Source organism: Vibrio qingdaonensis (genome assembly GCF_026191675.1).
Taxonomy (GTDB): domain Bacteria; phylum Pseudomonadota; class Gammaproteobacteria; order Enterobacterales; family Vibrionaceae; genus Vibrio; species Vibrio qingdaonensis.
Map to the genome: position 1 here is coordinate 1 of NZ_JAKRRY010000041.1, position 47,252 is coordinate 47,252.

The window sequence follows — 47,252 nt, forward strand, 5'->3', positions numbered from 1 at the left end:
TCGATTGAGTCCCTTTTTTATTGTCGTGATTGATGTGGTTTGCCAGTTGATTCGCCTTTATCCCACCAGTTTCTATTTTGAATGCGCCTTCAGCTTTTCACGTTCTTGCCATAACTCTCTTCAAAAATCTAAATTGGCAAACCAAGTGTTATGTTATAACATAACACTTGGTTTGGTTGATGTTTGCGCGCTTGGCTGTTAGTCGAGTTTTGCCATCTGTTTGATTATGAGAGAAATATGAATCAGGAAAAAATCTCTGTCACCGTGTTATCAGGCTTTCTTGGGGCAGGTAAAACAACGGTTCTTAGTCATATCCTTAATAATCGTCAAGGAAAGCGAGTCGCCGTGATTGTTAATGATATGAGTGAAATCAATATTGACTCTGCAACGGTTAGGAATGAAGTTTCACTGGATTACCAACAAGAGAAACTGGTGGAAATGAGCAACGGATGCATCTGTTGCACGTTGCGCGAAGATTTACTGCTTGAGGTGAGTCGCCTTGCGAAAGAGGGACGTTTCGATAATCTCGTCATTGAATCAACTGGGATTGCAGAGCCGCTTCCTGTGGCTGAAACCTTTACTTTTACCGATGGAGACGGAGAGTCTCTCTCTGATATCGCGACACTAGACACCATGGTAACGGTTGTGGATGCGGTTAACTTCTTACATGACTATGAAGCGGCGCAGGATCTACAAGAGACTGCACAGCACCTGGGAGAAGACGATGAACGCAGTGTCACGGATTTACTTATTGAACAGGTTGAATTTGCTGACGTACTTTTAATCAGTAAAGTAGATCTTGTTTCTCAGGACGATGTCGCAAGACTCACCGCAATCCTAACCATGTTGAATACCAGAGCCCGTATCATTCCAATTTGTAATGGCAAGGTAGATATTGGCGAGGTATTGAATACTGGTCGGTTTAATTTTGAGCAGGCACAATCTGCACCGGGTTGGTTAAAAGAGCTAAGGGGTGAGCATATACCTGAAACGGAAGAGTACGGTATTGGTAGTTTTAGTTACCGAGCTCGCCGTCCATTTCATCCAGAAAAATTTCATGATTTTCTTCATGATACCGAACGATTTGGTAAGCTAATTCGCTCAAAGGGTTACTTTTGGTTAGCTTCCCGCCCAGAGTTCGCCGGGCAGTGGAGCCAAGCTGGAGGCATTGGCAACCATGGTTTTGCTGGGTTGTTTTGGAAGGCTACGCCGACAAATCAATGGCCCACAGATCCCGAAATTCTTAAAGACATTCAACAAAGTTGGGTAGAACCCTTTGGTGATATGCGACAGGAATTAGTGTTTATTGGTCAGGGTCTTGATCAAGTCGCAATGACTCAAGCTCTCGATGAATGCTTATTAAATGAACAAGAAATGTCGGCCGGAGAATCCCATTGGTTGACGCTATCGGACCCGTTTCCTAGCTGGGAGGCAGAGGCATGAGTATAAGCCGCTTGAACATAAGTGCTACAGAGATAAATACTTTAGAGCCAGCCAATATCGTTAGTGCAACGTCTTTACTAGCCAAAGCGACACAGCCAACCGTTCTTTCCGATATTTATAAACAAGACCATAATCTCGCGGTATGGCAACGTTCATTACCGGCAACGTTAACTCAATCTATTGATGAAATGCTTAAAAATGGCGTTGCGTTATCTGTGGTGCAAACGGTGACACCAGATACTACCGCTGCTTGGCTTCGAAACAAATTGTCTGACCATTCATGCGCAGATGAACTGAGTCAGGATATTGCGTTAATTGTTGATATGTTTTGTTGTCTGTTCGACGTAAACGAAGCAGGGCTGCGACTCACCACACTTGATAGCCCAATGTGTCCAAAATTTCATGTAGATCATTTACCATGCCGCTTAGTCACAACCTATGCGGGTGCGGCAACCCAGTGGTTACGTAACGAGGATGTTGATCGCAGCAAATTAGGGGCGGGCAGTGTTGGTTTACCCGATCACCAATCAGGTTTGTATCAAAATACAAATGCTATCAACCAAATAGAACGCGGTGACGTTGCCTTACTAAAAGGCAGTGGTTGGCAAGGAAATGAAGACACAGGGCTAGTGCATCGATCGCCAGAAGCGACGCCAGACCAACGTCGATTGCTACTCACGTTAGACTTGAGGTAGCGAAAATGCGAAATATCGACGGCATCATTGCACACGTAGAGCGAACCTGTAAGTCGAGAGGAAAGCAGTTAACCTCTAAACGTAAATTAGTACTGCATGCTTTAGTTAATGCCAATAAGGCCTTATCTGCTTACCAATTGGTGGACTATTGTAAAGAGCATTTGGCTCAGAATATTCAGGCGATGTCGGTCTATCGTATTTTGGATTTTTTAGAGAGTGAACAGTTAGTTCATAAACTGAGTGTGTCCAATAAATATATCGTTTGCTCTCGCATCCTTTGTGACCACGAGCATGGTATCGCTCAGTTTTTAATTTGCTCAAAGTGTGAAAAAATTAGCGAGCAAGCTATTGATTCAGCAACGATAAACGGTCTCCAATCTCAAGCAAGGCAGGAAGGGTTTACCGTTGTCAGCCCTCAAATTGAGATTAACTGCGTGTGTGATGACTGCGCAAAATAAAGAGTGCTTGCAGAGCTGTAATATAAGTATCTATTGTTTGCCAGTTGCCAGTTGCCAGTTGCCAGTTGCCAGTTGCCAGTATGCTTTTCATTTATCCTCCAATTACGAAAAAATGACTATGATAAGAAGAAATCCAACCGGACACTTACCTGAGGTGTCAGAATCCGCCTTTATCGATCCCACTGCGATTATTTGCGGCAAAGTGATCATTGAAGCGAATGTTTTCATTGGACCTTATGCTGTGATTCGCGCTGACGAGGTTAACGACAAGGGGGAAATGGACGCGATTGTGATAAAGCAAGATACCAATATTCAAGATGGCGTCGTGATTCACTCAAAATCGGGGGCGGCGGTCATCATTGGCGAACGTTCATCCATTGCTCATCGCTCTATTATCCATGGCCCCTGCGAAGTGTGTGATGATGTGTTTATTGGTTTTAATTCCGTGGTGTTTAATGCGGTCATTGGTAGTGGCTGCGTGATTCGTCATAACTGTGTGGTGGACGGGTTAGACCTGCCAGCGCGTTTTCATGTCCCCCCTATGACCAATATTGGTACAGGCTTCGATTTAAACAGCATTTCTAAAGTACCACCTGAGTATTCCGCCTTTTCTGAGTCTGTGGTTTCCGCGAACCATACCCTAGTGCAAGGCTATAGGAGAATCGCCAATGAGCTCTGATAAACAAGCTATTTCAGCGGTTCCAACCAATATCATTACTGGTTTTCTGGGTGTAGGTAAGACATCGGCCATTGTAGAATTAATGGAACACAAACCAAAGGATGAACGCTGGGCGATTTTGGTTAATGAGTTCGGCGAAATCGGTGTTGATGGCAGTTTACTGCAGGGCCAGAAAAACGCAGAGCAGCGCGTATTTATTCGTGAAGTTCCCGGTGGGTGCATGTGCTGCACGGCAGGCTTACCGATGCAAATGGCACTGAGTCAATTACTGTCAGAGGCTCGACCTGACCGATTATTAATCGAGCCTACGGGACTTGGGCACCCTAAAGAAGTGTTACAAGTGCTATCGACAGAGCACTATCGAAACGTCCTGTCATTGCAAAAGAATATTACTCTTGTGGATGCGCGTCAGTTATCCGATAGCCGCTATACCAGTAATGAAACGTTCAATCAGCAGATTGCCATTGCCGATACGGTCGTTGGTAATAAAATCGATCTCTATCAACCAGGCGACGCGGAAAAACTGCAAGCGTACGTTGCAGACGTCGGTCGCCCGATGACAAAGGTGATATTTACGCAACATGGTGCTATTCCATTTGCAGACTTTGAGGGCGATACCAGTATTCATGAGCACCCACCTCATGCTCACCACCATGGGCACAGTAAACCACTTGCCTCTGAATTACCGATGCCTGAAAGTGGCCTTATTAAAGCGACCAACCAAGGGGAGGGGTTTGAAAGTGTTGGCTGGAGATTTTCACCCAACAAACACTTTGACCGTCAGCGATTAATTAACCTTTTGATCGGGCTGGATGTCGAAAGAATGAAAGCGGTATTTATTACGAAAGACGGCATCTTTGGTTATAACATGACGGTAGATGGACTCACCGAAGTGGAATTAAATGAAAGTACTGAGAGCCGAATAGAGGTTATTTCTGACTACGTGGATTCAGCGCTAGAAACTCAGTTAATTCAATGTGTAGTAAATTAATGTTATCAATGAAGCATGTCACCAGCGGCTTCGTAACGCTAGCTGGTGACATACTGGACTGAAGTTAGCTTGTCAGTTATGAGAGCTAGCTCAAGAGTTCGTTTCGAACAATATCTGCGCCCGCTTTTAGTGCTCTTAGCTTGGCTGTTGCAATAGAGCGGGATAAAGGTGCCATACCACAGTTAGTGCAAGGGTAGAGGTTTTCAGCATCCACAAACTTAAGCGCGTGCCGTAAAGTATCTGCGACTTCTTCTGGAGTTTCAATTGACTCGGTGGCGACATCAATAGCACCGACCATGACCTTTTTACCTCGGATCAGTTCAAGTAACTCCATTGGGACATGAGAGTTATGGCATTCTAGCGAGATAATATCGATGTTTGATTGTTGTAACTTAGGAAACACGGCTTCATATTGTCGCCACTCAGAACCTAATGTCTTTTTCCAATCGGTATTGGCTTTGATGCCATAGCCATAACAAATGTGCACTGCGGTCTCACATTTCAGCCCTTCGATGGCTCGCTCTAGAGTCGCAATACCCCAATCATTAACCTCGTCAAAAAAGACATTAAAGGCGGGCTCATCAAATTGAATAATATCGACACCAGCGGCTTCGAGTTCTTTGGCTTCTTGATTAAGAATTTTCGCAAATTCCCAAGCAAGCTTCTCGCGGCTTTTGTAGTGGTCATCAAATAGCGTGTCTATCATGGTCATTGGACCTGGCAGCGCCCACTTTATTGGTTGCTTGGTTTGTTGACGTAATAGTTTAGCATCGTCGACAAATACGGGCTTTTGACGAGAAACCTCGCCAACGACGGTAGGGACACTCGCGTCATAGCGATCACGTATTTTAACGGTTTTACGCTTTTCAAAGTCAACACCGTTGAGGTGCTCGATAAATGTCGTGACGAAGTGTTGACGTGTTTGTTCACCATCGCTGACGATATCAATCCCAGCGTATTGCTGCTCTTGTAAGGACACACGTAAGGCGTCGTGTTTACCGTCAGTTAATTCGCTTCCTTGCAACTTCCATGGTGACCAAAGCGTCTCTGGTTGAGCGAGCCAAGACGGTTTAGGCAAACTGCCAGCTGTTGAAGTGGGTAATAGTTTTTTCATAATCAATGCCGCTTAGATTTCGTTCATTAAAGAAAATTTTGAGCAGACCACTGCTCAAGTACAATGTTATAGGGCTTAATAAAGTGTTCTTCAGCAAACCTCCCTTGATCAATCGCCAGCTGACTTCGCTCACCTCTGTCATACACGATTTGAGTTAATGAGTGGTCTTGGTTTTTTAAGTTTGGTTGATAGCATTGCCCCGCAGCAGCATTGGCATTATAGATTTCAGGACGGTAGATTTTTTGGAACGTGCCCATCGTACTAATCGTGCTAATGAGTTCAAGATTGGTATAATCATTGAGTAAATCACCAAAGAAATAGAAAGCGAACGGAGCAACACTGTTTGCTGGCATAAAATAGCGAACCTGGAGTCCCATTTTTTTGAAATATTGCTCCGTCAACGACGTATCATTTGGCTCATATTCAAACCCAAGCACTGGATGTTGATTTTCCGTGCGGTAATAGGTCTTGTTGTCAGAAACACTCAGACATATTACTGGTGGCTTATTAAAGTTTTCTTGATAAGTCGGGGAATTGACGAAATGCTTAAATAATTTCCCGTGTAACTCACCAAAGTTATCAGGAACACTAAATTGTGGTTGATCTTTATTATGGTTAAGGAGTAAGACGCTAAAGTCATAATCTCGCACATAGGAGGAGAAGTTGTTTCCTACTATTCCTTCGCTGCGCTCATTCGTTTTATGGTCGATAATATTTGTTTTTAAAACTTCAATTGAAGGAAATGCCTGACCCGTACCTTCAATATCTAAATGAACCGAAATGATCTCTAGTTCAATAGAGTAACGCTCCGCACTAGGGTTGTCCCAGCTAGCTAAGGCATTGAAACTATTGTTAATCATCTTTAACGCATTACGTAAGTTTTCTTGTCGGTTGCGTCCCCTCGCTAGATTAGCAAAGTTGGTTGTGATACGAGTGTTGTCAGAAGGCTGATAATTTTCATCGAGACAAGTACTCTTAATCGTAAAATCAAACTGTGTATTTTCTGTGTTCATAATGACTTATTGTCCCAAATTAGTGTCTAAAATTAATGCTGTTTCGTCTCGAATAGTTTTAATGAAAGCGTGCTATGACCGGAATAACATTAATGTGATGCTGTATAGAAATTGTTGCTTAAGGAATTTATACGGATATTAACGGATGATGAAAAATGCTTTTACTTCACATTCAATATGAATAATTTTCATGATGAATACTGTTTGAAACTATTTTGTTTTGAAATTAGTATTGTTCGTCAGCTATATGTTTTCTTAAATAAAATAAACCTCATTTTTGTGCGGTTTATTTTTGCATACTTATAATCACATTAATTAAAGAGATAAACGGATGAGTGAAACGCTGTTGTTAGTAATGTACTGCTTACTTCTAGGAAGTGGTGTTGGCTTTTTAGCTGGGCTGCTAGGCATAGGAGGAGGACTAATTATCGTGCCAGTACTGAGTAGTATTTTATTGCACTTTAATGTTTTGCCTTCAGACCAAGTGGTCGTCGCGGCAATTGCTACTTCCTTAACGTCTATCTTATTTACCTCTACCTCTTCCGCACTTGCTCATCATAAAAACGGTAATGTACCGTGGGACCTAGCTCCTTGGGTCATGATAGGGGTGGCAATTGGTGCATTAATTAGCGGCTTTTTGGCCACGCTTTTGCCAGAACAAGTCGTTCGCTTAGTCTTTGCGGTAAGCGTGGTGCTCATCGCGTTAAAGATGTTGTTGAGCAGTAAAAGTGACACAACGAAACAACGAACTATTCCCAACAAAACTGTGCTAACGGCCCTTACTACAATAACGGGTGGTCTGTCTGCCATGATTGGGATTGGGGGTGGGGCACTGTTAGTGCCGTTATTGACGTTTTTTTCGGTCAATATGAAAAAGGCCATAGGTTGTGCGTCTGCATGTGGAATTGTCATCGCACTATTTGGTTCTATCGGGTATATCACTGCTGGTAGCCGAGACTTAGCTCTAGCCGATGGATTTGTGGGGTTTGTCTATTTACCGGCGCTATTAGGCATTGTATCGACATCTTGGTTTACAGCCCCATTAGGTGCCAAAGCAACCCAGCACTTGCCCGTGTCGACAATTAAAAAGATCTTTGCTGCATTGTTGTTGGTCATTGCTGTGAATATGGCGGCGAGTTAAGTTCGCCGTACTGTCTGCGAAGGTGTAGGGGTGAATGATATGTCTGTGACAACTCAGCAGTGCTTATGAAACAATGTGTTAGCTGGTTAATTTTTGGCACTTATGGGCCATGTTATCCTGCTTTTTCCTATCAAAGATGAAACCTTCGATTCTACCTATTGCGCAAGCAAACGTTTACGTGTATTTTCTCGCCACTTAAATTTTTACTAACATTTTGTTGGGTCGCTATTGAACGGCTGAGACCCAATAGAAACGAGGAATAGGCATGACCGAGATTACATCAACTGCAACGGGTAGTTGGCTCAATAATTTCTTTTTGATTTCACAACGTGGAAGTAACGTTCGTCAAGAGGTTGTTGCAGGTCTTACGACATTTTTGGCGATGGTATATTCGGTTATTGTTGTCCCTAGCATGCTGGGTGTGGCGGGTTTCGACCAAGGTTCTGTTTTTATCGCCACGTGTTTGGTGGCGGCGTTTGGTTCAATGTTGATGGGGTTTTGGGCCAACCTACCCATGGCCATTGGTTGTGCCATCTCATTAACGGCGTTTACCGCTTTTAGCTTAGTGTTGGGGCAGGGCGTTTCAATACCGGTTGCATTGGGTGCGGTATTCTTAATGGGGGTTATTTTTACCGCCATTACCGTTACAGGCGTGCGCCAGTGGATTCTAACTAACCTTCCTGAAGGGATTGCTCACGGTACGGGTATTGGCATTGGCTTATTCCTGCTATTAATCGCGGCAAGTGGTGTTGGCCTAGTAATCAAAAACCCAGTAGAGGGATTGCCAGTCACGTTAGGTGAGTTCACTTCGTTTCCTGTGATCATGTCTATGCTGGGTCTTGCCGCTATTTTTGGACTTGAAAAGCGTCAGGTTCCTGGTGGCATTCTTTTTGTTATTGTTGCGATTTCTGTGTTCGGCCTGATTTTTGATCCTGCTGTGCAATATCAGGGATTTTTCGCGTTACCTAGCATTGGAGGTGAGGGCTCTCTGATGGGGACGATGGACATCATGGGGGCACTCAATCCAATCGTTCTACCGAGTGTGTTGGCCTTGGTCATGACCGCTATTTTTGACGCCACTGGCACAATTCGAGCAGTAGCGGGTCAAGCCAATCTGCTTGATAAAGACGGCAATATTATTGATGGCGGTAAAGCGCTAACCTCAGATTCTGTGTCGAGTATCGTTTCTGGTGCGGTGGGTGGTGCGCCTGCAGCCGTTTATATTGAATCAGCCGCGGGTACGGCGGCTGGTGGTAAAACCGGTCTTACCGCCGTCGTGGTAGGTGTGCTGTTCCTGTTTCTATTATTCTTAGCGCCAATTAGTTATTTAGTGCCAGCATACGCAACAGCACCTGCGTTAATGTACGTGGGATTACTGATGCTAGGTAACGTACGTAAACTGAATTTTGATGATTCAGTTGATGCATTATCAGGTTTGGTGTGTGCAGTATTCATTGTTCTAACCGGTAACATCGTAACAGGCATCATGCTGGGTTTCTTGTGCCTCGTTGTTGGCCGTCTTTTCTCTGGCGAATGGAAGAAACTGAATCTGGGTATTGTGCTTATTACCCTAGTGTTAGTTGTTTTCTATGCGGGTGGTTGGGCTATCTAACGTCTCCTATCAGTAAATATAGTTGCTATGCCCAGTCAATTGACTGGGCATTTTTTTGTGTATTACTAAGTAAAAATGCCCGCGTTTTGAAAGGGTGGTAGGTATCACGAAAGCCATATTTAGGAGGTGATGGAAACTAACTCGTTTATGTAACAATCGGTGTTAGCCTCGCTACTTATACGAGTGTTGATTATTGATCTTTTCCCAAATGAAAATAATGTCGACGTTAGATCGCTAGATAGACGGACATATATTTTGTTGGTAGAGTGCACTCTCGCGGCTGCACATAAATTTCAGTCAACTTTAGAGAAAACCCAATGATTGTAGAAAATGTGCTTCCTGAAAATTACGCAGAAATGCTTAATGTTTGGGAAAATTCAGTCCGAGCGACTCATGACTTCATAACAGAAGAAGATATTGAGTTTTTTAAACCAATTATCATTGAGCAGGCTTTTCCCGCTGTCACTTTAAGATGTGTGAAAAATGAAAGTGGTTCAATTCAAGGTTTCGTGGGTAACCACGACTCAAAGATTGAAATGCTTTTCATCTCAAACGAGGTAAGAGGGCAAGGCGTAGGTAAGAGACTACTGCAATACGCAATTGAGCAGTTAGGTGCAACCAAAGTCGATGTAAATGAACAAAACCCACAGGCAGTAGGTTTCTACGATCATATGGGGTTCAAAGTCGTTTCGCGCTCGCCACTTGATGATATGGGAAAACCCTTTCCAATTCTGCATATGACACTTTAAGCTCGGTTTGTCGTAACCAAGTTTGTTAGAAGAAACGCCTAAAGCTAATAACTTTGGGCGTTTCCGTATCCGCGATCGTTGCTTTGACTTGACTCACTTTTGCCCCAAAGTGTTTTAGAGCACGTTAATTATCTTCCTCGTTAATAGTGTTTCATCATTATTTTTTCTATGGGTAAACTATTTCAATAGTTGAACTTCAAAACGGTAACTGTTAGGTTATTTGTATGAAATACATATCAAGTACCACATCATTCTTCTTCTGGTGGCGCTCTAATTAGAGCGGCACGGAATTCTTACATTCTTAAGCTGCTGGGAGGTAGCTAAGACTGTAATTTCTTTTGTATCTCCAGTAGCGATCTATTTTAACTAGGAGATATAACATGAATACAAAGCAACATAATGATAAACCAGAAATCATCTTGACTGGTGATAGAGCTACAGGTTCTTTGCATCTCGGTCATTACGTCGGTTCATTAAAGCAGCGCATAGCTTTACAGGCAGATCATGAGCAAACGATCCTCGTTGCTGACATGCAAGGTCTTACTGATAATGCTCACAATCCAAAAAAAGTATCATCTAATATTCTAAATGTCGTTGCTGATTATCTGGCTGTTGGTATCGACCCCTCTAAAACCACTATTTGCCTTCAATCACAACTCCCAGCCCTCGCTGAGTTGACTATGTATTACAGTAACCTCGTAACTATCAGTCGGCTAGAACGAAATCCGACCGTTAAAAGTGAAATACAAAATAAAGGGTTCGAACGCTCTATACCAGCAGGTTTTCTAACATACCCTATATCTCAAGCGGCTGATATAACTGGGTTTAATGCATCTTTAGTTCCAGTAGGAGATGACCAGTTACCAATGCTTGAACAAACTAATGAGATTGTGAGAAAGGTTAATTCACTAGCGGGGCGCAATGTTTTAAGTGAGTGTCGACCTTTATTAAGTAATGCATCACGGCTTCCTAGTACAGATGGAAAAAATAAGATGTCTAAGTCGATGGGCAATGCTATTAATCTCGGGGCTACTGAAAAAGAAATATCCGCAGCTGTAAAATTGATGTATACCGATCCCAACCACCTAAAGGTCGAAGACCCCGGCAAGATTGAGGGAAATGTTGTGTTTACCTATCTTGATGCTTTTCATTCTGATCAGGAATACGTCAAGCAGTTAAAAGAACACTATAGACGTGGGGGGCTTGGCGACGGCACAACGAAAAAGGTACTGGAAGAGTGCCTGCAGGAAACGCTTCGACCAATAAGAGATAGAAGAAGACAGTTTTTGAATGATAAAGCTCAACTGGTTGATATTTTAGTCAAGGGAAGCCAAGTATCTAGAGCAAAAACATCGGAAGTGCTGTTCAATGTTAAGGACATTTTTGGTCTGAATCTTTTCTGAATATCATTTTCAAAGTCAGCTTCTAGAAGTTCATTAGTTGATTATCCGGAAGCTGATTTTATAAGTATGATAATTTAATTCATGCAATCAAAGTAGAAATAGCAAAAACCGGTAACACATTTTTGTCCAGAGGTGTTATGTGCACGGAATCAAGACTCCTTTAGGGACACCAGCCCGTGAGTCCTCAGCTCAAAAATAATTGTGCTCCAAAATCATGTTGATAGTAAAACGACAATACCCACGAGATCAGATATCCAGTGGGCATTGATAATGTCTATTTAGTGAGTGAGAGAACTACTCGTAATCAGAAGCGTAAGTGTCTTCGTAAGAGTGAGAGTAGAACTCAAATAGGTTACCAAACGGGTCTTCTAGGTACACCATTTGTGCTTGCTTAGAATCATCTTCTGGGTGATAACGGTGGATATCCATGCGTACTTTACCGCCAAACTCTTCTACACGCTTTATTGCTGATTCAAATTGTTCTTTTGGTAGTTGCAGACAGAAGTGGAAGATACCTAGGCGAGAGAAGTCAACGTTGTGACGCTCTTCACGGTCAACCATTTCGAACATTTCAACACCAATACCATCTGTTGTGACTAGGTGAGCGATGTTGAAACCTTTGAAGCCTTCACCGAATACCGCGATACACATACGACCGATTGCAGATTCGCGCTCTTCGATTACCTTAGTGTTATTCATTACAACGCGAAGGCCTAGTGCTTTAGTATAGAACTCTACCGCTTTGTCCATGTCGCCAACCATGATACCTACGTGATTCATTTTCATAACTTTCTCCAAAAAGTAATTTAATTATTTGTTTCGTGTTTCGCTTCGATGTGGAGAAGTATAGGAGAGAAACGTGAATTTAAAAAATTATCATTGGTTATAAAAATGATAATTAAAATTTATGATTGGGTGTTAACACAGCTTTGTATTAATAAATTTAAGCTGGATACAATTATGTTCATAAGTGAGTTGAATGAATAGATCGGCAAGATGGTTCTGTCCAAGTACCTAAACACAAGATAAAGGCAGTTACTTACCACCACAAAAAGTAACCGTCATTCTTTTGAAAGACTGGAATCTTGCTAAGCGTATTATCGGGAATTCATTTCCATTTAAAGCGAGTCATGTGTCTGGGAAGCCCCTCGTTTTCAAGAGGATGATGACCGGAATAGAACAAACGCTATTTGGACCACAGTGACAAAGTATTGGGTTACTTAAAGGGCAAGATTGGGGGAGGGCGCATAGGAGTGAATACAAGTCATGTGAGTACGGTATATTGTCACGATAGTGATCTTTCGTGTTCTCACTTTTACCTGTTTAGCTCCTAAGGCTATGACCAATCGAAATGTTACTCGATTTTCTAAGCCCCAGAAACGGTGAAACCCCGATGTTGGTAGCATCGGGGTTTCGAATTTCTTTAGATTACTTAGTTGGTAAGACTGAGAATCTTTTTATGCAAAAGGCTGGATTTAATCCAACTAATTCCTTGGTAGGGAATTAGATGCGGATGAAGTCCATGTGCTCAACTTTTGGCTTGAACGCGTGACGTTGAACGTCTTGCGGCTTAACCTTAACTTCTGCGCCGTCAATCAATAGAGTGATTGCTTCGTAGAACTCAGGCTTGTCCATTTGGTTGATCACTTCATCGTGCGTAAGCGCGATAGAGATCGGTGCTGCTTCACCACCGTAGATGATTGCTGGGAATTTGCCAGCGTGACGTAGGCGGCGGCTCGCACCCTTACCTAGTTCAGTACGTACTACTGCTTCGAATTTCATAGTATTTACTCTCAAATAGTAAAATTAATAAATATCGTTCTAATCTTAGCGACCTAGTTAGAACATAGAACGCCTTGAAGTATCTTAAGATACTCTCAAAACGAGCGCGGATACTAACATCCAATAGTCATCTGAGCAATAGTTTGAAGCCAAGATTGACTGATTTTTTAGTCCTTTACGGCTTGTAGGGTAAGGGTTGCTTGTAAACCACCCAATTTGCTTGCAGAAAGGACTAATTCTCCTCGGTAACCATGTGCCATCTCGCTGACAATGTTAAGCCCCAAACCGGTGCCAGGTGTCGTTTCATCCAAGCGAACACCGCGTTTTATCACACTGCGACATTGTTCTTCTGGGATGCCGATGCCGTCATCTTCGATGATGATCTGAATCATGTTGTCGCTTAATGTGGCTGAATGTACTCGAACCAGGCTCTTTCCCCACTTATAAGCATTTTCTATTAAGTTACCGAGCATTTCGTCTAAGTCGGTTTTCTCAACAGAAACGAATAGCTCAGTATCAAGTTCATTGATGAGTATGATCTCACGCTCAGCATAGACTTTATCGAATGCCAGAGAAATGGCATCCACGCGTTCACTGGGATTTGATTTGACCGATAAGATGTTCATTGCACCGGCCATGCGAGCACGTCCTAAGTGATAATCGATCTGTGATTGAATTTGCAGTAATGCAGGGGCGAGCCTATCACGGTCTTCTTCACTTAGATTGGCTTGTTCATTTTTAAGGATAGAAAGCGGCGTTTTTAGTGCGTGGGAGAGATTACCAGCATGATTACGGGCTCTGGCAAGTAGCTCTTGATAGTGAAAAATCAGCGCATTGAGGTCGTTGACGAGTGGGGCTATTTCTTTCGGGTACTGTTCATCTAACGACTGGCGTTCGCCATTTCTTAACATCTTAAGTTCTTTTTGCATTTTAGTTAGCGGTCGTAGAGACCAGCTAACTTGGGCAACAACAAGGCTAAGGATGCCGACGACCATAATGCCCAATAACACCCAAACTTGATTGGTGAGAACATGCAGCGCTTTATCGATGGGCGCTTCATCCTGGGCAATTAGTATAGTGACGCCGTCACTAATGTCGGGAAGGAAAATGGTCCGTTTAATGGTGACGAGCTTTTCGTCTTTGGCGCCGTAGTATGACGTGGTGTGAGCGCGTTCTTCTTCTGAGATGTTTTTATCCCAAAGTGAACGAGAACGCAGTGTGTCGGAATCGGTGTTAATACGCCAGTACAGTCCGCTGTAGGGTTGATTAAAACGCGGGTCGGAGAGGCGAGCCGTTAGCACGAGATTACCTTGTTTGTTGGTTTCAAGGTTGGCGGCTATTTCGTCCATGGAACGACCTAACTGAGTTTCTAAATCTTGAACCAAGTATTCTCGTACCAAGCCGGGAATCATAATACCCGCTGCAATCGTCATGACAGATAGCCACAATGTCGCGGCCAATAGTAAGCGAGTCTTTAAGCTGAGTTTTTTAAACTCAGCTTTTATGGCCGAAGTTCGGGTCGTTGATGCATCTGTGTTAGGCATTCAGTTGATACCCTAGTCCTCTTACCGTTTTAATGATTTTCGGTGATATTTTTTTACGAATCCGACCGATAAACACTTCAACAGTATTGGAATCACGATCAAAATCTTGTTTATAAATGTGCTCGACAAGCTCTGTTCGTGAGATGACTTTCTCTGCGTTGTGCATGAAATATGCAACGACTTTATATTCTAGCGCCGTTAAGCTTACCGCTTGGCCTTGCCACATGACTTTAGACGAGCGAGTGTCGAGGCTAAGATCACCAATTTGCATAACGGGAGAGGCGTTTCCAGAAGCACGACGCAATTGCGCTCGAATACGGGCAATCAGCTCCACCATTTCGAATGGCTTGGTTAAATAGTCATCGGCGCCAGCATTTAGACCTTCAACACGTTGGCTTAATGTATCTCGGGCACTAAGGATAACGACAGGCGTATTGATGTTTTCATCTCGGATCCCTTTAAGAACGGTGAGTCCGTCAATTTTGGGTAGACCAAGATCAAGAACAATGACATCCCACTCTTCTGATGTTGCACGATAGAGAGCATCAATGCCATCTTGTGAGAGTTCCGGTACCCAGCCCGCATTTTCTAATGTGTTTAAAATTTGTTCACCCAACTTTGGGTCGTCTTCGACTACGAGAATTTTCATGAATATCGTCTCTTATAATTTATATAAGCTTGGTATTATTTTTTGATGACTTGTTGAAGGTTATGGCCTTTTATTTCCATTAACTCAAGTGTCGTCGCGTTATATTCGACTTTGATAATATCTTGATTATGCATCAATTTTAGCTCATAAACCCATGCATCGTCGTCTTCTTCTAACTCTACTTTAATGACTCGGCCATTCAGGTCGTTTTCTACAGTCGCGAACAGCTCAGAAAAAGGTTTGATTAAGCCTCTTTGAACGGCGTCATATACCTCTTCTTGGTCTTCATCAAACTCGACATGTGCGCCGCCTGTTTCAACGTCTTGCACGAGCTCATGACCATTGGGTGAGTCTGACAAAAATGCAGCGTGAGCAGTAATTGGAGCCATCCAAAATAAAGAAAGCGCGAATACAGGCAATAAAGATGTCGAAAATCGTCGGTTTCGTTGAACGTGCATGACTCTCACCTATGATTGGGGTTAATGGTTACTCTACCGCAAAGTATAGAGTTTTCAATATGAATAGAAGCTGAATACCGTTACTTCAATTCGTCCGAAAAAATCTTATCGCGTAACTTCCAAAATCGGCCACTTTTTCTCGCAATGATAAACGTAGGAAGACGGAAACGATGCTGATTATTGACGATTTTAGTTGGTGATGTGGCGTCAAATTCGCGGTGTTTATCGGCGAGATGCGGTCGTACAAACTTCGCCAAAAATAACGTTTTCTGTTTTTTGGTATTGAGGGACCAGAATTCGCTCACTTGAGCGTCGTTCTCACCAATGTAGGCAATGCGTAGGCTATTTTTTCCTTTGTCATCTTTATGAACAGAAAGCTGCATGTCGACACATTCAAATACTAACGCATCTTTAAGGCTAAGTGCCTCTTTTAGTTTTTTGTCTGGATCAACCAGTGTGGCATCGCATTCATGACAAATTCGCGCGGCAATGTCGTTGTCAGCGCCACATTCATTGCAATACTTAGCCCTAAAGCGATAGTTGCAGTGTTCGCGTTCTTTGGTTTCTTCGTCGGTGAAGTAGCCTTGGCATTTACGGCCAAAATGCTCAAGCAAGAAGCCGTTAGCATCCAATTTCCCCCAAAAGTTATTGTTAAACCCACAGGCAGGGCAAGGAATAGTAATTATTTCAGAGTCGCTATCGGGTTTAGGGTTGCCAATTTCCGGTTGATATAAATCGTAGGTATTACCGGCATAATCTAGAACTAAACACTCGGTTTTTCCTTCAGAGAGCCTTAGCCCGCGACCAACAATTTGTTGATATAAACCGACAGATTCGGTTGGTCTAAGAATCGCAATGAGGTCAACATGGGGAGCATCGAAGCCCGTGGTTAACACAGAAACATTCACCAAATATTTAAGCCGTTTTTCTTTGAAGTCATTGATGATGCTGTCTCGCTCGGGAGTTGGTGTATCACCAATCACAATTTGGCTGCCTTGCTCAGGTAGAAGCGATAGGATTTCTTGCGCGTGACGAACCGTGGCGGCAAAGATCATGATGCCTTGCTTATCTTCACTGTAACGAATAATTTGCTCGATAATCTGTGGCGTCGCGCGTTTAGATTGTTCGATAACTAAGTCAAGTTCCGATTCTTTGTATTTCCCCATGCTCGTAGGCTTGAGTTGTGAGAAGTCGTAGCTTAGCACGGGCGCATCAATGAGTTTGGCGGGCGTTAAAAACCCTTCATCAAGCAAGTACTGAATAGGAAGCTCGAATATACAATCTTTAAAGAAGCGAGGTTCGTCGCTACGTACTAAGCCCTTGGTATGGTATTGATAAATCCAACCCACGCCAAGCCGATAGGGGGTAGCAGTTAGACCGAGAATTTTGATGCCGGGATTAATTTCACTTAAATGCGTAATGACTTTTTGGTAGCTAGAGGTTTTTACTTCAGGGACACGGTGACATTCATCAATCACCAATAGTGAAAATTGGTTGGCAAAGTGTTCAAGGTTTCGAACAACAGATTGAACGGAAGCAAAGACCACTTGCTCTGAGGTTTCTTTTCGTCCTAATCCGGCAGAAAAAATGGATCCAGTGAGTCCATAGCCTTCATATTTGGCGTGATTTTGTTCGACTAACTCTTTGACGTGCGCCAGCACCAACACACGCCCACGAGCTAATCGAGCCAAGTCAGCGATAACGAGGCTTTTTCCGGCTCCAGTGGGTAAGACAATGACCGCTGGCGTGTCGTTTTTGCGAAAATAATGCACGACCGCTTTTACGGAGTCGGCTTGATATGGACGAAGTGTGTACATATGAGTGAGTTTGACTCTACATCTGAATGAAAAGCCCATATAATAGCGAACTTAACCAGATTGAGGTATTCATGCGTTTAGATAAATTTTTGTGTGATTCGCTAGGTGTCACCCGTAGAGAGGCAACCATCCTTTTACGCAAAGGGGAAGTGACCGTTAACGGCGAGAAAAAAAAGAGTGGTTCCGTTAAGGTTACTGAGCAGTGCTGCGTCGAGTGGCAAGAGCGTGAAATTACGGTTACAGGCCCTCGTTACATTATGCTCTACAAGCCTGAAGGGTTTGTGTGTTCTCATGAAGATGGATCAAATCAAACGGCCTTTGAGCTGCTTGATGAAATTAAAATGGACGCGCTACATTTTGCTGGGCGTTTAGATGTGGATACCACCGGCCTTGTTCTGATTACAGATGACGGTCAATGGTCACATAGAATTACTTCACCAAAACACAAATGCGAAAAAACCTATCGTGTGTGGCTTGATGAGCCAGTTGAAGAGGATTATGTCGAGAAGTTTAAAGAAGGCATTCAGCTTCGCAGTGAAAAAGGACTAACGTTACCTGCTCACTTAGAAGTGAGAGCAGAAAAAGAAGTGCTGCTAACGATTCATGAAGGTAAATATCATCAGGTGAAGCGTATGTTTGCTGCGCTTGGCAATAAAGTAGAAGCCCTGCACCGTGAACGAATTGGTGAAATTGAGTTGGATGAAGAGTTAGAGCTTGGTGAGTATCGTTACCTGACTCAAGAAGAAGTGGACTCAATCTGGAAAAAGTAACAAACGAGAATGTGTTGTTGCTGCAATGAATTCGTCCTTCCTATCATTGTAGCGTTCGTAATAAGTGTTATGCCTTTTCATGAGTATGGCACTTATTATATTGTTAGTATCTGCATGTAATGACTTGCTGCTACCCACGGGTAACCCATAGCACTAGAGTAAACCTCTATAACAGATAACAACAAATAACAGATAACAACAAATGGTTAACTCAATTCGGAGTGATTGAGTTGTTGAGTGTATTTGACAGCAAGGAGTGCTGAAAAATAACGCCATAACCTAGGAGCTATATGAGTTCTGAATCGCGATCGTCCCCCGAAACACCTCAATTGGGCTTACTATTATTTTTAGTATTAGGCGCAATAGGGGCGTTGACACCACTCGCCATCGATATGTACTTACCTGCGATGCCTGCTATTGCCAAAGATTTTGGCGTTAATGCTGGTGCAGTACAAATCACGCTAACGGTCTACACTGCCGGTTTTGCCCTTGGTCAGCTTTTACATGGTCCACTGGCCGACAGTTTTGGTCGTAGACCGATTTTGCTGTTTGGGGTGTTCTTTTTTGGTATTGCTTCTGCGGTGAGCGCGACAACAACGAGTATCGAGTCGCTGACGTTAGTGCGAACGGCGCAAGGATTTGCTGGAGCCGCTGCTGCCGTTATTATTCAAGCCATTGTGAGAGACATGTTCGACAAAGAAGACTTTGCTCGCACTATGTCGTTTGTCACATTGGTGATTACCTTAGCGCCGTTAGTCGCGCCAATGATAGGCGGTCATTTGGCGATTTGGTTTGGCTGGCGCTCGATCTTTTGGTTGCTAACGGCATTCTCGGTCGTCGTTATTGCTGCGGTACTATGGAAAATCCCAGAAACGCTAGCACCGGAAAATCGTCAACCTTTACGATTTAGAACTACCCTTAAAAATTATGCCCGCTTGTGTAAAAACCCAGTGGCTATGGGTTTAATGTTTTCCGGCGCCTTTTCATTTGCTGGTATGTTTGCCTTTTTAACCGCAGGTTCCTTCGTTTACATCGATATTTACGGAGTCACGCCAGATCAATTTGGCTATTTGTTCGGTTTGAACATCGTGACGATGATCATTATGACTAGTATTAATGGTCGTTTGGTTAAAAAAGTGGGGCTTCATGGCATGCTAAAGTTTGGTCTAAGCGTGCAACTGTTTGCCGGACTAGGATTATTAGCAAGTGGCTTTTTGGATTTGGGTATCTGGGGAATTGTGCCATTTGTGATGCTATTTATTGGGACGTTGTCTACGATTGGTAGTAACTCTATGGGGCTGTTGCTTAGTGGCTACCCAACAATGGCAGGCACCGCTTCTTCCCTCGCAGGAACGTTGAGATTTGGTACTGGTTCGGTGGTAGGCGCAATTGTTGCGACGCTCCCAGCAGGAACAGTTTGGCCAATGATTGTATTAATGACCATTTGTTCGGTATTATCCGCCGGCTTATATTGGACACTAGGAAAAAAAGCATAATGTCTGAGTATTATTCAGAAATTCAAAACGTAGTAAACAGTGCACTTGAAGAACTCACTCAAGGGCATCAAAGTGGAAAGGTGATTGATTCACCAACGTCAAACAACCTGTTTTTACTACGTTGGGTCACGAAAAGTATTAAATCGCAGCGTTTTCATAAAGTGGTTGCGCCAGATATCATTCGTTGGCAAAAAATGGGGCGCTCTAAAGGCAATGATGCCATGTTAGAGTCTACTTTTCGTCGTATAGCCGCTTACTACAGTGAATTTTTTGGCAGCGAAACTAAAGTCGTCACTGACGCGATGATCGAAGCGTTCCTAGAGCAAATGGAGCAGGCGGATTGGGGCGTCACTACATCAGAAATCCTAACGGATGGAAGTAAGGTGCAATTCTTTACCGACGGTCAAAACTCATTTGCCTTGTGCGCAAATCAGTGTGATGACTGCTTTGATGGTGAGAAATTAGTTAAACCGATGAGTTGGTTTGTTCGTGGCAATCATGCTGAGTTTATTACTAAAGCGTATGAAGCGGGCTTTATGCTGCACAAACGTACCGATTACAAATCCAAGGTTAAATACCATGGCGAATACTTGGTGTATCCAATGAACCAAGGGCCTCAATTGGTCGAGATCCCTTTGTCTTTTGTCGCCAAATAATACGGTCAGAATGACACTATAATTATACACAATGGTTAAAAAGGCGCGATCAAGCCTATCTGTTGTGAATACAAAGGCCTAGCGGCTTCGCTAGGCCATTTGTTGTAAATGGCGTCTGCATGACCGTTAACGGCTGAGTCGTGGTTCAAATCCTCCCCAGCATGTGAAGGGTAAGGCAGGGTGTCAAGCAACCCGCTGTTGGTTGTAGGTCGTAACCGGAGTAATTAGGCGATAGCCAATATCAACTTTGATCACTTCTTTTGCCACGATGGCTTGACTAATATAACGCCCTACGGTGTTGCGAGACATATTCAGTAATGATGCCAGCGTGCTGATGTTCAATGGGATTGAGCCATCACTGGTCACATCGGTAATGGCTTGCATCGCGAGTTGTATTTTTAATTGCGTGTTCTTTTCTCCACGAAGCCGAAACAGCGTTAAACAAAATCGTTGTTTTTTTGCTAATGATAGATTGAGCATTTTTGAAAACGCACAGCACGTGTCTAATAGTGTTTCGACCACAGGAAAAGGCAGTGTTAAGACTTTACAGTCCGTCATCGCTTGAATGTCAGATTGAGTACTTTGCCCCAAAATCAGTGGGACATCATTAATCACAATACCCGGCGTAATCAGGTTATAACTTAGTGTGGTTCCTTCATCGATGGTGGGACAGAACCCAAGCACGCCTCGTAAGGGAACAATAATTTCATTGGTTGGCTGATCCTGAAAGCATAGAAACTTACCTTTTGGAATCGTCACCACTAGACCTTTCTCTATTAGCTTGTCTGCTAATGCTCTTGTTGCGTGATAGTGGCTTTGAAGGGCATGTTGAACGTTCATTAACGGCCTTTGATCTGGTCATTGCCTATAGCCTATATCTTAGGAAAGGCTGATAGCCCTATAGGGCGGGTGTGCTGTGATTATAATTCGTTGATACAGTGAGATGTATCGAGTTGTGGTTATATGAAATATAACCACAACTTATGTATTGTGGAGCTTGATTGACGTTGATCACACGAAAACGAAATGCTTACGGATTTTATGGTTATTTAGTTATGTTGCACTGAGAGTGCAAAGTGGTAGGGGGCTTTTGGCTAGGATGGGCGCAATTTTAATAATTGAGTCCCCATCGATGAAAAAAAACAATTTAACCATCGCGTTACTCGCTGTATTTTCCTCTTCTTCATTTGCAGGGGGCATCTTGCTTCATGAAGTGGCAACGTTTGATAGTGTCTCTTCTGCTGGTGTGGGGAACGTTTCTAACCGTATTGATGCCAGCGCCGCCATTACTAGCCCTGCTGGATTAACGTCGATAACAGATTCAAGCTTGTCTGTGGGCGCTCAATATTTGGATGCCTACACAGAGCATAATGGAAAAAATGAGTTCGATGAATCCCTTTCTAGCAATGGTAAAACCCGCTCATTGGTCCCGAGCCTAGCATACGCTCAGCGTGTCAATGACAGTTGGGTGCTGGGTGCCTCGCTACATGGCGATGGCGGTCTAGGTATGGATTACACTGGCGGACTAATTGGCTATGAACAGATTAATTCCATCTCACAAGAAGCGCTAAATCTACACCTTTCCGCAGGCTATCAAGCTAGCGATAATTTGTCGCTAGGTGGGGCTGTGGTGGTTCAGCATTTGATGACCTCTATCGACTCTACTGCCAATGCTCACATTGACAATGAAGGTAATTCAACCGCAGCAAGCTTTATGTTGTCTGCCATGTACGATCTTTCTGAGTCGACTTTTTTGTCGGCCAACTATAAGCACCGTGTTAAGCATGATTTGAGTGATATTGGCGTACCCAGCTTAGACGCATATTTAGATTCAGCAACGTGGCCCTCGCGATTTGACTTAGGTGTACAGCACAAAATTTCTGAACAACTGACGTTTAAAGCCATGACTGGTGTAGAGCTGTGGTCTGATTTCGATGATAAAGCCAATGATGTGTACAGCGTCGGTACTGCGTTAGCGTATTCTCAAAGTGACTGGACCTACCAAGCGGGTTTACGTTACGACTCGAAAATGTATGACGTTGAAAATATGACGCCTGCTTTGCCGATAGGCGCTAATTGGTCATTAGGTCTTGGGGCTGAGAAAACTCGTTCCAACGGTGACCGTATTGGTATTGCCTATCAATACCGCCATTTGGGTACACAAGATGTTAATTATAGTGTCGCAGGGACTGATTATTTTACAGGCAGTGTAGATACCAATCGAATTCACGTTATTAGCGTCAGTTACGCGTACTAGTCGATAAAGCACTGTAGACAGGATTCAAGAGAGAATTTGTTAACGGTAAAGCCCTTCACTGAGTGAGGGGCGTTTTTGTTTTTGTACCAAGGTATATGAGAAAGAAATCTGTAATGAGAGAAAAATCAGCGCTCCATAATGTGACGTTTGTGTTCCGCTATATGCTTAAAACTGTTGGGTTTGGCGTGGTGTTCGCCTTGCTGGTTGCAACTGGTGTATCTGCGGATGAAAAACACCACGAAGATCCGACCAAAATTGTCACCAAAGTGGGGGCGGGGTATTCAGACTCTTCGTTTGTTTCAGGTTCCATTGGTTTAGATGACGCGAGAATGCTTAATGCTCGCTATAACGAAACCGGTGAGTGGAGATTGGGTGGATCGTGGTTATTTGAGTTAGGAATCGTCAATTTTAATTTCAGCCGTACCGACTATGAGCACGAGAGCTATAGAAACAATTACAGTATAGGGACATACATACCGCTGAGTTATTTTGATATTGCTCCTGCGGGATGGATGCTTTTTCCTATGGCTGGTTATAGTTATAACGATGGGGAAATGGCGGTACCGTCAGAAGAGGTTGAAAATGAATTTGTGCTCATGCGTAGCCAAACACATGGCGCGTACTTAGGGATGTTTGGTGTTCGTCCTATTGAGGACTCAGATTGGAGTGTGCTGAGCTTTGCTGGTGGTTCGATGGGTTCGAATAACTATCGTAGTTACTGGGGCGGACTGGGACTCAGTTATAAGCTCAGTCGCCATACCTCGTTTAACTTCTTTGGCGTGTTAGCCGAAGACGATTATGGCACTAATAATAAGCTGGCAGGGTCGGTAAGTTACGAATTTTAGTCGTTTAAAAGGAACGGCGGCTTATGATGATTAATAAACGCCGCCGTTCCTTTGTTTGCTTATTGACGTTATTGTTTATTGACGTTATTGCTTAATAAGTTGCAGTCCAACTGGCAGTGCGTCACCGAATACCCGTTTGGAATCGGATTCAGATAAGGTTTGAATCTCAGAAACTAACGATAGCCAGCTATCTGGTGCTTTACTTTGGCGAAGCTTGGTTAACACTTGTTCGCGATAGTCATCTGCGATGTCGAGCGAGCGATCGCCAGTTTTACGGCACATTAAAACACAAGCAAAACCAATCATTGACTCTTTTGACCAATCGAGCGCAAGCAATTTTGGTAACCATTGCTCAACTTGTTCTCTGGCAATAACATTGTGTTGGCTGCCATAGAGCGGTGTGCGTGAACCCAAGCGACCTAATGCCCAACAGTGAGCTTGCAAGAACTGTGGTTGGTTAATTATCTTGCTTAAATACCAACTTGCTAACAACACTTTGTCATCCACATAGAGGTTTTCTAAACTAGCGGATAGGCGAACCATGGCTTCATAGCCCTTATCCTTAGCGGTTTGGAACGACTTAGCATTTTTCATGGCTCCAGGGTGGAGATATTTTGCTATATCACTCAGGATAACTTCTTGTTGTTCTTCATTCAGTCCTCCAGAAACACGGCGCCAAAAGACCCACCAATCACTCCAACCTTGGTTATTTTGGAATTGGATCCCTTGTTGATAAACGCCCCATAGCTGCTCCATGCGCCAAGAGTCTGTCGCGTCCCCAAAGCCAGGGCGCATGCAAAACCCCGTCAGACGTAACCAGTTTTTCTCATGTTGTTCAGAGCGGCGGCGACGCTTACGACCAAGAGTAAAGGTATCGACTAGTGAACGAAGAGAGTGGAAGTCCCACGCTTCTTTCTTACCCAGTTTTTTTTCTAGTTCTTTGCCTAGCGTTTTTATTTCTTTGGTGTCGGCACTATTTTTATTGCCACTGTAGAGTCGAGAAACCAGCGCTTGAGAAGCTTCTAACCCCGGGTGAGCATTGACTTGCTCCTGATCGGCTTGCTTATTGCGTACTTCAAACTCAAGCTCCCATCGCTGTTGTTCATCGCTGACGCTAACACACTCAACTTTAAGCGTCCCCACTTCTGTGAGTTGGCAGGCAAGCTGAACTTCAACCCGCTGCTTTTGGTTTTCTGCAAGAGTGATATTGTCACCCTGTAACGTATTAATGTAGGGCGGAAGCGGTGAAAACTGGTCAGGGTCAATGTTGACCAAAATACCATTTTGGACTTTTTGATGCTGCCCAAAGAAATCATGGGTTGAGGTTAGCAGGTTAAACCTTACTGGCTCTCCCAAAGTCAGCGAGAATCGGCGGCCAGAAAGACGGATTTCTTGTCCTTCATCGGTGCCTTTAGCGAGCAAACACAGAGCTTGCCCGGATTTGTTTTTTTCTTGTAAGTGTAGAAAGTAAGAGCGAGCGCTGCCGCCGCCGATCTTGAGCTGTGCACCGCGTCGAGCTTTCGCAAATGCCACCGCACCAAGAGCAACAGACCAATCGGGGTGGGGGTTATTGAGCAACGTGATTGGAGCGCCTTTCCAGCCCTCAATAAGATCAACCATTCTTCTGGTGATCAGTGGGCTGTTAAATACGCCCCCATTTAATAAGATCCCAACTGGAATTGCCGGGTCACGACCGTCGCGCAATGCTTCTTTAGCCACTTCTTGGTGAAGGTGCAAGAATTCAGAAACGTGTTTACTCACGGCTGGGTCGGCGACATAAGGTAAGCCAAACTCGACCACGGCACTGCGTTTTTTATCAGGAAGCTCACCAAATGACGTGGTAGGGAAAAATCCATCTAAAGCAATACGATGGACCTCTTCCTTGTTAATAGCGACGCTTTTTGTGCCACCAATCAGACGTGATCCGCTGCCGAGCATGGTGATTTTCATTTCTTCTGGCGCGGAGTCAGACAGTAAGGTTTCTTTGGCCTTCCGGGTTTGTTGAATGAGCTTGGTCAAACTGGCCGCATTGAGTTTTTTACTTTGATTGAATCGTTGCTCTGCCATATGGGCGAGGGCGAGGTCAAGATTGTCTCCCCCCAGCATTAGGTGTTCGCCAACGCCAATCCTGTTCAGTTGTAGATTGTCATCCTCATCATGTTTAGCTTCAATGAGACTTAAATCGGTGGTACCACCGCCGACATCGCACACCAGCATAAGGGGTATTTGCGCGAGTTCTTGGGAAGCCGTTTCTTTATGTCTCGAATACCAGTCGTAACAAACGGCTTGAGGCTCTTCGAGCAAGTGAACGCGTGGCAGACCCGCACGTTTTGCCGCATCTAACGTGAGTTTTCGCGCAGTTTCATCAAACGAAGCAGGGACGGTGATGACGACATCTTGATCTTCTAATTTATTGTAGTGATGACGATGGTTCCATGCTTGACGAATGTGGTTGAGGTAACTGGCGCTGGCAATAACCGGCGAGACTTTTTCCACATCTGGTGCGCCTGCCCAAGGTAAAATATCGTCTTCGCGGTCAACGCCTTGATGTGACAGCCAGCTCTTAGCGCTGGAAACTTGGCGTCCCTCGACTTTAGCGCCAAGTTCACGTGCCCATTCACCAATGATGACTCTAGCAAGATCGCCAGAGACGGTTGAGTGTTCCCAAGGCAGAGTTAAGTCGGCATCAGATATTTGTTGTAATGCAGGATGATAGCGAAAAGACGGCAGGAGTGGCTTTCTCACGACCTCTCCTGGCCCCACCAGCTGGTCGATTTCAAACAGTTCTACAGGGGCGTTCGATAGGTCATCTTGAATTTCACAAAACGCGACAACGGTATTGGTTGTACCTAAATCGATACCGACTAAATATTGAGAAGAGGCCATGATACGCTCCAATCAGGTAAGGAGAAGAGACAAACGGCACTAAAAAGTGCCGTTTGAAATAGAGGTTTATCAGAATACAAATCTGTTCAGCCTAACACTAAACATCTTCGCGCACGTCAAACTCGACATGCCATTTCTGACCGTTATCTGATGCGATTGCTTCGAGATATAACGTTCCTAACTCGGTAACTCGAGAAGATAGGGTAACAGGTAAGACTTCGCCACTGCTTCTCCCTTCTGATACTGGCAGAGTGACTTGAATTTCAGGTAGCTCTTCTAACTCTTCTGGTTTCCAGTAATCAAGATGCAAGCCAGCATCGTCCTCACGACGTATTGTCGAACCAAAGAATTGGAAGTGAACGGGTTGTCCGATCACTAAGCCAAACTCTTGGCTTGGTACGTCGACACTGCTGCCTTCTTCCATACCAAATGGAGCAACACAAAGCGCTTCCATTGGTGGAGCCATGCCAGGAATAGCAGGCATCGCGCTCTCAATACCAATGTAGTAGCTGGATGCGATACCACCACGAATACGAACGCCTTGTCCACGACGAACACTGCCATAGTAAGCTGCGCCACTTGCAACAGCTAGGTCTAAGTCGAGCCCAGTTAACATTTTAGCCGAACTTGCATTAGCAGAGGTCAACCAACTATTAATCGTACTAAAGAGACGGTCTGACAACAGAGACGACTTCAGTACGCCACCATTGAATAACACGGCAGTAGGCTTGATAAACTCAGGTTCTGCTGGCATGCCAGGCATACCGGCAAATGCTTGATCCGCAGCGTTGCTCTGACGACTTAAAAATGCAGCAATATGGCGCGTAACAGCGGCATCTTGTGCGTACGGCAAGCCCATTTGCGTCAATGCGCCACGAGAGCGTTGCACAGGGTGCTCTTGAATACCCACCTGTGGGAAGAAGCCATCCACGAGAGTTTGCTGCACTTCTTGTTGAGTCAGTTCGGTTTTTAATGTTGCGCCAAGCAGTTTAGAGCCACGGCTAGGAACAACAATCGGTACCGATTGAAGCTCTGCATCGTTAAGTAGGGCTTCTTTGGCATCACGACAAGCGTGCGTCATCGCTTGAACTTGCCAAGGCTGTAACTCTTTGCCATCTTGCGCAAGCTTCATCTTAAGGCGATAAGCTAAAGCGAGATCCATATTGTCACCGCCAAGCAAGATATGCTCACCGACCGCGACACGCTCTAAGTTCAAGTTACCGTCGTTTTCTGTTACGGCAACCAATGATAAATCGGTAGTACCACCACCCACATCAACCACTAATACAATGTCGCCGACTTCAACTTCATCACGCCATGCGTCATTGCTATTATCAATCCAGCTATAAAGTGCCGCTTGTGGCTCTTCAAGAAGCGTTAAATGCATTAGGCCAACATTACGAGCCGCTTCTGCGGTAAGATCGCGAGCGGCTGGGTCGAATGATGCAGGCACCGTGATCGTCACGTCCTGCTCTTCTAGCAAAGCCTCAGGGTGGGCATGGTTCCAAGTATTTTTAAGGTGCTCAAGGTACAGTTCGGTGACACGTAAAGGTGACACTTTTGTCACTTCTTCTGGGCTACCTTGTGGCAAAAAGTCTTCGCGGCGGTTCACACCACCGTGGCAAAGCCAAGATTTTGCACTGGCGACCAAACGGATCGGTGTTTTTGATCCAAGGTTACGGGCAATGGCGCCGACAAGCGCGCTTGGGTGCTCTGTCCAAGGAAGCGTTCTTGAACCATGACCGAGCTCATGCTCATGCGGTTGATACAAGAATGAACCTAATTGGTTTAAATTCTCAACGGTACCCGGAGAGGTTAATTGAGGAATCGCCATCACTTCAACGGAGGCATTTTCATCTTGTGCGTCAACAAATGACATGACGCAATGTGTGGTACCAAGGTCGATACCAACACTGTATTTAGCGTTGTGATCCATTATAGTTCTACCTCAGCTGGTGCGATAATCGACGCATCATAGTTTTCTGAAAGTTTAGGTAGGTTAACATTATCTGCTTTCCAACCTTTATGAACCAGGATACCAGAGAATGGTGCTGAGCCCGTCACGTTGCCAGTTAGACGAATCGCTTGCGGATTAAAGCCTTCTTCAATTGTTAAGCGAGATTCTTCGTCTTCACTGCGAATAGGAGAAAGGACAAAGTAATCACCAATCACTTTTTTACCGCCAGAGTGAACAACACGTGCGGCTGCACCCACTTCTTCATCAGAGAAGGACGTAAGGTCTTCTTGTAAGAAGTCGATAATCCGTGCTTCTTGCTGCATGAGAGAAAGTAACTGCATAGCAGAGTCTGTTGATGCGGTAGCAAGCTTGGATTCAACTTCTACTACTTTCTCAATCACTTTTTCGACTTCTACAATTTTCTCAACTTCAACGATTTTCTCTACAGGTTTCTCAACCTCAATAATCTTTTCGATAGGTTTCTCTACCACTTTTTCAACGACTTTGCTTTTGCGAGAAACGGCAATTGCCAGTAACAAAACGCTCGATGCAGCAAGGCCTGCATGCAGCATGTCGAAGGTGGTAGGAATAACATTTAGATCGAAGGTCATAGGGGATTCTCTATGTGTCTGTCATTAGTTGCTAACTTTGGGGCGAAGTCTAGCATAATCAAGGCTCTTAGCGCGATGGTTTCGCAATAATGTCATTTGAAAGTGAGTTTGTTGGTGAAGATTGCAGCAGATAGTGGTGTTTTATTAATTTTAAGTGATCTTTGCTGATTTTTTGCACGCAAATATTAGGGGCGACAAAAAACTGATGTAAAATCCGATGCATAGGCTAGAAGTCAACGTCGGGGAAATGGCGCATATTTTTAGTTTTGAGTGGTATTGTTATGAAAATAACGACACTGACATCAGAAAAAACAGATCCTAAATCTGAAAACAATAAAAGAGTCAGTAATGCAGTACGTCAGAATGGGCAAAGGATTAAACAGGGAAGACCGTGGTGTAAAACGGTATTCAGTGGTCGTGTTTTCTATAGGGATTGCGATTACAATTTTTATTACGCATCTTGTATATAAAGGACAGCAGCAATTATCCAAATCTAACTTCGACTTTTTGGTGCAGAATCAGGCGGAGAATATAAAAGAACTCGTTATGTTAGACGTGAGTTTAATCGGCTCCGGTGCGGGCTTTTATCATGCGACTTCGCCAGATTCGTGGAACAGCTTTTCATCGTTTGCTCGACCCATTATAGCAGGCTCAAGTAGCTTGATCGCTATGCAATGGATGAAAAAGGTTTACCCAGAACAGATTGATTCACATGTTGCTAGGGTAAAGGAGCACTTTCCCAATTACGAAATTTATACGGTGCCGAAAGATCAACCAGTGACGATGGGCTACATTCTAGACAATGATGAGCCGATTTATGTTGCCAGTGATATCTACCCAGTTAATACCGCAAATCTTCGGGCGTTAGGGTATTACTCTTCGAGAGAGCGAGTTCGTCGTGTTATTACCAACACCATTAAAACAGGTCAACCAAGCTTATCTGATAAAATTCGGTTATTGCAGGATGGTTTTGACCGTTCGCTGCCAAAGCAGGGAATGTTGGTTTACCACCCTGTGTTTGAGCCTGGACGGAAAGAGTTACGGGGTGTAGTCATTGGCGTGATTCGCACCACGGCTTATTTTCAACAAATTGTTGCAAGGACCGCAATTGGTCAAGCGGTGGGCATTCAAGTCGTCGACATGGGGTTTGATGCTGAAGATGACCCTATTATGTATCGTAACCAATCATGGGACAGCATCAATGGCGAGGTGGATGCTGTCGTCATCGATTTGTATGACCGACAATGGAGTATTGAGTTTAAGCGTGGCAGTGGTATTTCCGCTAATGATTCATTTATCCTGTTGTGTGTTGCTTCTGGTGGCTTCATTATTTCGATGTTGCTTGGTTATGTCGTACAATTGATGCTGCGTGAACAACGCCGTTTGACCAAGTTGGTCAAACGGCGGACAAAGGATTTACAATATTTAGTTGAGCGGGATCCCCTGACAGAGGTCTATAATCGACGGGCGTTTAACCGTTTGGCCGAGTACCACATTGCGTGTCATAAGCCTTTTTCTCTCGCAATCATTGATGTCGATTCATTTAAACAAATTAACGATCAATACGGTCACGTGGTGGGTGATGAAATACTCATACAAGTGGCGGTTCACATTAAAGAGAACACGTATCCAGACGATATGTTATTCCGTCTTGGCGGGGATGAGTTTGCCGTGATTAGTCGTTGTATTGACTACGCGCCGTTGCAACGTTACCTAGACGGTATATGTGAGAGTGTTCGACTATTAGAGTGGCCTGGTATCGATAAAACATTTAACTGCACATTAAGTATTGGTGCAGCGGTTTATCGAGGCGAGTCTTTGGAGAAGTTGCTAAACCGTGCCGATGAACAACTTTATATCAGTAAAGAACAAGGGCGAGATAAAGCCAATATTGTTTGATTCTAAAGCAGTTAAACCAGGGGCTATCGAGCTTTAGGCGATTTTGCGCTACACTTCGAGCCGTTGTTTATTATAAAGCCTATATCATTATGAATTATAACCGAGTCGTTTGTTTTGACCTTGAAATGTGCTGCTGGAATGTGGACGGTGTAGGTACGACGGGTGAAATTATTGAAGTAGGGTTGGCTGAGATCGATCTTGTTACTCAGCAAGTGGTGAAGCGAGCGCAATACTACGTTAAACCAGAGAAGGACGAAGTGTCTTTGTTTTGTGCGGAACTGACCGGTATCACACCGCGTAAAGTCGAGAAACAAGGCCGCCCCCTTGCTGCTGTTGTGCAATCAATGGTAAAGAACTTTGGCGGCCCAAATAAGATTTATGCGGCATGGGGACGAGATGACCATATTTTGTTCAATGAATGTCGAGAAAAAGGCATTACGCCGCCATTCAAAGAGTTTGTTAACCTTGCCACACTTTATCGCATGCAAAATCGCTTAAAAGAAAAGCGCATCGGACACAAAGCGGCGCAAGAAGCAAAAGGAATTGAGTGGGAGGGGCGTCAGCACTCGGGTTACGTTGATGCCTATAATCTAGCAAAACTTGCGCTGACTATGCTGTAAGGCCTTCCTTCGGTTTTATGTAGAGAGCGGTTAGATTACAAAAAGCTTCAGGTAAACAGAGACGGCTTACCTGAAGCTGTTTATTGGTCTTTTCAACTAATGGTCTTTTCAACTAATTATTTATCGATGACTTGAATTTTCGCACGAATAAACTCACTATGATCGACGTAGAGCAGTTCGGCGACTTTACGAATCACCGCATCCTCTTGAGGGTCGATCACACCATCGGCATTCGCCACTTCCCACATTGCTTTAATCAGTTCAAAGCGTTTCTCTTGAGATAATTCACGTAACCCTGAAGTAAAGTCGTACAAAGAGACCGACTCTTTCACTTTCAGTTTCGCTTGTTCGATAAGCAAGTTGGTTTCTTCATCAGATAGCGCCAGTAGGCGAGAGACCAAAGAACGCTTCGCTTGCTCTTCTTGTTCATCAACTTGGTGATCGGCACTGGATACTTCACATAGCAATGATGCGATCGCAAGGTTGGGGCTGACCGTTTGATTTTGGGATAAGTCACTGCCTTCAATGAGCTGCTTGAATATAGAGGTGATGGACGTAAACATAGCGGTTCCTCTTTTGATGCCTAATCATAAATAATCTAATCACTAATACATAGTGGCGCTTACAAAAGAACTCAAGTGTAAAGCGCCAGAGAATGGATGTTATTTCGTTTTAGAGACGATTTTTGTTTCAGAGAAAGCTTGCGCGTTAGAGGCCGTTTCAGGGAAATGAGTTTCGCTTCCGTCACCATGTACGACGGATATTTCTTTTGGTTTTCCGTCTTTATTCAGTTTTAACCGCCCGATACCGCTGCGATTAACAAGGTGATGGCAGGCTGAAGGGCTAGGGTGTCGCTTAAACACTTTGAGTCGCTTTCGCTTAGTGAACCAGTTAAGCGGTGAACGAGGCGTGTACAACCAAGCATCAAGAGTAGCAAAGAGACTGAGTAGCGGTTCAGGAAACTCGTTTTTGATGCCACTACACGTGATCTGATAGATGTGAGAATCTGTTTCTCTGTAGCGAAGTGCGATGTCATACACAAAAGAATAGTGAACATCACCCGATAAAATGACGAAGTTTTTTGGTGTTTTTGAATGCGTGAAAATAGATAGCAAGGTGTTGGCGCTACCGGGATGCGCCATCCAGTTTTCCGCATCGATGACTAAGGGGTGACCCGCGATGGTGGCGAGTCGTTGCATGGTTTCAATAAACTTCACGCCAAACATAGGGGCGGCAGACACGACGATCACTGATTCTTGATTGAGTAATTCATGTTGGAATTCAACTAACGCTTCCCAGTCCATAAGACCTGACGGTTTATTTAGATTGGATTCTGAGCGCCATCGTCGGGTTCGAGTATCGAGTACGACGACTTTGGGGTGGCTATCGGTGGTAAAATGCCAGCGCTCATATCTAAAAAGCTGATAACTCACTTTTTCAAGGGCTTCGCAGTTAAATACTGCAGGGTTAGAGGTGTCTGTATTAAGGCTAGATTGTGTTGGATCTGGGACAAACAGTGTCGCCAATGTGTCGTGCCAGTCTGCATGATAAATTTTAGGATCGTTACCCCAAGCCTGGCAAAGCAAGTAGGCTAGCATGCCATTGCCGATAATTTGCCTAGAAAATGGGTGCTCGTAAGCGGCTTTTTCCCATCCTACCGTTAGATTCCAGTCATCGGTAATATCATGGTCATCAAAAATCATGTAGGTAGGAATATGTGCTAATACACGCCTGACTCGTGATAAACCGTCAACGAACTTCAAGAGATGGTGCTTTTCTTTTTCCCATTGACGCTGAAAGCGTCGTGACAATGGTTGCCCGTTGACCTCGAAATTGGCTTCTTCTAACCGATTAATATTGATGTGTTTCCAAAGCTCTGGTGACCAAACTAATAAGTACATAGCAATAAACTCAGAGAAGGTTATAAGGTGGTTATAACAGTCTTTGGAGCTAAAAATGGCTTTAGAACTAGACTTGGACCAAAAAGATGACGATGGGGTATGAGGCAGTAAACCCTCTCTACCATAAAGCTGCTTGGGGTGCTGGTAAAGCTGTTGGCTATCGGCAATGTCACCTGAGCCTGAGAACGCTTCTCCCGGCAAATCGAGCAATGTGATGACTTGATGAATGGCATCAAGCATAGGACCAGCGACGTGGTCTGCGTAGATTTGGTCCCCATTGAGCAACAGCATATCGGGTTGTTCTTCAACTTGTCGATTGAGTTGCTCATCTATGGCTAGAAGGCTGTCGTTACTTGAGTGGTGCGGGTTTCGGCATGATCCGTGAAGAACGTGGTCTGCTTTAGTCGAGACCATGAACTCAATGTTATCGTGTGCGGCGTAGCGCAAATTGTTATCAATAACACTGTTACCGATATCGTCTAAGTAAACGTCGTAACTAAGACTTACATTGGGTTCGAGTTCGATAGGGATATGACACTGGATAAGCCATAATTTCGAACTCACTTGATAGCTCTGTTCGTAGGAAACAGGGAAGTAGCGAGGATTTTTTTGCTTTAAGCAAATCACTAATCGTTTTGGGTTAACCGACGATGCCATCCATAATGAAAACTCATGCGGGTTAACTCGTCGTAAAATAGGACCGGCAACGAGTGGTGCAATTGGCTGTGCTTGAGTTTGATTTATCATCATGCACAGACCTCGCTTGACGATAGCTCTGTCGCGTTCGAACCTTCAAATGGCGTACTTTGGCTCTCTACCTCCATTGACTCTAACAATTCCACGAAGTCACTGCTGGAAAGCTCATGCCCCACTAGGAAAAAGCCCAATAGCGCATCGGCGGTGGCTGTGGAAGAGTCATTTTGGCCAAGGATATCTGTGATTCGTGAGCGCAATAAGTCAATTTCATGATCAACAAATCCGCGACCTTCGATTCCCTCTTCGCCTTCATCGGGCGCGTTATCGAATTCAAGGAATAAAAGGTCGTTGTCGAGTTCAGTGTGAATAAGTCGTTCAGGGAGCCACTTTTCACCAGTAACAACATGGCATTCTTTATCATCAGGCAAAGAATCGAGAACTTTTTTTAAATTTGATACTTTCACGATTAGTCTAAATAGTGGAAACTATGCCTCCGATAACCTGTGGTGATTAATTAGCCGTTAAGCTACTCACAATTTCGTGACATATAAATTCAATAAAACTAATAATATAACAACTCTTCTTCTATGCGGTAGCGGTTGTTAGTATATTTGACATTTCGTTTGCCAAGCTTGGTGACGTGAATGCAGTTTGTTCAAGCGTAACCTACTCTATAGCACTAAATATTGCACAAAAATTGATAATCCGGTTGGAGACACAGTAAGACATGATAAAGAAAAATCTCGCGTTGGGACTTGTTACTATTTTAGGTAGCACCACAGTAGCAAACGCAGCGCAAGAGGCAGAGTGGGGCATCGCAGCAGTTTGGCGTACAGCCAACATTCCGTTTGCGACACAAAGCCAAGACTCAACAGTCAGCACGTTCATTCCAATGATGTACTTTAAGAATGATTATGTCTTTCTCGATGGTATGACAGCGGGAGCGCATCTTTATAAAGCAGACGACAACCAATTCGAAGTGAACGCGATCTCACGATTACGCTTTATAGATATCCCTGCAGGTGAGCAAAATGCGGCTCGTGGCGATACTCTCGATTATGGTTTGCAACTACGTTATAACATCGATGACACGTGGCACCTTGATACCGAACTTATGACCGATTATGACTATAACAAACATGCGAATCTAAGATTGCAAGGTACGCTTGATTATGGTGATCTTGAACTTAAGCCGAATGTGACACTGCGTTATAAAGACTCTGGCTTTAATACTGAGTACTACGGTTCATACAATGGTCAAAGCCAAGATATCAACGGCGCTTTCGATTATGCAATGGGTGTTGATGCTAAGTATCACTTGGTTTCAAACCTTTATATGCTTGGTGCAACGAATATTCGTATGCTGGATAACTCGGCTTATCATTCCGATGTGATTAAAGAGCGCTTTGAAGGCGAGGTGTATTTAGGATTCGGTTTCTTTAACGAGAAGAAAAAATCGACTTCTAAAGCTAAACAGCACAGTCGTGATATCAGTACTAAACCGTATGTACGTGTCGCTCATGGTTATGCGTCGCCATCGGACATGGGGGATATTCTGACATTTAATGGGAAACGTGACCCGTATAACAACCAAGTGACGTCGGTTTTTTACGGTCATCCGCTGACAGATGAGTTGTTTGGTTTACCTCTTGATATCTATTTTAGCCCGGGTTATGCCCATCATTGGAGCTCGGAAGTACAAGATACGGGTAACGAATTTGTGGCATTAATTAAGGCTTACTATACATTCAACTGGCCTGTAAAAATGCGACTTGGTGTGGGTAATGGTGTGTCATATATCGACAATATTACCTATATTGAACAGCAAGAAATGGACAAGAAAGAAAAGACGGCAAGCCACGTGATGAACTACATTGATATCTCTTATGACGTCAACATAGGCTCTATCTTTAGAAAACCCGAATGGGAAAGCTTGTGGCTAGGTTACTCGTTGCATCACCGCAGTGCGATCTTTGAAGCATCATCGCAGTTCGGCCGAATCAAAGGCGGCAGCAACTATAGTACGGTTTATCTTCAGTACGATTTCTAACCTTTTGCTGTTGAAGCCGCGAGTTTGTGTTAAAACATGTGGCCTCTAAGCTTATAAGCCTCGCGAAAGCGGGGCTTTTTATTATGTCTGAGTTAACGCAAACACCGAGCTGTGCTACAATCCCGCCAGTTTGTAAATCGAAAATTGAACTAGGAAATGTTTTGACTTCCTCTCTCTCTGAAAACAATAACAACAACCCGACGGCCAAAGCAAATAACGCGCATTCACTAAAAAAAGCACTGAATGAGTGCATGATTCGCGACCGTTTTCGTCTCCATAAGCGCATTTCTGGCGCGGGTCGCATTAAAAATGAACAATCTAAAGCGGCGGTTTTCGACGAAATAGCGATGGATATTGCTAAATCTATGATGCAGGCGCAACAGCGCGGTACCCATAAAGCGACCATTAATTACCCTGAGTTGTTGCCAGTCAGCCAAAAGAAAGACGATATCGCTAAAGCAATCCTAGAGAATCAAGTGGTGATTGTTGCAGGTGAAACGGGCTCAGGTAAAACCACGCAGTTACCAAAAATCTGTTCCGAATTAGGTCGTGGTAAGTTTGGACTTATTGGCCACACTCAACCACGTCGACTTGCTGCACGTTCGGTTGCCAACCGTATTGCGGAAGAAATGGAATCGCCACTTGGTGAGTTTGTCGGCTATAAAGTTCGATTTAACGACCAAATCTCGGATAGTACCCAAATTAAGTTAATGACGGACGGTATCTTACTGGCTGAGATTCAACATGACCGTTACTTAAATCAGTATGACACCATCATCATCGATGAAGCTCACGAACGTAGCCTTAACATCGACTTTATTTTGGGCTACTTGCGAGAGTTACTGCCAAAGCGCCCAGATTTAAAAATCATCATTACCTCAGCCACGATCGACCCAGAGCGTTTTTCAAAGCATTTTAATGATGCCCCAATTATTGAAGTGTCGGGTAGAACCTATCCGGTGGATACCCGTTATCGTCCATTACGTGGAGAAGATGATGCTGACCGCGACCAGCTAGAAGGCATCTTTGAAGCGGTTGATGAACTGTGTGATGAAGGGTTAGGCGACATTCTTATCTTTATGAATGGCGAACGAGAAATTCGTGATACTGCGGATGCGCTGAACAAAAGAAACCTACGAGATACTGAAATTGTGCCATTGTACGCGCGATTATCTTCGGGTGAGCAAAACAAGATTTTCCAGTCTCATACTGGTCGCCGTATTGTACTTGCCACTAACGTAGCCGAAACGTCGCTTACCGTTCCAGGTATTCGTTATGTTATCGATCCGGGAACCGCGAGAATTAGCCGCTATAGTTACCGTACTAAAGTACAGCGGCTGCCAATCGAGGACATCTCTCAAGCGAGCGCTAATCAACGAAAAGGTCGTTGTGGACGAGTGGCTGAAGGTATTTGTATTCGCCTTTATTCAGAAGAAGATTTTGAATCTCGCGCTGAGTTTACCGACCCTGAGATATTACGAACGAATCTAGCGTCAGTTATTTTGCAAATGACGGCATTAGGACTTGGCGACATCGATGCTTTCCCGTTCGTTGAGGTACCTGATAAACGTAATGTTCAAGACGGTATACGATTGCTCGAAGAATTAGGGGCAATTAACGATAAAGCGAAAGATCCGCGTAAGCGACTTACGTCAATTGGACGTAAACTCGCCAAGTTACCTATTGATCCCCGACTAGGGCGTATGGTGCTGGAAGCACCAAGACTCGGCTGTTTAAAAGAAATTATGGTGATTGCATCGGCCTTGTCGATTCAAGATCCGCGCGAAAGACCGAGTGATAAGCAGCAGTCATCGGATGATAAGCATCGTCGATTCTTTGATAAAGAATCCGACTTTATGGCGTTTGTGAATCTGTGGGATTACATTCAAACCAAACAGAAAGAGCTATCGGGCAACCAATTTAGACGTCATTGTAAGACTGACTTTCTTAATTATTTGCGTGTTCGTGAATGGCAAGATGTCTATTTCCAAATCCATCAAGCCATGCGCGAAATGGACGCTAAGTTAAACCAGGAGCCGGCAAACGAGCAGTCCGTTCATATGGCTTTGCTTGTGGGATTGCTGTCTCACATCGGTGTAAAAGACCAAGAGAAAAATGAATATCAAGGCGCCCGTAATGCTCGCTTTCATATTTTCCCGGGCTCTGGCTTGTTTAAGAAGCAGCCGAAGTGGATCATGTCGGCGGAATTGGTTGAAACGTCTAAGCTGTGGGGGCGAATTATCGCCAAAATCCAGCCAGAGTGGATTGAGCCGTTAGCCAAGCACTTGGTGAAAACCAGCTACAGCGAACCCCATTGGTCGAAGAAACAAGCCGCGGTCATGGCGCATGAGAAAGTGATGTTATATGGCATTCCTATCGTACCAAAACGCTTGGTTAACTATAGCCAGATTGACCCTGTGGTCAGCCGAGAAATTTTCATTCGCAGCGCTTTAGTAGAAGGAGAGTGGGAGACAAAACACGCTTTCTTTAAACAAAACCGTAAGCTGCTGCAAGAAGTAGAAGAGCTGGAACACAAATCTCGTCGTCGCGATATCTTGGTTGATGATGATGAACTGTTTGATTTTTATGACCAGCGTGTTGATACCGATGTTGTATCCGGAAAGCACTTTGACACGTGGTGGAAAAAAGTCAGTAAGACGAATAAAGATCTACTGAACTTTGAAAAAGAGCAGCTGTTTAAAGGGGATGCCAGTCACGTTACGGAGTTGGATTACCCGAACTTTTGGCATCAAGGCGATTTTAAGCTCAAGCTCAGTTATCAGTTTGAACCGGGTGAAGACAACGATGGTGTGACAGTTCACATCCCACTGCCGATATTAAACCAAATCGATAGTGATGGATTTGACTGGCAAATTCCTGGGCTACGACATGAACTGATTGTAAGTTTAATTAAGTCATTACCAAAAACGGTACGAAAGAACTTTGTTCCAGCACCTAACTACGCCGATGCTTTTTTAGCACGTACCAAGGTTATGGAAGCGCCACTGTTGGATTCGCTAGAAAAAGAGCTGCGCCGTATGACGGGCGTTGAAATTCTTCGCGAACAGTGGAACCTTACCCAACTAACGGATCATCTAAAGATCACTTTTAGAGCCGTTGATCACCGCAATCGCAAGCTTAAAGAAAATCGCGATTTGTTTGAATTGAAAGAAAGCCTAAAAGACAAAGTACAAGCAACATTGTCGAAAGTGGCCGATGACGATATTGAACAACAAGGTCTCCACACATGGAGCTTTGGCGAGTTACCTAAAGTGTATTCGCAAAAACGTGGTGGCTTTGATGTAAAAGCGTACCCTGCGCTGGTGGATAAGAAAGACAGTGTCGAGATTAAGCTGTTCGAGACAGAAGCAGAGCAAGAGCTTGTGATGAAAGAAGGGCAGCGTCGATTGGTGTTGCTTAATGTGCCTTCACCCATCAAATACTTACATACCAATTTGCCGAATAAATCCAAGTTGGGCTTGTATTTCAATCCATATGGCAAAGTCTTAGATTTGATTGATGACTGCATATCCTGTGGTATTGATAAGTTGATTGAAGAGCAGGGCGGTCTTGTTTGGGACTCAGAAAAATTTGATGCGCTGAAAGAACACGTTCGCGCTGAGTTAGATGAAACCGTGGTGGATATCGCTCAGCAAGTAGAGACGATTCTCACTACGGCGTTTAACTTGAACAAGAAGTTAAAAGGGCGTGTGGATTTGTCTATGGCGTTTGCGTTATCTGATATCAAAGCACAGATTGAAGGGCTGATATTTAAGGGCTTTGCTACCGAGTGTGGTTGGAAGCGATTACCTGATATCTTGCGGTATTTACGTGCCATTGAACGTCGAATGGAGAAACTTCCCATTGATCCAAACCGAGACAGAATGCACATGCTCAAAGTGGAATCGGTCACCCAAGATTACAAAGAGTTACTGAACAAAATTCCAAAGGGCATGAAAATACCTGAAAATGTCAAAGAAGTTCGTTGGATGATTGAAGAACTAAGAGTCAGTTTCTTTGCTCAACAACTTGGCACACCTTATCCGGTCTCCGATAAGCGAGTTCGTAATGCCATTGACGCATGTTAGTCACAGAAAACGTGAATAGTTAGACAAATAATGTCTCAATACCATGGAATTCAAGAAGTTTTACCAAAATTTGAAACGAAGGGATTCCTATTAAGATAGGGTATGTGATATATAAAGCTCCGCGGTGGCTTTTATTGGATTCACCGCTATTTCATAAACAAGAAGGTTTACAATGAAAAAGACACTTTTAGCGCTTGCGCTTGTTGGTGCATCGACGTCGGCATTTGCTGACGCGTGGTTATACGGTGGTGTTTCTGCAGGTCGTGCTGACTACAATAACAACAGCGACACACCAATGGGTTTCCATGTTGGTACAGGTATTCTACCAATTATTGGTATTGAAGCGGGTTACTGGAAGCACGGTAATTTCGATATCAATGATCAAAACAAAGGCAATGGTTATGCAGAGCTAGGCTCTTGGTATGCCGCGCTTAAACCAAGCATCGATATTGGTCCGGTTCAGCTGTACGCAAAAGGTGGTCTGCACTATTACAACGCGGATTATAAAAACGGTCTAAGCAACCAAAGCAGCGACAACGGTACTGACTTTATGTACGGTGTTGGTGCTGAGTACTTTGTGACAGATATGCTTTCTGTGGGCGCGAGCTGGCAGCGTTTCAATGGTGTAAAAACCATTGCAAACAGTAAAGACTTAGATAGTTTCACTATCAATGCAACGCTTCACATCTTTTAAGATAGTGTGATAGACGTATGAATCTTAAAAAAGCGACCGAAGGTCGCTTTTTTAATGTCTGTGAATAGATTTTTCTACGTTATCTATGATTCATCGTCGGGTGTTGTAACCTAAGCAGCGTTATCATCTTCTAATATTTTTTCACCAACAATGACAACCTCACCTGTTTCTTCATCAAGGTATGCGCCAATAGGTTGCGGTGCTTCGTATAGGTACTCGTAACAAACGCGCGCCTCCACTACTCCAGAGTTTTTATTTCCTTCGGTCGCAATCGCGCCAACTCGGTTCTGTTCAAGCCATTCATTGGCGGCCGCTCGTAGTGGCTCTTCGGCGGTATAGGAAAAGAGACCTTCGTTGTTATAACACACCAGAATTTGATGCTTTTCTTTGTTACGGTTTGGCGCTACTAAATATTGGCTACCGTCTGATGAATTAAAATAGACATCGTTGGAAGTGACGTCGTAGTTGATCATTTGAGAGACTTCTTTCGCCATGTTGTACACAGAGCAGCCAGATAAAGAGGCGGTGAAGAGGGTGGCTAGCAGTAATTTATTCATTCATATGTTCTCTATAGGAGACCATCCGTGTCTTGGTAAGTCCTTGCTTTAAATTGATAATATGAATGGTATATCAGGTTGCTTTTCTAGAGATGTTTAAAGGGATTAGCAATGAGTGCAAACAAGAAGGTAGGGCTATTGCATAAGGGGACGTTAAGGCTCAAACGGTGTGAGCCTTAACAAAGAAAGGATGAGAGAGGTTAGAACTTGTAGCCGACAGTTAGTGACAGTTGGTCAGTGTTCAAATTATTTACGTTATAAAAGTCATAGCGTAAATCGGTATACAAACCCATATCGATGTTCGCTCGTACGCCAAACCCACCCATCAATGATGTTTCTTTATTTGAAAATGTTTTACCATTACTACGAGTTTGTGTTTCATTGGCACGAATGAGACCGACTGCACCATAGGGCTTGATCGCCCAGCCGTCTAGCGTAAACATGTAACCAAGGTCGGTATCTATTTTGTAATTACTGCCGTCAATTTCTAGATTACCTGTTTTTCCATTATTGTTTTGGTATGAGGCGTTGATGCCCACAATGCGGTTAATGTCATAGCCATATTCAAGCTTGATACCGTCACCCCAATCAAGGCCGCTGTTATCAATAACGAGGTCTGTGTTTGAATAACCAAGCCCGACACGATGACCAGATACGTCAGTGTTGTTTGAAGCAAAAGCCGGTGCTGCGGCAGAAAAAGCGAAGAGTGCTGGAAGAATAAATTTGCTAAACGTCATAGTCTTAGAACCTTAGTGGTGGTAGCGTCCGTTCTAATTTGTCCATGATAGTGTTCGATTATGTATTAAACGTTTAACTATCGTTTAATACTGAAAAGTTGTAGGTAGCGTGTGACTAGCTTTGTGTGTCAGCGTGATCTTTTGACTCAGTCTTGTTGGATTCAGCTTCAGCAAGTTGTGCTTCTAGCTCTTTGATTCTAATCTCAGCTTCTAGCTCAGCGACCCGTTTTTCTGCGTCACTTCTATGATCTTGAGATACGCCATCCGCCAGGACTTGCGTGTCACTAGATGAGCGTGAATCATCAAGGTCTTTCATTGACCCCGCCACGCCACCTGCCACGCCACCTGCGACTGCGCCCTTTGCGGCTAAGCCAGCGTCACCGGTGAGCGCTCCCATCGTCGCACCGAGTAAAACCCCACCTGCGGCGCCGCGATTGCGTGCTGCATTTTCGTTGTCTGAATCAAAGGCGGGTGAAGAGCATCCTGCAAGCACCATCAAGGTAGCTGTCACCATAGCGGCTTTAGTATGCTTGATTGTTAATGTCATTCTCGATCTCACTCTGTGTTGTTGGGACGAGGTAAATATTACGAGATGATTCAGTCTGTGAGAATTGATTCGTTGTTATTAGTCTGATAACCAAATGGAATCAGACTAAGAATACCCATCTATTATGGTGGCTAAAGGATTCCAGTCTTATGGATGCGTATAAGACTGAGAACGAATTACCAACTAGGCGTTTCAAATTCGCTTAAGAGAAAGTCTAGAAAAAGGCGAATTCGCTTGGGTTGATACTGCCGGCTGACATAGACGACATTTAAATCGCTACTGGATGCAGAATTTGACGCGGTGAAGTTAACTCGATAGTCACTTAAAACCACCTGTAATTTATCGCTATTAATGTCCTGTTGAACATCTAATAGGGACTTTAGTGCGATGCCATAACCGTCTAATGCCCAGCGACGTATCACTTCACCATCATCAGAAAAACGACGGGGTTGAACTGCGACTGACTGATGGGCATCACCCTGGCGAAAGTGCCATCGAGTGAGTTCTTCATGGCTTCGAAATAGGGCAAGACAGTGATGGTCTGTGAGTTCCGACGGGGTAGTGGGTATGCCATGCTTGCGAAGGTATTCTGGGGATGCACAAAGAACACGTTGACTTGATGCAAGCCGTCGGGAGATGAGGCTACTGTCGGCCAGCTCGCCATAACGAATGACAATATCAACACCAGACTCCGTGATATTGGTGAGTGTATCGTTGAGATATAAATGAGGGATGACATTTGGGTACTGTTGGCAAAATGATGTGAGTATTGGCAGAATAGCTTGCCGTCCAATATCGCTAGGGGCGGCTATTTTAAGGGTTCCTTTGACCTCATTCAAACCACTTTGAAGCAAGCTTTCCGCTTCATTTACATTATTAATAATCTCTAGACTCGACTGATAGTAGAGTGCTCCAGAATCGGTTAATGATAGATGGCGTGTGCTTCGGTTAAGTAACTTAACTCCGTATCTTTGCTCTAAGGCTTTCAATCGCGAGGTCACTGTGGCGGGAGACAAGCCCAGTTCTCGCCCCGCAGCGGCTAACCCTTTGTGTTTGACGATGCTAACGAACATTGTCATATCTGCAAACTTATCCATAGTGACTCCCACTTACTGTCAATCTAACACGCTATTAGGCTTATTATTTAGTTTAACCGAATAATGAATTCGAAATTAAGGTAATTATCAAATTAAATGGAATATATAGAATAGAGGGCATCAATTATTACCCAATTGGAGTCGTGGTATCACGTGCTCCATAGCGATGAAGAGAGTGTAAGTATGAATAACAACAAGATGCCCATGCAGGTATGGATATTGACGCTTGCGGCGTTTGCCATTGGTACTGCAGAGTTTGTGATAGCTGGCATTTTGCCGCAAATCGCTCAGTCATTGTCGATCACTGAAGGGCAGGCCGGCTATTTGATTAGTGCTTATGCATTAGCGATTGTATTTGGAGGGCCCATACTGACGATATACTTGGCTCGATTTAATAAAAAGGCGGTTCTCGCCAGTTTAATGGTGCTGTTTATCTTCGGTAACCTAATGTCTGCGTTTGCGGTTAATTACCATGTTCTTATGTGGAGCCGAGTGATCACAGGGTTAGTGCAAGGCCCTTTTTATGGCATTGGTGCTGTTGTGGCGACCAGTTTAGTGTCGGAAAAATTAGCAGGCCGTGCTGTGGGCCAGATGTTTGCAGGTCTTACGTTAGCTAACGTCCTAGGGGTACCAGGAGGCACATGGATTGGTTTGGAATTTGGTTGGCATGTTACGTTTCTAGTGGTCGCGGGTTTTGGACTCGTCGCAATGGTGTTCATTTTGTCCGGCATTCAATCAACTGGGCATGGAGAGACTAAAAGTAGCGCAATGCAATTGAAAGCCTTTAAAAACCCAATGTTGTTAATGAGCTTGGTAATTACCGTGTTTGCTTGGTCGGGTTTTATGACGTTATATGGCTATATCGCACCGATAGCTATGCACGTGACTGGATTTAGTGAAGACGCTGTAACATGGATCTTGGTTGTCGTTGGGGTGGGTCTGATTGTTGGTAATACGTTAGGTGGCCGTTCATCTGATCATAATTTACAAAAGGCATCGATTTTTTGGGTTATAGCAATGATAGCTTCGTTAGTTTTAGTCGGGCTTGCCGTTAATAATCAGTGGCTATTTGTGGTCGCGGCTTTCGTATTCGGTGTTGCCTCTTTTGCCAATGTACCCGCCATGCAATTACGTGTCATGAATCATGGTGGCGACGGTCAAGAGTTAGCGGCGACGGCTAATATATCCGCGTTTAACTTAGCGAATGCTTTTGGTGGTGTGTTAGGCGGTGTCGTCATCGATAGCCAAGTGGGTGCAGGCATGATCCCTTTTGCTGCTATTGTGGTTCCGGTCATCGGATTGGGATTGATTCTATTTGCAAATCGACGAGAAAATCACTTTTCCGCAGTGTCGCAAGCTTAATGAAAACACAACGGCATTGCATAGTGTAGACAAGGTATGACGTAGCATTACACAGACACTCCGCACTAAATGATACAGTACATGTGATTAAATAATGGACATGGAACGGCGATGAAATCATTAGCAAGCTTACTCATTATCATTTCTGGCGTCACGACTGCCGCTGAATTTTCTCCGGCAAAGGAACCTGTCGATGGATGCCCAGGACCTTTCTTTGTGAAGAAAGCACGGGTGTTTGATGCTGTGACAATTTGTGCAACAAAGAATGTGACGACAACAAAGTTAGAGTATGCCGCTAACGTCACTGCACAGTGGTTAGACAATGATCAGGATGGTAACGTCGACGAACCACGACTACTCCCGCATCTACGTCAAAACCATGCGACTTTGGTGATGTCAGATGATGGAATGACTGATCGCGCCATCGAACAGTTAGCGCCATACTTCGACACTATGGTATTACAGGACCTTGCTGCGAGTGAAACGAATCCAACTGGCGCCAGAGATGCGTCGCAGGAAGAAATTCATCATCTGATTGCCAATGCGGGTTGGCAATCTATGTTGCCATCAGTTTTCAGTGACAAAGCGACCGTGCAAAGCAAGCTTCGACAACAATGGCAGTATGCGGAGAAGTCCGGCTACTACCGTTACGAAGATCCGACGTGCGACAACGCGTGTAAAACGACGGAGTTTTTTTATTTAGCTACCGCGGCGTATTTGGAGTCGAGTGTGGACTTAACTAGCGATGAGATGCGCTTAAAGAATCGCCAAGAACTGCAACACTCTTTACCAGACATAGTCAGTATTTTTGAATCACAGCAGTACCATTATCCGGTGCTTCAGTGGCCGAATGGTCGATATCCTGTGTTATCGACAATACGTTATACTGGCCAAGGATTCAGAGACTAAGGAACTGACTTCAAACTCGTATCGATGTTAAGCTAATAACTTGCGAATTCGGCGCGTAGAATGGAAGAAGGAATAGCATTTGATTAGGGAAGCAACACCAGACGATTGTGTTAATCTCGCGGTGCTATCGATTAAAGTATGGCTAACTACTTATGCGACTGACGGTATTCGTAAGGAATATTCTCAACATGTGCTTGCTACATTCAGTGAAGATTATTTCTTGAATCTGTTGGTAAACCCAAATTACGAACTGTTGGTCAGTGAGCATGATGGTGTACTGCAAGGTTTTGTTTTGGTCAACCTAGGCTCCCGTTTTAAAAACGACAGCTATGGGTTTGAAATTGAAAAACTGTATGTCGATGACATATTTTCAGGAAAAGGTTTGGGCCGTAAGCTGTTAAAAGAAGTCGCGCTAAAGTTTGGTTCACGCTTTTGGTTATATACCTGGGTAGAGAACGCTTCGAATGGGTTCTATCAACATTTAGGTTTTTCTCGAGTAGGGCGCATCACATTAGACTTTCATGGCTTGGTTGTCGAAAACCATGTCTACAGCTCGGTGAACGCAGCAGCACCACGTGTTAATGATATATAGCCTTGTTAGCCATCCTGTCGCTACTATTCCCTGTACTCCTAACACCCCAGTTTATGTTTAATTAGACTTTGTCTAACGCCATAATTAATCCTAATGTTGTACAAAGGCATCGCATTTCTAAAGCACATTGTGTTTTAGAAATGAAACCTTGGATTTGCTGGTGCATTATTATTACATAATCGTAATAATTAATTTCAATTTGGTGGGATTATCAAAGATTGGTAATTATCTATACTAAGCCCATCAAAACGAAACAGCGAGTGAGCACACTCTTCGTTCGCGTTATGCGGCGTCTATTTTTATCGCTCATTTTACTGTCCCGAAGTAAACAAAAAGGAAAACCCAATGGCACTTGAAATTAAACCAGGTCAAACATCAATTAAATCAAAAGCTATGGTAGCTTGGGCTGCTGGCGAACCACTAAAAATGGAAGAAGTTGACGTACAACTTCCTAAAGCGGGCGAGGTACTTGTTCGT

At 44.0% G+C, this 47,252-nt stretch carries 42 protein-coding genes and 1 pseudogene; 24 read left to right on the top strand and 19 right to left on the bottom strand.

Features of this window, described 5'->3' with window-relative positions; all coding sequences use genetic code 11:
• From MD535_RS21440 to MD535_RS21465, 6 genes are all read left to right on the top strand, one after another.
• Positions 1–202 (top strand): hypothetical protein (locus tag MD535_RS21440; protein WP_265677076.1); only part of this gene is annotated, 202 nt, incomplete at its 5' end.
• Between the two features lie 35 nt (positions 203–237).
• Entirely contained in the window at positions 238–1,443 is a 1,206-nt protein-coding gene (gene zigA, locus MD535_RS21445) for a zinc metallochaperone GTPase ZigA (RefSeq protein WP_265677077.1), read from the top strand.
• Positions 1,440–2,138: a DUF1826 domain-containing protein gene (locus MD535_RS21450; RefSeq protein WP_265677078.1), complete on the top strand. Its 699-nt coding sequence runs from the start codon at positions 1,440–1,442 to the stop codon at positions 2,136–2,138. The genes zigA and MD535_RS21450 overlap by 4 nt, the downstream gene beginning before the upstream one ends.
• 5 nt (positions 2,139–2,143) lie before the next feature.
• Positions 2,144–2,596 carry a Fur family transcriptional regulator gene (locus MD535_RS21455; RefSeq protein ID WP_265677079.1) on the top strand — a complete coding sequence of 151 codons (453 nt, stop codon included), beginning with the start codon at positions 2,144–2,146 and terminating at the stop codon, positions 2,594–2,596.
• 118 nt (positions 2,597–2,714) lie between these two features.
• Entirely contained in the window at positions 2,715–3,275 is a 561-nt protein-coding gene (locus tag MD535_RS21460; RefSeq protein ID WP_265677080.1) for an LbetaH domain-containing protein, read from the top strand.
• The gene (locus MD535_RS21465; RefSeq protein ID WP_265677081.1) at positions 3,265–4,266 is read left to right on the top strand and encodes a CobW family GTP-binding protein; all 1,002 of its coding nucleotides are present in this window, start codon (positions 3,265–3,267) and stop codon (positions 4,264–4,266) included. Before MD535_RS21460 ends, MD535_RS21465 begins: the two co-directional genes overlap by 11 nt.
• A gap of 85 nt (positions 4,267–4,351) precedes the next feature.
• Here MD535_RS21465 and MD535_RS21470 read toward each other — a convergent pair whose 3' ends face one another.
• A complete protein-coding gene (locus tag MD535_RS21470; protein ID WP_265677082.1) occupies positions 4,352–5,380 on the bottom strand; it encodes a methionine synthase in 1,029 nt (342 codons plus the stop codon).
• Positions 5,381–5,406: 26 nt separating this feature from the next.
• On the bottom strand, positions 5,407–6,393 hold the full coding sequence (locus tag MD535_RS21475; RefSeq protein WP_265677083.1) for a DUF1852 domain-containing protein: 987 nt from the start codon (positions 6,391–6,393) through the stop codon (positions 5,407–5,409).
• 331 nt (positions 6,394–6,724) lie between these two features.
• Here MD535_RS21475 and MD535_RS21480 point away from each other — a divergent pair, with 331 nt between their 5' ends.
• From MD535_RS21480 to trpS, 4 genes are all read left to right on the top strand, one after another.
• Positions 6,725–7,534, top strand: a complete 810-nt coding sequence (locus MD535_RS21480; RefSeq protein ID WP_265677084.1) for a sulfite exporter TauE/SafE family protein — start codon at positions 6,725–6,727, stop codon at positions 7,532–7,534.
• A 265-nt stretch (positions 7,535–7,799) separates the two neighbouring features.
• The gene (locus tag MD535_RS21485; protein WP_265677085.1) at positions 7,800–9,146 is read left to right on the top strand and encodes an NCS2 family permease; all 1,347 of its coding nucleotides are present in this window, start codon (positions 7,800–7,802) and stop codon (positions 9,144–9,146) included.
• A gap of 317 nt (positions 9,147–9,463) precedes the next feature.
• Positions 9,464–9,895 carry a GNAT family N-acetyltransferase gene (locus MD535_RS21490; protein ID WP_265677086.1) on the top strand — a complete coding sequence of 144 codons (432 nt, stop codon included), beginning with the start codon at positions 9,464–9,466 and terminating at the stop codon, positions 9,893–9,895.
• A gap of 380 nt (positions 9,896–10,275) precedes the next feature.
• Positions 10,276–11,298, top strand: a complete 1,023-nt coding sequence (trpS, locus tag MD535_RS21495; RefSeq protein WP_265677087.1) for a tryptophan--tRNA ligase — start codon at positions 10,276–10,278, stop codon at positions 11,296–11,298.
• A 294-nt stretch (positions 11,299–11,592) separates the two neighbouring features.
• Here trpS and MD535_RS21500 read toward each other — a convergent pair whose 3' ends face one another.
• From MD535_RS21500 to MD535_RS21525, 6 genes are all read right to left on the bottom strand, one after another.
• A complete protein-coding gene (locus MD535_RS21500) occupies positions 11,593–12,084 on the bottom strand; it encodes a VOC family protein (RefSeq protein WP_265677088.1) in 492 nt (163 codons plus the stop codon).
• Positions 12,085–12,801: 717 nt separating this feature from the next.
• Positions 12,802–13,080 (bottom strand): 50S ribosomal protein L25, encoded by a 279-nt coding sequence (rplY, locus tag MD535_RS21505; RefSeq protein WP_265677090.1) that lies wholly within the window; start codon positions 13,078–13,080, stop codon positions 12,802–12,804.
• 167 nt (positions 13,081–13,247) lie between these two features.
• A complete protein-coding gene (locus MD535_RS21510; RefSeq protein ID WP_265677091.1) occupies positions 13,248–14,624 on the bottom strand; it encodes an ATP-binding protein in 1,377 nt (458 codons plus the stop codon).
• Entirely contained in the window at positions 14,617–15,273 is a 657-nt protein-coding gene (locus MD535_RS21515) for a response regulator transcription factor (RefSeq protein WP_265677092.1), read from the bottom strand. Before MD535_RS21515 ends, MD535_RS21510 begins: the two co-directional genes overlap by 8 nt.
• A gap of 35 nt (positions 15,274–15,308) precedes the next feature.
• Complete coding sequence (locus tag MD535_RS21520) at positions 15,309–15,662, bottom strand: PepSY domain-containing protein (protein WP_265677119.1); 354 nt, start codon at positions 15,660–15,662, stop codon at positions 15,309–15,311.
• A gap of 149 nt (positions 15,663–15,811) precedes the next feature.
• Complete coding sequence (locus MD535_RS21525) at positions 15,812–17,548, bottom strand: DEAD/DEAH box helicase (protein WP_265677093.1); 1,737 nt, start codon at positions 17,546–17,548, stop codon at positions 15,812–15,814.
• 71 nt (positions 17,549–17,619) lie between these two features.
• Between MD535_RS21525 and rsuA the strand changes: the two genes are divergently transcribed.
• The 3 genes from rsuA (at position 17,620) to MD535_RS21540 (ending at position 20,470) form a co-directional block, all read left to right on the top strand.
• Positions 17,620–18,318 carry a 16S rRNA pseudouridine(516) synthase RsuA gene (rsuA, locus tag MD535_RS21530; RefSeq protein WP_265677094.1) on the top strand — a complete coding sequence of 233 codons (699 nt, stop codon included), beginning with the start codon at positions 17,620–17,622 and terminating at the stop codon, positions 18,316–18,318.
• Between the two features lie 290 nt (positions 18,319–18,608).
• Complete coding sequence (locus MD535_RS21535) at positions 18,609–19,814, top strand: Bcr/CflA family multidrug efflux MFS transporter (protein WP_265677095.1); 1,206 nt, start codon at positions 18,609–18,611, stop codon at positions 19,812–19,814.
• Entirely contained in the window at positions 19,814–20,470 is a 657-nt protein-coding gene (locus MD535_RS21540; RefSeq protein ID WP_265677096.1) for a DUF2913 family protein, read from the top strand. Before MD535_RS21535 ends, MD535_RS21540 begins: the two co-directional genes overlap by 1 nt.
• 183 nt (positions 20,471–20,653) lie before the next feature.
• On the opposite strand, the gene MD535_RS21545 is transcribed toward MD535_RS21540, so the two are convergent.
• Positions 20,654–21,310 carry a Crp/Fnr family transcriptional regulator gene (locus MD535_RS21545; RefSeq protein WP_265677097.1) on the bottom strand — a complete coding sequence of 219 codons (657 nt, stop codon included), beginning with the start codon at positions 21,308–21,310 and terminating at the stop codon, positions 20,654–20,656.
• Positions 21,311–21,602: 292 nt separating this feature from the next.
• On the opposite strand from MD535_RS21545, the gene MD535_RS21550 reads away from it, so the two are divergent.
• Together MD535_RS21550 and MD535_RS21555 are read left to right on the top strand one after the other, a co-directional pair.
• A complete protein-coding gene (locus tag MD535_RS21550; RefSeq protein WP_265677098.1) occupies positions 21,603–22,727 on the top strand; it encodes an OmpP1/FadL family transporter in 1,125 nt (374 codons plus the stop codon).
• Between the two features lie 161 nt (positions 22,728–22,888).
• Entirely contained in the window at positions 22,889–23,572 is a 684-nt protein-coding gene (locus tag MD535_RS21555) for a ShlB/FhaC/HecB family protein (protein WP_265677120.1), read from the top strand.
• 84 nt (positions 23,573–23,656) lie between these two features.
• On the opposite strand, the gene MD535_RS21560 is transcribed toward MD535_RS21555, so the two are convergent.
• The 3 genes from MD535_RS21560 to MD535_RS21570 form a co-directional block, all read right to left on the bottom strand.
• Entirely contained in the window at positions 23,657–26,458 is a 2,802-nt protein-coding gene (locus MD535_RS21560; RefSeq protein ID WP_265677099.1) for an Hsp70 family protein, read from the bottom strand.
• A gap of 97 nt (positions 26,459–26,555) precedes the next feature.
• The gene (locus tag MD535_RS21565) at positions 26,556–28,394 is read right to left on the bottom strand and encodes an Hsp70 family protein (protein WP_265677101.1); all 1,839 of its coding nucleotides are present in this window, start codon (positions 28,392–28,394) and stop codon (positions 26,556–26,558) included.
• A complete protein-coding gene (locus tag MD535_RS21570) occupies positions 28,394–29,026 on the bottom strand; it encodes a DUF2760 domain-containing protein (protein ID WP_265677102.1) in 633 nt (210 codons plus the stop codon). The genes MD535_RS21565 and MD535_RS21570 overlap by 1 nt, the downstream gene beginning before the upstream one ends.
• Positions 29,027–29,374: 348 nt before the next feature.
• On the opposite strand from MD535_RS21570, the gene MD535_RS21575 reads away from it, so the two are divergent.
• Both MD535_RS21575 and MD535_RS21580 read left to right on the top strand, forming a co-directional pair.
• Positions 29,375–30,925, top strand: a complete 1,551-nt coding sequence (locus MD535_RS21575) for a sensor domain-containing diguanylate cyclase (RefSeq protein WP_265677103.1) — start codon at positions 29,375–29,377, stop codon at positions 30,923–30,925.
• 89 nt (positions 30,926–31,014) lie between these two features.
• Positions 31,015–31,545, top strand: a complete 531-nt coding sequence (locus tag MD535_RS21580) for a 3'-5' exonuclease (RefSeq protein ID WP_265677104.1) — start codon at positions 31,015–31,017, stop codon at positions 31,543–31,545.
• A 116-nt stretch (positions 31,546–31,661) separates the two neighbouring features.
• Here the strand turns inward: MD535_RS21580 and MD535_RS21585 are convergent, their stop codons facing one another.
• From MD535_RS21585 to MD535_RS21595, 3 genes are all read right to left on the bottom strand, one after another.
• Positions 31,662–32,108 (bottom strand): tellurite resistance TerB family protein, encoded by a 447-nt coding sequence (locus MD535_RS21585; RefSeq protein ID WP_265677105.1) that lies wholly within the window; start codon positions 32,106–32,108, stop codon positions 31,662–31,664.
• Between the two features lie 99 nt (positions 32,109–32,207).
• The gene (locus MD535_RS21590; protein ID WP_265677106.1) at positions 32,208–34,196 is read right to left on the bottom strand and encodes an alkaline phosphatase D family protein; all 1,989 of its coding nucleotides are present in this window, start codon (positions 34,194–34,196) and stop codon (positions 32,208–32,210) included.
• Positions 34,193–34,606, bottom strand: a complete 414-nt coding sequence (locus MD535_RS21595; protein WP_265677107.1) for a VC1380 family protein — start codon at positions 34,604–34,606, stop codon at positions 34,193–34,195. Before MD535_RS21595 ends, MD535_RS21590 begins: the two co-directional genes overlap by 4 nt.
• Before the next feature lie 263 nt (positions 34,607–34,869).
• Between MD535_RS21595 and MD535_RS21600 the strand changes: the two genes are divergently transcribed.
• The 3 genes from MD535_RS21600 to MD535_RS21610 all read left to right on the top strand — a co-directional run bounded on the left by MD535_RS21600 (position 34,870) and on the right by MD535_RS21610 (position 40,974).
• Positions 34,870–36,192, top strand: a complete 1,323-nt coding sequence (locus tag MD535_RS21600; RefSeq protein ID WP_265677108.1) for a MipA/OmpV family protein — start codon at positions 34,870–34,872, stop codon at positions 36,190–36,192.
• Positions 36,193–36,353: 161 nt separating this feature from the next.
• A complete protein-coding gene (gene hrpA / locus MD535_RS21605; protein ID WP_265677109.1) occupies positions 36,354–40,280 on the top strand; it encodes an ATP-dependent RNA helicase HrpA in 3,927 nt (1,308 codons plus the stop codon).
• Between the two features lie 172 nt (positions 40,281–40,452).
• Positions 40,453–40,974, top strand: coding sequence for a porin family protein (locus tag MD535_RS21610; RefSeq protein WP_265677110.1), 522 nt, complete (start codon positions 40,453–40,455; stop codon positions 40,972–40,974).
• Between the two features lie 110 nt (positions 40,975–41,084).
• Here the strand turns inward: MD535_RS21610 and MD535_RS21615 are convergent, their stop codons facing one another.
• The 4 genes from MD535_RS21615 to MD535_RS21630 all read right to left on the bottom strand — a co-directional run bounded on the left by MD535_RS21615 (position 41,085) and on the right by MD535_RS21630 (position 43,912).
• The gene (locus MD535_RS21615) at positions 41,085–41,531 is read right to left on the bottom strand and encodes a hypothetical protein (RefSeq protein ID WP_265677111.1); all 447 of its coding nucleotides are present in this window, start codon (positions 41,529–41,531) and stop codon (positions 41,085–41,087) included.
• A gap of 200 nt (positions 41,532–41,731) precedes the next feature.
• Positions 41,732–42,268, bottom strand: a complete 537-nt coding sequence (locus tag MD535_RS21620) for a porin family protein (RefSeq protein WP_265677113.1) — start codon at positions 42,266–42,268, stop codon at positions 41,732–41,734.
• 115 nt (positions 42,269–42,383) lie between these two features.
• On the bottom strand, positions 42,384–42,815 hold the full coding sequence (locus MD535_RS21625) for a glycine zipper family protein (RefSeq protein WP_265677114.1): 432 nt from the start codon (positions 42,813–42,815) through the stop codon (positions 42,384–42,386).
• 176 nt (positions 42,816–42,991) lie between these two features.
• Positions 42,992–43,912, bottom strand: coding sequence for a LysR family transcriptional regulator (locus MD535_RS21630; protein WP_265677115.1), 921 nt, complete (start codon positions 43,910–43,912; stop codon positions 42,992–42,994).
• Positions 43,913–44,095: 183 nt separating this feature from the next.
• Between MD535_RS21630 and MD535_RS21635 the strand changes: the two genes are divergently transcribed.
• The 4 genes and pseudogenes from MD535_RS21635 to MD535_RS21650 form a co-directional block, all read left to right on the top strand.
• Positions 44,096–45,274 (top strand): MFS transporter, encoded by a 1,179-nt coding sequence (locus MD535_RS21635; protein ID WP_265677116.1) that lies wholly within the window; start codon positions 44,096–44,098, stop codon positions 45,272–45,274.
• Positions 45,275–45,385: 111 nt separating this feature from the next.
• Complete coding sequence (locus MD535_RS21640; protein ID WP_265677117.1) at positions 45,386–46,183, top strand: hypothetical protein; 798 nt, start codon at positions 45,386–45,388, stop codon at positions 46,181–46,183.
• 79 nt (positions 46,184–46,262) lie between these two features.
• On the top strand, positions 46,263–46,775 hold the full coding sequence (locus MD535_RS21645) for a GNAT family N-acetyltransferase (RefSeq protein ID WP_265677118.1): 513 nt from the start codon (positions 46,263–46,265) through the stop codon (positions 46,773–46,775).
• Positions 46,776–47,120: 345 nt separating this feature from the next.
• A pseudogene (locus MD535_RS21650) lies at positions 47,121–47,252 on the top strand (S-(hydroxymethyl)glutathione dehydrogenase); the annotation flags it as partial.

Coding starts and splice junctions, on each gene's coding strand:
- MD535_RS21615 (WP_265677111.1), bottom strand. CDS start 41,531: ATGAATAAATTACTGCTAGCCACCCTCTTCACCGCCTCTTTATCTGGC.
- MD535_RS21540 (WP_265677096.1), top strand. CDS start 19,814: ATGTCTGAGTATTATTCAGAAATTCAAAACGTAGTAAACAGTGCACTT.
- MD535_RS21580 (WP_265677104.1), top strand. CDS start 31,015: ATGAATTATAACCGAGTCGTTTGTTTTGACCTTGAAATGTGCTGCTGG.
- MD535_RS21620 (WP_265677113.1), bottom strand. CDS start 42,268: ATGACGTTTAGCAAATTTATTCTTCCAGCACTCTTCGCTTTTTCTGCC.
- MD535_RS21640 (WP_265677117.1), top strand. CDS start 45,386: ATGAAATCATTAGCAAGCTTACTCATTATCATTTCTGGCGTCACGACT.
- MD535_RS21575 (WP_265677103.1), top strand. CDS start 29,375: ATGCAGTACGTCAGAATGGGCAAAGGATTAAACAGGGAAGACCGTGGT.
- MD535_RS21590 (WP_265677106.1), bottom strand. CDS start 34,196: ATGATGATAAATCAAACTCAAGCACAGCCAATTGCACCACTCGTTGCC.
- rsuA (WP_265677094.1), top strand. CDS start 17,620: ATGCGTTTAGATAAATTTTTGTGTGATTCGCTAGGTGTCACCCGTAGA.
- MD535_RS21455 (WP_265677079.1), top strand. CDS start 2,144: ATGCGAAATATCGACGGCATCATTGCACACGTAGAGCGAACCTGTAAG.
- MD535_RS21475 (WP_265677083.1), bottom strand. CDS start 6,393: ATGAACACAGAAAATACACAGTTTGATTTTACGATTAAGAGTACTTGT.
- MD535_RS21520 (WP_265677119.1), bottom strand. CDS start 15,662: ATGGCTCCAATTACTGCTCACGCTGCATTTTTGTCAGACTCACCCAAT.
- MD535_RS21470 (WP_265677082.1), bottom strand. CDS start 5,380: ATGAAAAAACTATTACCCACTTCAACAGCTGGCAGTTTGCCTAAACCG.
- MD535_RS21565 (WP_265677101.1), bottom strand. CDS start 28,394: ATGGATCACAACGCTAAATACAGTGTTGGTATCGACCTTGGTACCACA.
- MD535_RS21510 (WP_265677091.1), bottom strand. CDS start 14,624: ATGCCTAACACAGATGCATCAACGACCCGAACTTCGGCCATAAAAGCT.
- MD535_RS21635 (WP_265677116.1), top strand. CDS start 44,096: ATGAATAACAACAAGATGCCCATGCAGGTATGGATATTGACGCTTGCG.
- MD535_RS21465 (WP_265677081.1), top strand. CDS start 3,265: ATGAGCTCTGATAAACAAGCTATTTCAGCGGTTCCAACCAATATCATT.
- MD535_RS21535 (WP_265677095.1), top strand. CDS start 18,609: ATGAGTTCTGAATCGCGATCGTCCCCCGAAACACCTCAATTGGGCTTA.
- zigA (WP_265677077.1), top strand. CDS start 238: ATGAATCAGGAAAAAATCTCTGTCACCGTGTTATCAGGCTTTCTTGGG.
- MD535_RS21490 (WP_265677086.1), top strand. CDS start 9,464: ATGATTGTAGAAAATGTGCTTCCTGAAAATTACGCAGAAATGCTTAAT.
- MD535_RS21515 (WP_265677092.1), bottom strand. CDS start 15,273: ATGAAAATTCTCGTAGTCGAAGACGACCCAAAGTTGGGTGAACAAATT.
- MD535_RS21610 (WP_265677110.1), top strand. CDS start 40,453: ATGAAAAAGACACTTTTAGCGCTTGCGCTTGTTGGTGCATCGACGTCG.
- rplY (WP_265677090.1), bottom strand. CDS start 13,080: ATGAAATTCGAAGCAGTAGTACGTACTGAACTAGGTAAGGGTGCGAGC.
- MD535_RS21630 (WP_265677115.1), bottom strand. CDS start 43,912: ATGGATAAGTTTGCAGATATGACAATGTTCGTTAGCATCGTCAAACAC.
- MD535_RS21585 (WP_265677105.1), bottom strand. CDS start 32,108: ATGTTTACGTCCATCACCTCTATATTCAAGCAGCTCATTGAAGGCAGT.
- trpS (WP_265677087.1), top strand. CDS start 10,276: ATGAATACAAAGCAACATAATGATAAACCAGAAATCATCTTGACTGGT.
- MD535_RS21500 (WP_265677088.1), bottom strand. CDS start 12,084: ATGAAAATGAATCACGTAGGTATCATGGTTGGCGACATGGACAAAGCG.
- MD535_RS21600 (WP_265677108.1), top strand. CDS start 34,870: ATGATAAAGAAAAATCTCGCGTTGGGACTTGTTACTATTTTAGGTAGC.
- MD535_RS21450 (WP_265677078.1), top strand. CDS start 1,440: ATGAGTATAAGCCGCTTGAACATAAGTGCTACAGAGATAAATACTTTA.
- MD535_RS21485 (WP_265677085.1), top strand. CDS start 7,800: ATGACCGAGATTACATCAACTGCAACGGGTAGTTGGCTCAATAATTTC.
- MD535_RS21550 (WP_265677098.1), top strand. CDS start 21,603: ATGAAAAAAAACAATTTAACCATCGCGTTACTCGCTGTATTTTCCTCT.
- MD535_RS21525 (WP_265677093.1), bottom strand. CDS start 17,548: ATGTACACACTTCGTCCATATCAAGCCGACTCCGTAAAAGCGGTCGTG.
- MD535_RS21625 (WP_265677114.1), bottom strand. CDS start 42,815: ATGACATTAACAATCAAGCATACTAAAGCCGCTATGGTGACAGCTACC.
- MD535_RS21570 (WP_265677102.1), bottom strand. CDS start 29,026: ATGACCTTCGATCTAAATGTTATTCCTACCACCTTCGACATGCTGCAT.
- MD535_RS21460 (WP_265677080.1), top strand. CDS start 2,715: ATGATAAGAAGAAATCCAACCGGACACTTACCTGAGGTGTCAGAATCC.
- MD535_RS21555 (WP_265677120.1), top strand. CDS start 22,889: ATGCTTAAAACTGTTGGGTTTGGCGTGGTGTTCGCCTTGCTGGTTGCA.
- MD535_RS21545 (WP_265677097.1), bottom strand. CDS start 21,310: ATGAACGTTCAACATGCCCTTCAAAGCCACTATCACGCAACAAGAGCA.
- MD535_RS21480 (WP_265677084.1), top strand. CDS start 6,725: ATGAGTGAAACGCTGTTGTTAGTAATGTACTGCTTACTTCTAGGAAGT.
- MD535_RS21560 (WP_265677099.1), bottom strand. CDS start 26,458: ATGGCCTCTTCTCAATATTTAGTCGGTATCGATTTAGGTACAACCAAT.